Source organism: Pseudomonas sp. DF11 (genome assembly GCF_058148565.1).
Genome location: NZ_JBYVYN010000008.1, coordinates 1 through 56,341 on the forward strand (window position 1 = coordinate 1; position 56,341 = coordinate 56,341).

At 60.5% G+C, this 56,341-nt stretch carries 54 protein-coding genes (1 of these 54 cut by a window edge); 18 read left to right on the plus strand and 36 right to left on the minus strand.

The window, feature by feature from the left end:
• A partial coding sequence (locus AC30D9_RS21685; protein ID WP_490144820.1) for an RHS repeat-associated core domain-containing protein occupies positions 1-2,650 on the plus strand: 2,650 nt, incomplete at its 5' end.
• Positions 2,650-3,066, plus strand: a complete 417-nt coding sequence (locus AC30D9_RS21690) for a hypothetical protein (RefSeq protein ID WP_490144821.1) — start codon at positions 2,650-2,652, stop codon at positions 3,064-3,066. The genes AC30D9_RS21685 and AC30D9_RS21690, both read left to right, overlap by 1 nt.
• Positions 3,067-3,169: 103 nt before the next feature.
• Here AC30D9_RS21690 and AC30D9_RS21695 read toward each other — a convergent pair whose 3' ends face one another.
• Together AC30D9_RS21695 and AC30D9_RS21700 are read right to left on the minus strand one after the other, a co-directional pair.
• The gene (locus tag AC30D9_RS21695; protein ID WP_490144822.1) at positions 3,170-4,957 is read right to left on the minus strand and encodes a bifunctional diguanylate cyclase/phosphodiesterase; all 1,788 of its coding nucleotides are present in this window, start codon (positions 4,955-4,957) and stop codon (positions 3,170-3,172) included.
• Between the two features lie 118 nt (positions 4,958-5,075).
• The gene (locus AC30D9_RS21700) at positions 5,076-7,154 is read right to left on the minus strand and encodes a carboxy terminal-processing peptidase (RefSeq protein WP_307574242.1); all 2,079 of its coding nucleotides are present in this window, start codon (positions 7,152-7,154) and stop codon (positions 5,076-5,078) included.
• 139 nt (positions 7,155-7,293) lie between these two features.
• Here AC30D9_RS21700 and AC30D9_RS21705 point away from each other — a divergent pair, with 139 nt between their 5' ends.
• The 3 genes from AC30D9_RS21705 to AC30D9_RS21715 all read left to right on the plus strand — a co-directional run bounded on the left by AC30D9_RS21705 (position 7,294) and on the right by AC30D9_RS21715 (position 10,240).
• Positions 7,294-8,256 carry a zinc-binding dehydrogenase gene (locus AC30D9_RS21705; protein WP_307574108.1) on the plus strand — a complete coding sequence of 321 codons (963 nt, stop codon included), beginning with the start codon at positions 7,294-7,296 and terminating at the stop codon, positions 8,254-8,256.
• Positions 8,257-8,813: 557 nt separating this feature from the next.
• Positions 8,814-9,449 (plus strand): DUF1326 domain-containing protein, encoded by a 636-nt coding sequence (locus AC30D9_RS21710; RefSeq protein WP_134925370.1) that lies wholly within the window; start codon positions 8,814-8,816, stop codon positions 9,447-9,449.
• A 2-nt stretch (positions 9,450-9,451) separates the two neighbouring features.
• Positions 9,452-10,240 (plus strand): DUF2182 domain-containing protein, encoded by a 789-nt coding sequence (locus AC30D9_RS21715; RefSeq protein ID WP_134925369.1) that lies wholly within the window; start codon positions 9,452-9,454, stop codon positions 10,238-10,240.
• A 103-nt stretch (positions 10,241-10,343) separates the two neighbouring features.
• Here AC30D9_RS21715 and AC30D9_RS21720 read toward each other — a convergent pair whose 3' ends face one another.
• The 6 genes from AC30D9_RS21720 to AC30D9_RS21745 all read right to left on the minus strand — a co-directional run bounded on the left by AC30D9_RS21720 (position 10,344) and on the right by AC30D9_RS21745 (position 15,730).
• Positions 10,344-10,997 (minus strand): HAD family hydrolase, encoded by a 654-nt coding sequence (locus AC30D9_RS21720; RefSeq protein WP_109754513.1) that lies wholly within the window; start codon positions 10,995-10,997, stop codon positions 10,344-10,346.
• Between the two features lie 34 nt (positions 10,998-11,031).
• The gene (locus tag AC30D9_RS21725) at positions 11,032-12,021 is read right to left on the minus strand and encodes an ABC transporter ATP-binding protein (protein WP_109754512.1); all 990 of its coding nucleotides are present in this window, start codon (positions 12,019-12,021) and stop codon (positions 11,032-11,034) included.
• Entirely contained in the window at positions 12,018-12,818 is an 801-nt protein-coding gene (locus AC30D9_RS21730; RefSeq protein WP_134925368.1) for an ABC transporter permease, read from the minus strand. The genes AC30D9_RS21725 and AC30D9_RS21730 overlap by 4 nt, the downstream gene beginning before the upstream one ends.
• Positions 12,805-13,641 (minus strand): ABC transporter permease, encoded by an 837-nt coding sequence (locus tag AC30D9_RS21735; RefSeq protein WP_167659393.1) that lies wholly within the window; start codon positions 13,639-13,641, stop codon positions 12,805-12,807. Before AC30D9_RS21735 ends, AC30D9_RS21730 begins: the two co-directional genes overlap by 14 nt.
• Before the next feature lie 5 nt (positions 13,642-13,646).
• The gene (locus AC30D9_RS21740; protein ID WP_134925366.1) at positions 13,647-14,453 is read right to left on the minus strand and encodes an alkaline phosphatase family protein; all 807 of its coding nucleotides are present in this window, start codon (positions 14,451-14,453) and stop codon (positions 13,647-13,649) included.
• A gap of 209 nt (positions 14,454-14,662) precedes the next feature.
• Positions 14,663-15,730, minus strand: a complete 1,068-nt coding sequence (locus AC30D9_RS21745) for an ABC transporter substrate-binding protein (RefSeq protein ID WP_134925365.1) — start codon at positions 15,728-15,730, stop codon at positions 14,663-14,665.
• Between the two features lie 349 nt (positions 15,731-16,079).
• Between AC30D9_RS21745 and AC30D9_RS21750 the strand changes: the two genes are divergently transcribed.
• Positions 16,080-16,826, plus strand: coding sequence for a UTRA domain-containing protein (locus AC30D9_RS21750; RefSeq protein WP_134925364.1), 747 nt, complete (start codon positions 16,080-16,082; stop codon positions 16,824-16,826).
• Between the two features lie 7 nt (positions 16,827-16,833).
• Here the strand turns inward: AC30D9_RS21750 and AC30D9_RS21755 are convergent, their stop codons facing one another.
• The 7 genes from AC30D9_RS21755 to minC all read right to left on the minus strand — a co-directional run bounded on the left by AC30D9_RS21755 (position 16,834) and on the right by minC (position 22,610).
• A complete protein-coding gene (locus AC30D9_RS21755) occupies positions 16,834-17,016 on the minus strand; it encodes a hypothetical protein (protein ID WP_057452462.1) in 183 nt (60 codons plus the stop codon).
• 256 nt (positions 17,017-17,272) lie between these two features.
• Positions 17,273-18,562 (minus strand): M18 family aminopeptidase, encoded by a 1,290-nt coding sequence (locus AC30D9_RS21760; RefSeq protein WP_134925363.1) that lies wholly within the window; start codon positions 18,560-18,562, stop codon positions 17,273-17,275.
• Between the two features lie 100 nt (positions 18,563-18,662).
• Positions 18,663-19,766 (minus strand): hypothetical protein, encoded by a 1,104-nt coding sequence (locus AC30D9_RS21765; protein ID WP_490144823.1) that lies wholly within the window; start codon positions 19,764-19,766, stop codon positions 18,663-18,665.
• A gap of 18 nt (positions 19,767-19,784) precedes the next feature.
• Positions 19,785-20,420, minus strand: coding sequence for an RluA family pseudouridine synthase (locus AC30D9_RS21770; RefSeq protein WP_109754504.1), 636 nt, complete (start codon positions 20,418-20,420; stop codon positions 19,785-19,787).
• 184 nt (positions 20,421-20,604) lie between these two features.
• A complete protein-coding gene (gene minE, locus AC30D9_RS21775; RefSeq protein ID WP_003179111.1) occupies positions 20,605-20,859 on the minus strand; it encodes a cell division topological specificity factor MinE in 255 nt (84 codons plus the stop codon).
• Positions 20,859-21,671: a septum site-determining protein MinD gene (minD, locus tag AC30D9_RS21780; RefSeq protein ID WP_003179114.1), complete on the minus strand. Its 813-nt coding sequence runs from the start codon at positions 21,669-21,671 to the stop codon at positions 20,859-20,861. Before minD ends, minE begins: the two co-directional genes overlap by 1 nt.
• Before the next feature lie 201 nt (positions 21,672-21,872).
• Positions 21,873-22,610, minus strand: a complete 738-nt coding sequence (minC, locus tag AC30D9_RS21785; protein WP_307574097.1) for a septum site-determining protein MinC — start codon at positions 22,608-22,610, stop codon at positions 21,873-21,875.
• A 118-nt stretch (positions 22,611-22,728) separates the two neighbouring features.
• On the opposite strand from minC, the gene AC30D9_RS21790 reads away from it, so the two are divergent.
• Both AC30D9_RS21790 and AC30D9_RS21795 read left to right on the plus strand, forming a co-directional pair.
• A complete protein-coding gene (locus AC30D9_RS21790; RefSeq protein ID WP_134925361.1) occupies positions 22,729-23,661 on the plus strand; it encodes a lipid A biosynthesis lauroyl acyltransferase in 933 nt (310 codons plus the stop codon).
• A gap of 48 nt (positions 23,662-23,709) precedes the next feature.
• Complete coding sequence (locus tag AC30D9_RS21795) at positions 23,710-24,864, plus strand: patatin-like phospholipase family protein (RefSeq protein ID WP_307574092.1); 1,155 nt, start codon at positions 23,710-23,712, stop codon at positions 24,862-24,864.
• A gap of 192 nt (positions 24,865-25,056) precedes the next feature.
• On the opposite strand, the gene AC30D9_RS21800 is transcribed toward AC30D9_RS21795, so the two are convergent.
• The 6 genes from AC30D9_RS21800 to puuE form a co-directional block, all read right to left on the minus strand.
• Positions 25,057-25,842: an outer membrane protein OmpK gene (locus AC30D9_RS21800; protein WP_134925359.1), complete on the minus strand. Its 786-nt coding sequence runs from the start codon at positions 25,840-25,842 to the stop codon at positions 25,057-25,059.
• Between the two features lie 488 nt (positions 25,843-26,330).
• Positions 26,331-27,632 (minus strand): urate hydroxylase PuuD, encoded by a 1,302-nt coding sequence (locus AC30D9_RS21805; protein ID WP_307574090.1) that lies wholly within the window; start codon positions 27,630-27,632, stop codon positions 26,331-26,333.
• 51 nt (positions 27,633-27,683) lie between these two features.
• A complete protein-coding gene (locus AC30D9_RS21810; protein WP_039594514.1) occupies positions 27,684-28,187 on the minus strand; it encodes an ureidoglycolate lyase in 504 nt (167 codons plus the stop codon).
• Between the two features lie 120 nt (positions 28,188-28,307).
• Positions 28,308-29,303, minus strand: a complete 996-nt coding sequence (gene alc, locus AC30D9_RS21815; protein WP_003204527.1) for an allantoicase — start codon at positions 29,301-29,303, stop codon at positions 28,308-28,310.
• Between the two features lie 67 nt (positions 29,304-29,370).
• Positions 29,371-29,886, minus strand: a complete 516-nt coding sequence (uraD, locus tag AC30D9_RS21820; protein ID WP_134925356.1) for a 2-oxo-4-hydroxy-4-carboxy-5-ureidoimidazoline decarboxylase — start codon at positions 29,884-29,886, stop codon at positions 29,371-29,373.
• On the minus strand, positions 29,883-30,824 hold the full coding sequence (puuE, locus tag AC30D9_RS21825) for an allantoinase PuuE (protein ID WP_490144824.1): 942 nt from the start codon (positions 30,822-30,824) through the stop codon (positions 29,883-29,885). The genes uraD and puuE overlap by 4 nt, the downstream gene beginning before the upstream one ends.
• Before the next feature lie 415 nt (positions 30,825-31,239).
• Here puuE and uraH point away from each other — a divergent pair, with 415 nt between their 5' ends.
• Positions 31,240-31,593: a hydroxyisourate hydrolase gene (gene uraH, locus AC30D9_RS21830; RefSeq protein WP_490144825.1), complete on the plus strand. Its 354-nt coding sequence runs from the start codon at positions 31,240-31,242 to the stop codon at positions 31,591-31,593.
• 96 nt (positions 31,594-31,689) lie between these two features.
• Here uraH and AC30D9_RS21835 read toward each other — a convergent pair whose 3' ends face one another.
• The 5 genes from AC30D9_RS21835 to AC30D9_RS21855 all read right to left on the minus strand — a co-directional run bounded on the left by AC30D9_RS21835 (position 31,690) and on the right by AC30D9_RS21855 (position 40,132).
• Positions 31,690-33,270 carry a hypothetical protein gene (locus AC30D9_RS21835; protein WP_490144826.1) on the minus strand — a complete coding sequence of 527 codons (1,581 nt, stop codon included), beginning with the start codon at positions 33,268-33,270 and terminating at the stop codon, positions 31,690-31,692.
• 182 nt (positions 33,271-33,452) lie between these two features.
• The gene (locus AC30D9_RS21840) at positions 33,453-37,178 is read right to left on the minus strand and encodes a calcium-binding protein (RefSeq protein ID WP_490144827.1); all 3,726 of its coding nucleotides are present in this window, start codon (positions 37,176-37,178) and stop codon (positions 33,453-33,455) included.
• 129 nt (positions 37,179-37,307) lie between these two features.
• Entirely contained in the window at positions 37,308-37,937 is a 630-nt protein-coding gene (locus AC30D9_RS21845; RefSeq protein WP_134925352.1) for a LysE family translocator, read from the minus strand.
• Positions 37,938-37,999: 62 nt separating this feature from the next.
• On the minus strand, positions 38,000-39,349 hold the full coding sequence (locus tag AC30D9_RS21850) for an NCS2 family permease (RefSeq protein ID WP_490144828.1): 1,350 nt from the start codon (positions 39,347-39,349) through the stop codon (positions 38,000-38,002).
• 336 nt (positions 39,350-39,685) lie between these two features.
• Complete coding sequence (locus AC30D9_RS21855; RefSeq protein ID WP_490144829.1) at positions 39,686-40,132, minus strand: MarR family winged helix-turn-helix transcriptional regulator; 447 nt, start codon at positions 40,130-40,132, stop codon at positions 39,686-39,688.
• An 81-nt stretch (positions 40,133-40,213) separates the two neighbouring features.
• Here AC30D9_RS21855 and AC30D9_RS21860 point away from each other — a divergent pair, with 81 nt between their 5' ends.
• Positions 40,214-41,380 (plus strand): aminotransferase-like domain-containing protein, encoded by a 1,167-nt coding sequence (locus AC30D9_RS21860; RefSeq protein WP_307574076.1) that lies wholly within the window; start codon positions 40,214-40,216, stop codon positions 41,378-41,380.
• A gap of 144 nt (positions 41,381-41,524) precedes the next feature.
• Here AC30D9_RS21860 and AC30D9_RS21865 read toward each other — a convergent pair whose 3' ends face one another.
• The 5 genes from AC30D9_RS21865 to AC30D9_RS21885 all read right to left on the minus strand — a co-directional run bounded on the left by AC30D9_RS21865 (position 41,525) and on the right by AC30D9_RS21885 (position 44,297).
• Complete coding sequence (locus tag AC30D9_RS21865) at positions 41,525-41,896, minus strand: glutathione S-transferase N-terminal domain-containing protein (RefSeq protein WP_307574238.1); 372 nt, start codon at positions 41,894-41,896, stop codon at positions 41,525-41,527.
• Between the two features lie 104 nt (positions 41,897-42,000).
• Entirely contained in the window at positions 42,001-42,546 is a 546-nt protein-coding gene (folE, locus tag AC30D9_RS21870) for a GTP cyclohydrolase I FolE (RefSeq protein WP_003204506.1), read from the minus strand.
• Between the two features lie 77 nt (positions 42,547-42,623).
• On the minus strand, positions 42,624-43,181 hold the full coding sequence (locus AC30D9_RS21875) for a Smr/MutS family protein (RefSeq protein ID WP_053146321.1): 558 nt from the start codon (positions 43,179-43,181) through the stop codon (positions 42,624-42,626).
• A 74-nt stretch (positions 43,182-43,255) separates the two neighbouring features.
• Positions 43,256-43,576 (minus strand): hypothetical protein, encoded by a 321-nt coding sequence (locus tag AC30D9_RS21880; RefSeq protein WP_109754486.1) that lies wholly within the window; start codon positions 43,574-43,576, stop codon positions 43,256-43,258.
• Between the two features lie 130 nt (positions 43,577-43,706).
• Complete coding sequence (locus AC30D9_RS21885) at positions 43,707-44,297, minus strand: cysteine hydrolase family protein (RefSeq protein WP_307574074.1); 591 nt, start codon at positions 44,295-44,297, stop codon at positions 43,707-43,709.
• Between the two features lie 254 nt (positions 44,298-44,551).
• Between AC30D9_RS21885 and prmB the strand changes: the two genes are divergently transcribed.
• Entirely contained in the window at positions 44,552-45,460 is a 909-nt protein-coding gene (gene prmB / locus AC30D9_RS21890) for a 50S ribosomal protein L3 N(5)-glutamine methyltransferase (RefSeq protein ID WP_134925347.1), read from the plus strand.
• Positions 45,461-45,545: 85 nt separating this feature from the next.
• Here prmB and AC30D9_RS21895 read toward each other — a convergent pair whose 3' ends face one another.
• Positions 45,546-46,334 (minus strand): hypothetical protein, encoded by a 789-nt coding sequence (locus AC30D9_RS21895; RefSeq protein WP_490144830.1) that lies wholly within the window; start codon positions 46,332-46,334, stop codon positions 45,546-45,548.
• Between the two features lie 109 nt (positions 46,335-46,443).
• Positions 46,444-47,409 (minus strand): alpha/beta hydrolase, encoded by a 966-nt coding sequence (locus AC30D9_RS21900; RefSeq protein WP_490144941.1) that lies wholly within the window; start codon positions 47,407-47,409, stop codon positions 46,444-46,446.
• Between the two features lie 143 nt (positions 47,410-47,552).
• Between AC30D9_RS21900 and aroC the strand changes: the two genes are divergently transcribed.
• From aroC to AC30D9_RS21915, 3 genes are read left to right on the plus strand one after another with little or no spacing between them, the layout of a single operon-like run.
• Positions 47,553-48,644, plus strand: coding sequence for a chorismate synthase (gene aroC / locus AC30D9_RS21905; RefSeq protein WP_134925343.1), 1,092 nt, complete (start codon positions 47,553-47,555; stop codon positions 48,642-48,644).
• A gap of 34 nt (positions 48,645-48,678) precedes the next feature.
• Entirely contained in the window at positions 48,679-49,824 is a 1,146-nt protein-coding gene (locus AC30D9_RS21910) for an MFS transporter (RefSeq protein WP_307574068.1), read from the plus strand.
• Between the two features lie 34 nt (positions 49,825-49,858).
• Positions 49,859-50,392, plus strand: coding sequence for an acireductone dioxygenase (locus tag AC30D9_RS21915; protein ID WP_490144831.1), 534 nt, complete (start codon positions 49,859-49,861; stop codon positions 50,390-50,392).
• 105 nt (positions 50,393-50,497) lie between these two features.
• On the opposite strand, the gene AC30D9_RS21920 is transcribed toward AC30D9_RS21915, so the two are convergent.
• Positions 50,498-50,776 carry a DUF3509 domain-containing protein gene (locus AC30D9_RS21920; RefSeq protein ID WP_003204481.1) on the minus strand — a complete coding sequence of 93 codons (279 nt, stop codon included), beginning with the start codon at positions 50,774-50,776 and terminating at the stop codon, positions 50,498-50,500.
• Positions 50,777-51,132: 356 nt separating this feature from the next.
• Here AC30D9_RS21920 and AC30D9_RS21925 point away from each other — a divergent pair, with 356 nt between their 5' ends.
• From AC30D9_RS21925 to AC30D9_RS21940, 4 genes are all read left to right on the plus strand, one after another.
• Entirely contained in the window at positions 51,133-52,959 is a 1,827-nt protein-coding gene (locus AC30D9_RS21925) for a long-chain-acyl-CoA synthetase (protein WP_490144832.1), read from the plus strand.
• Between the two features lie 94 nt (positions 52,960-53,053).
• Complete coding sequence (locus AC30D9_RS21930; RefSeq protein WP_092170964.1) at positions 53,054-53,572, plus strand: ankyrin repeat domain-containing protein; 519 nt, start codon at positions 53,054-53,056, stop codon at positions 53,570-53,572.
• A 250-nt stretch (positions 53,573-53,822) separates the two neighbouring features.
• The gene (locus tag AC30D9_RS21935) at positions 53,823-54,353 is read left to right on the plus strand and encodes a hypothetical protein (RefSeq protein WP_134925339.1); all 531 of its coding nucleotides are present in this window, start codon (positions 53,823-53,825) and stop codon (positions 54,351-54,353) included.
• Positions 54,354-54,424: 71 nt separating this feature from the next.
• Positions 54,425-54,616, plus strand: a complete 192-nt coding sequence (locus AC30D9_RS21940; RefSeq protein ID WP_003204476.1) for a PLDc N-terminal domain-containing protein — start codon at positions 54,425-54,427, stop codon at positions 54,614-54,616.
• A gap of 59 nt (positions 54,617-54,675) precedes the next feature.
• Here the strand turns inward: AC30D9_RS21940 and AC30D9_RS21945 are convergent, their stop codons facing one another.
• The gene (locus AC30D9_RS21945) at positions 54,676-55,863 is read right to left on the minus strand and encodes an MFS transporter (RefSeq protein ID WP_490144833.1); all 1,188 of its coding nucleotides are present in this window, start codon (positions 55,861-55,863) and stop codon (positions 54,676-54,678) included.
• Positions 55,864-56,132: 269 nt separating this feature from the next.
• Positions 56,133-56,341, minus strand: partial view of a sulfate ABC transporter substrate-binding protein gene (locus tag AC30D9_RS21950; RefSeq protein WP_307574059.1) — the final stretch only. It continues 790 nt past the right edge of the window; the window shows 209 of its 999 coding nt (coding positions 791-999); its start codon lies off the right edge, out of view; its stop codon occupies positions 56,133-56,135.

Genomic DNA, 56,341 nt, shown 5'->3' on the forward strand with positions numbered 1-56,341 from the left:
GGCGGTCTGCGAGTACCGCTACGACGACGTCGGACGGCTGGTGGCGCTGATTCCTCCAGACGAGGCGCCAACGTCCTACGAATACCGCAACGGTTTCCTGCATACCCGTTCGCGTGGCCAGGCCGTGTGGACCTACCGGCGCAATGCCCGAGGCGATGTGATCGTGAGCATCGATCCGGATGGCCGGCGTACGGAATATGCCTACGACGCCCACGGGCAATTGCTGGCGAGGTATGACCCGGACGGCGGCGAACATCGGTTCGCCTGGAGTCGCCTGGGCCAACTGACCGAAGAGATCCTGCCCGATGGCGGGCGTCGGTGTTTTTCCTACGACGCCCTGGGACGTTTGCTCAGCCGCAAGGACGAACACGGCGCCCTCACGCACTACCGATGGGACGCCGTCGGCCGACTGCTGCAAGTGACCTTGCCCAGCGGCGCCACCCGGACCTGGAGCTACAACGCCTACGGCAAGGTCACCGCCGAGCGCGATGAACAGGGCCGCCTCACTCGCTACGAATACGCCGACGACCTGCACCTGGTCAGCCGTCGCCTGAACCCCGATGGCAGCGAACTGAAATACCGCTACGACTCGGCGCGGCTGCTGCTGACCGAGATCGAAAACGAATCCGGCGAAAAATATCAGTTGGACTACACGCCCAACGGCTTGATCCGACAGCAAGTCGGCTTCGACGGCCAACGCACCACCTACGCTTACGACCTCAACGGCCACTTGCGGGAGAAAACCGAACACGGCGAGGACGGTTCGCAGTGGGTCACCCGCTACCAGCGTGACGCGGCCGGGCGGTTGCGGGTCAAGACCTTGCCCGACGGCCAGGCCATCGAGTACCGCTACGACGAACTGGGCCGGTTGGTCCACGTCAACGACGGCAGCGATCGTCCGCTGGCCTTCGAGTACGACGCCCAGGACCGGCTGGACGGCGAGCACCAGGGCTGGGGCACCCTGCGTTATCGCTACGACGCCTGCGGGCGCCTCAACCACCTGCGCTTGCCGGACGACAGCCAGCTCGACTACCACCATGCCCCCGGTGGCGCGCTGACCGCCATCGACCTCAACGGTTCGCGCTTGACCGAACACCGATTTGACGGCGGTCGCGAACGGCAACGCCAGCAGGGCCGGCTGCTCAGCGACTACGCGTACGACGAACAGGGCCGCCTCAAGGCCCAGACCGTGTGGCAGAGCCAACAGCAGCAACTGTTCTGGCGCGATTACGCCTACAGCCCCCGGGGCAACCTGCAGACCCTTTCCGACAACCGCAGCCGGCGTTGCTACCAGTACGACCCGCTGGATCGCCTGACCCGCATCGACTTTTCCCACAGCGAGCCGCCGGAACACTTCTGCCATGACCCGGCCGGCAACCTGATGATGCAGGACCGCCCCGGCCCGACCACCCTCAAGGGCAACCGCCTGCTCAAGGAAGGCGACCGCCACTACGACTACGACGCCTTCGGCAACCTGATCCGCGAACGCCGTGGCCAGGCCCTGGTCAGCGCCTACCGCTACGACAGCCAGCACCGCCTGATCGGCGTCACCACGGCGGACGGCCGCGAAACGTCCTACCGCTACGACGCCTTCGGCCGACGCATCAGCAAGACCGTGGACGGCCTGACCACGGAGTTTTTCTGGCAGGGCGATCAGTTGGTCGCCGAAAACAGCCCGCGCCACCACCGCAGCTACGTCTACGAACCGGGCACCTTCCGCCCGCTGGCGATGCTCGACGGCGAAGGCCTGAACGCCTGCCCGTTCTACTACCACCTCGACCACCTGGGCACGCCCCAGGAACTGACCAGTTACAGCGGACAGATCGTCTGGTCGGCGCGCTACAACGGCTACGGCAAACTCACCGAACTCAAGCACGGTGGCGGCGAACAACTGGAGCAACCCCTGCGCTTCCAGGGTCAATACTTCGACCCGGAAAGCGGCCTGCACTACAACCGCCACCGCTACTACAATCCCGAGACCGGCCGCTACCTCACACCCGACCCGAGCAAACTGGCGGGTGGGCTCAATGGGTATCGGTACACCCTGAACCCGACGGGGTGGGTGGATCCGTTGGGGTTGGTGGATTGCCCGGGGAAGGGCGGATGTCGGCCGGCGGTTGGGGATCAGGATCCGGCGGCTAAGGTTGGGGTGGATGAGGGTGAGCCGGCGCTGCCGATGACGGCGGAGCAACGGCGGGCGCGGATTGATGAGTTGGGGGAAGCAAGTGCTAAGAGACGGGTTGTTGCTATGGAGAAAAAATACGGGATGCATACCGTTGAAAAGCACAGTCCGGAAATATCAGACGCCGCGCTCAAACAGCGGTCCATTAACGGTGCGAATCCGCATACGGGCGAAATTCCAAAGGGAGCTAATGGAAGCTTAAGTTCCCAATTTAGTAGCTGGCGAATACATTTAAATGCGCTAAATAAAGCTATGACTAGGGAGAGGCTTGGATTAGATACATTTACAGGGCGGGACCACAAAAAAGATAGAATTGTCAGGCAGGAATTGCCGGGGGCAGGGCGTGGCTATAAACCCAATAAAAAGGATAAGCAAAATCCTACGTTGAATGAGGGTTTAAATTGGTTCGAAGTTAAATTTGATAAGGCTGGCGTGCCGTATACCGGATTTCCTATGGAGAAAAAATAATGCTGAAAGATCCTTTTATAAATGAGGAGTTCGTTCCTGATTTGATGTGGTTTATTGGTCAATTTGATGTGTATGACCGCGAAGAAACACTCGGGGAAATACTGGGAGCCTACAATCCTGATGATGAGCGCGACAGATCAGAACTGATCGTTAAATATGGCCTGGATTTGGACTGCTTATCCTACAGGCATAAATATCTATTGGTTAGGTTTTTGGAGGATAAACTCAATAGTCGGGATTTCGATTTTCAAAGTTTGTTTGAAATAGATGAGGGTTGTGCGGGCAGCTGGCCACGAGAGGAGTGGTATAACTTAAAAAATCCTAAGGGGTTTCTGCAGAGTGTTTATGTTCTAGCAAAAGAAGCCTGGAAAGAAGATCTCAAGAAAGCGGCCCTTGAAGATCCTTCTACTTGGTAGGGTTGAGGATGATTAATTGAGTTTCTATTATTCAATCAGTGTCGCCGAACAACCTTTACGGTGGGAGAGTAATCCCCCCCACCACGGGGCCTCGCTAACTCCTTCACACCGACACCCCCAACCCCACCACAACCTCCCGCTCAGCCATCCCATCCACCAAATACACACTCCCCCCCAAAATGCCCTTGGCATGGTGCTTGGCCTGCGAGGCCAGTTCCGCCAACAGGCTGGCATCCAACTCCCCGCAGGCCTCGGAACGCAGATGCACGACCCCAATCGACAGCGACAACAACGCGAACTCCTGCCGAATACCCTGTCGATTCAACGCCGTAAAGCATCCCGCGTCCAGATGCTCGGGGCGGTAGAAGCGGCGGCAGTGGGTCTGGAAGTCGCTGAGTAGTTGGTCCAGGCGCTTGCGCCAGTCTTCCGGGCCGAGGACCAGCAGGAAGTCGTCGCCGCCGATGTGGCCGACGAAGTCGCGGCTGGGGTCGATGCGTTCGTTGAGGCATTGGGCCAGGCACAGCAGGACTTCGTCGCCACGGCCGTAGCCGTAGATGTCGTTGAAGGGTTTGAAGCTGTCGATGTCCACGTAGCAGATCACCGATTCCTGCCGTTGTTGCAGCAGCCGCGTGAGGCATTGCTGGATCGGGACGTTGCCCGGCAGCAGGGTCAGTGGGTTGGCGTAGCGAGCTTGTTGGATTTTCAGCTCGGTGATGAGCTTGAGCACGTCGATCACCCGGCCCAAGCCCAGATAGCCGCCGTTGAGGGTGATGATGAAATCTTCTTCGATGCGTTGTCGGGCGCGGCTGGTGATCAGGCGGCTGACTTGTTGCAGCGACTGGTTCAACTCCACCGCCAGGAAGTCATCGCTCATCAGCCGGCTGATGGGTTTGCGGGCGAACAGGTCGGTGGCGAAGGGCTTGAGCAAGGCGTCCGAGAGTGAATGGCGATGGACGATGCCGCAGGGCTGGTTCTGATTGTCCAGCACCGCCAGGGAGTTGAGGTTGGCCTGGCGACGGAATGCCTCCAGCACGGTGGCTGTCGGCGTGTTATGGGCCACTGCCGGCTGTTCGTTGAGTAGCGCGCTGAGGTCGTTGAGCTCATCGTTCAGCGACGCCACACCGCTGTCCTGCTTGGGCATCAGCGCCCTGGCATCGCGCGAGGGGTGTTCCTGGGGGCGGGCCAGCAGATATCCCTGGACCAGGTCGACGCCCATTTCGATCAGCACCGCCAGTTCTTCCGGCAGTTCTATGCCCTCGGCGATCACCTGGGCACGGGAGGCCCGGGCGATTTTCAGGATCGAGCCCACGAACTCGCGCTTGAGCGCGTCCTGATGGATGCCGTCGATGAAATGCCGGTCGATCTTCACATAATCGGGCCGCAATTCAGACCATAGCCGCAGGCTCGAATAACCGGCGCCAAGATCGTCCAGGGCAATCGAGAAGCCCATGGCCCGGTAGTGGTGCAAGGCGGTTTGCAGGAGTTGGAAGTCATCGATGGGGGTTTGTTCGGTCAGTTCGATCACAACCTGGTTGGGCGCAATGCCAAAGTCCTGCAGCAGTTGCAGCGTACGCCCGGTCTGGTGCGCGGACTCCAGCAGGGACTCGGGCGAAACATTGAGGAACAGCTTGCCCGGCAGCTTTTGTTCATTGAAACGTTGGCAAGCGCTGCGGCGGCAGGCCAGTTCCAGTTCGCTGAGGCGACCGGCCTGGCGCGCCACCGAGAGCAGCGCGATGGGGGAGTGCAACGGGCTGTTGGAGGGGCCGCGGGTCAAGGCTTCATAACCCACGATGCGCCGTTCGGAAAGGCAGATGATCGGTTGGAACAGACTGTGTAGACCGCTTTGAGCCAGGATCGAACTCAAGGCACTCAGCTGTTCTGTCGTGGTCATGGCAATCTCTGGCGATAAAAAAAGGACTGGGTGCGCGGCGCCCAGTCCTGTATTTCACGACAGACTGATGTCAGTTTGATGACACTCCGACGAGCGCCACCATTAAATGGCCATCATCCTAGTGCTTGGCGATCGCCGTGTTGAGTTTCAGGTAATCCAGCAGGATCCGCCCGGTCTCGCTCAGGTAGGCATCGTCTTCCGGCTTGGTTTTCTCCGGCTCGGTGATCAGGTCTTCGTCCTCTTTCTTCAGCTCTTTGAGCGGTTCTTCGCCCTTGGCCTTGCGACGCAGGTTTTCCATCGCCAGTTGCTTGGCCTCGATGTCGGCATGCTGCGCGCGGCGGTCGGCCTCGTTGAGGCTGACGGTTTTCTCCATCATCAATTTCTGCGCCAGGGCCAGCTTGTCGCGGATGAACACGAATTCCGCGTCCTGGGACGAACGCGCGTCATGATCGGACTTGAGTTGGGCCAGGAACGGTTTGAACGGGTCCACGGCAGGCTTGATCGCCGGCCGGATGGTGTCCCACGGCATGGCTTCGGGCAGGGCGCTTTCACCGATTTCCTTGGTGTCGATGATCGACGGGTAATCGATATCAGGCAGCACGCCCTGGTGCTGGGTGCTCTGGCCGGAAACCCGGTAGAACTTCGCCAGGGTCAATTTCAGCTCGCCATGGTTGAGCGGCTGGATGGTCTGCACGGTGCCTTTGCCGAAGGTCTGGCCGCCGATGATCAACGCACGGTGGTAGTCCTGCATGGCGCCGGCGAAAATCTCCGAGGCCGAAGCCGAGAGGCGATTGACCAGCAAGGCCATCGGCCCTTTGTAGAACGCGCCCGGGTTTTCGTCTTCCAGCACATCCACCCGGCCATCGGCGTTACGCACGAGCACGGTCGGGCCTTTGTCGATGAACAGGCTGGTCAGCTCGGTGGCTTCCTGCAGGGAGCCGCCGCCGTTGTTGCGCAAGTCGATGACCACGCCGTCGACCTTTTCCTTCTGCAGTTCGGTCAGCAGTTTCTTGACGTCACGGGTGGTGCTCTTGTAGTCCGGATCGCCAGCGCGGAAGGCCTTGAAGTCCAGGTAGAAGGCCGGGATCTCGATGATGCCGAGCTTGTAGTCCTTGCCGTCCTGCTTGAGGTTGAGGACCGATTTCTTCGCCGCCTGTTCTTCCAGCTTCACCGCTTCACGGGTGATGGACACGATCTTGCTGGTCTGGTCGTTCGGCGCATTGCTGGCCGGGATGACTTCCAGGCGCACCACCGAGCCTTTCGGGCCACGGATCAGCTTGACCACTTCGTCCAGGCGCCAGCCGACCACATCGACCATCTCCTTGTTGCCTTGGGCGACGCCGATGATCTTGTCCGCCGGGCTGACCTGCTTGGTCTTGTCGGCAGGGCCCGCCGGGACCAGGCGCACGATCTTCACTTGATCGTTGTCGCTCTGCAGCACCGCGCCGATGCCTTCCAGGGACAGGCTCATGTTGATGTCGAAGTTTTCCGCGTTATCCGGCGACAGATAGTTGGTGTGCGGGTCGTAGGACATGGCGAACGTGTTGATGTACGCCTGGAAGATGTCTTCGGCGCGGGTCTGGTCCAGGCGCGCCAATTGGTTCTTGTAGCGCTTGGTCAGGGTTTCCTGGATCTGCTTGGGATCCTTGCCGGCGATCTTCATGCGCAGCACCTCGTCCTTGACGCGTTTGCGCCACAGGTCATCGAGTTCGGCGGTGCTTTTGAGCCAGGGGGCGTCCTTGCGGTCGACCAGCAAGGTTTCCTTGGTATTGAAGTCGATTTTGTCGACGCCTTTGTTCAGCTCGGCAATGGCGTAGTCCAGACGCGCCTTCACGCGGTCCAGGTAGCGCTTGTAGATGGTGAACCCGGCGTTGAGGTCGCCGCTCTTGAGGAAGTCGTCGAACTGGGTTTTCCACTTGTCGAATTCAGCGATGTCGCTGGCCAGGAAGTAACTGCGCGATGGATCGAGCAGCTTCAGGTAGCTGTCATAGATAATGACCGAACGCGCGTCATCGAGCGGCGGCTTGCTGTAGTGATGGCGCTTGAGCAACTCAACGACGTTAAGGCTGGCAATCACCTCGTCCCGATCGGGCTGAAGCTTGTCCCAGCTGTTGGCTGCGAACGTATCGCTCGACAGCGGCAACAGGCCAAGGCCAATGACAAGCGCGAGGGCGGTGCTGGGGAACAGGTGCTTCATGCTGATTCGACGCAGGGACAATTGATAACGCATATTAGGCCGTCTTTGAAGTCGCCGGTTCCATGTGGCCCGGGCGCATAATGCAAGAAAGCCCGGCGTTGAAGCAGCGGGCCCAGTCGAGACTCACTATGGAGGCACCGTGAAAGCATTGCAAGGCGTTGAAGGCCAAGTGGTATGGGCAGATGAGCCAAGTCCGGCGTGTGATGTCGGGCAAGTTCGCATTCGTGTGGCGGCCGCCGGCCTGAATCGGGCCGATTTGTTGCAAAAAGCCGGGCTTTATCCGCCGCCACCCGGTGCCAGCCAGGTGCTGGGGCTGGAATGTTCCGGGGTGATCAGCGAGGTCGGGCCGGGTTCGTCCTGGCAGGTGGGCGACCGCGTTTGCGCCTTGCTCGCTGGCGGTGGGATGGCCGAGGAAGTGGTGGTCGATGGCCGGCATGTGTTGCCGGTGCCCGAGGGCCTGTCATTGGCTGAAGCGGCCGCGCTGCCTGAGGTCTACGGCACCGCGTGGCTGAATCTGTTCCAGCTGGCCGGGCTCAAGCCGGGTGAAAAAGTGCTGCTGCACGCCGGGGCCAGCGGCGTAGGTTCGGCCGCGATCCAGCTGTGCAAGGCGTTCGGCAACCCGTGCTGGGTCAGTGTCGGTTCGACTGATCGCCTGAGTTATTGCGAAGCGCTGGGGGCCCAGGGCGGCGTGGTGCGCACCGATGGCCTGGAGAGTTTGAACGACCTCGGTCCCTTCGACGTGATCCTCGATCCGGTGGGCGCCAACTACGCCCAGCTCAACGTGAAACTTTTGTCAGTTGACGGGCGCTGGGTATTGATCGGCCTGATGGGCGGACGTTCGACCGAACTCGACCTGGCGCAGGTGCTGGGCAAACGCATCCAATTGCTCGGCTCGACCTTGCGCAGCCGTGACGAGCAGTTCAAGGCCAACCTGATCAGCGAGCTGGGGCAACAGGTGTGGCCGTTGTTTGCCGACAAACGCCTGAGCCCGCAACTGGCCAAGACCTTCGCGATCAAGGATGCTGAAGCGGCGTTCGCGGAGCTGGCGACCAACAAGGTGTCTGGGAAGGTGGTACTGGTGATCGATGAGAGCCTGAGCTGACTCTCGGAGCTGTGGGAGCAAAGCTTGCTCGCGATAGCGGTGGGTCAGTTTGCATTGAGGTTGGATGTGCTGACGCCTTCGCGAGCAAGCCCGCTCCCACATGGTGCTTCGGGTGTTCGCAGAGCCGGTATTCACCCCAAATCCCCTGTGGGAGCGGGCTTGCTCGCGAAAGCAGTGGATCAGCTTGCAGTGATGTTGAATGTGCAGCCGCCATCGCGGGCAAGCCTTGCTCCAACATGAATCTTCGGGTGTTCGCAGAGCCGGTGTTCACCCCAAATCTCCTGTGGGAGCGGGCTTGCTCGCGAAAGCGGTGGATCAGCTTGCAGTGATGTTGAATGGCCGACCGCCATCGCGGGCAAGCTTTGTTCCCACATGAATCTTCGGGTGTTCGCAGAGCCGGTGTTCACCCCGAATGTTCACCTTTGACCGGCGACCACGGGCAGGCCGACCTTTGGTCGGCAGCCGGTATCCGATGCGCGCGCCCTGCTAGCGTTAATAAATGGAGGGATGGGGGTAACCGCAGCTTGCATTTCACCCGCCAGGTGAAGAGGTTGATCATGGCCATCGCCGAATGGCGCATGCAGGGCGTCGAATTCATTGCCTGCAACTGCAATTGGGGCTGCCCCTGTCAATTCGATGCGCCACCGACCCATGGCCACTGCCAGGCGGTGGCGTCGATGCGAGTGGAACACGGGTATTTCAATCAGGTGGCACTGGGAGGCTTGTGCTGGGCCGCCACTTTCGCTTGGCCGGGCGCCATCCATGAGGGTAACGGCAGTTGTCAGGTGTTCATCGATGAACGTGCCGACGAGGCGCAACGCCAGGCCCTGCTGACCATCCTCTCGGGCCTGGAGAGCGACCCCGGGGCCAACGTGTTTCAGGTGTTCAGCAGCACCATGACTGAAGTGTTCGAACCACTGTTCGTGCCCATCACCCTGTCCATCGATGTCGACCAGCGCTTGGCACACCTGGACATTCCAGGCGTGTTGCAGGCCAGCGGCGAGCCGATCCGCAGTCCGATCGATGGCTCCCCCCATCGAGTGCGCCTGTCCCTGCCCAACGGCTTCGAGTTCCTTGAGGCTGAAGTCGCCAGCGGCAGCTACCAGACCCATTCAGCCCTCAAGCTGCAATCCCAGGACAGTCATAGCCACCTCGCCCACGTGCACTTCACCGGCCATGGCATAGAGCCGTAAAGATGGCAGCCCCTCAGGTGGCAGCCCAGAGCAGGCGACTGACAGGCGAGCAGTGGCTGTTTCTGTTCTGCCTGCTTGGGCTGACCGCCCTGGCCTGGCTGGTGCTGCTGCACATGGCCCGTGACATGAGTGCGCCGGGCGGCATGGCCGATGCGGCAATGGCCGGCATGCTCATGCCCTGGAGCCTGACCGATGCGCTGCTGATGTTCGCCATGTGGTTGGTGATGATGATCGGCATGATGCTGCCCAGTGCCCTGCCCATGCTGCTGATCTACCAGCAGATGCTGCGCAAGCGCATGCCGGCACCGCAGCGACACCTGGCCCTGCTGCTGTTCTGCAGCGCCTACGGCCTGGTCTGGGCTGGCTTCGCCCTGGGCGCCACGGCGCTGCAATGGGCGCTTGAGCAGCTATCCCTGCTCAGTCCGGGGATGCGTGTCAGCAGTACCGCGGTGGGCGCCGGCCTGCTGCTGGTCGCAGGCGTCTATCAGTGGCTGCCGAGCAAGGCCGTCTGCCTTGAGCATTGTCGCGGGCCGCTACATTTTCTGCTCAGCTACTGGCGCCCCGATGTGCTCGGCGGCTGGCGCATGGGCCTGGCCCATGGCGCTTACTGCCTGGGCTGTTGCTGGGCGCTGATGGGCCTGTTGTTCGTGGTCGGCGTGATGAACCTGCTCTGGGTGGCCGTGATCGGTGTCTTCATCCTGCTGGAGAAAAACCTGCCGCAGGGACTCTGGCTCAGTCGTGTCTGCGGCTTGTTGTTGCTCGGCTGGAGCCTGTGGCTGCTGCTGGGCTGAACCTGTGGGGAGCGAACCTGCTCGCGATGGCGGTGTGTCAGCTAAATCAATGCCGGTTGATCCACCGCCATCGCGAGCAGGCTCGCTCCCACAGGAGCGGGTCTTATTTCCACGTATGGATTGGCCACCCGGCCAGTTCGGCATGCGCCTTCAACACCGGGTCCGGGTTTACCACGTGGGGGAAGTCCACCCGTTGCAACAGCGGCAGGTCATTGCGTGAGTCGGAATAGAAACTCGCGCCTTCCAGGTTCTCTTCCTCGGCATCCAGCCAATCCAGCAGCCGCGCGATCTTGCCTTCGCGGTAGGTCAGGGTGCCGACGGTCTTGCCGCTGTACACCCCATGGGTCACTTCAAGGTTGATCGCCAGGATTTCGTCGATGCCCAGGCGTTCGGCAATCGGCTTGACCAGATGCGTGCCCGAGGCCGAGATCACCAGGATCCGGTCGCCGGCCTTGCGGTGTTCGGCGATGGTCTTGGTGGCGTCGCTGAAGATGATCGGTTCGATGAAGTCTTCCACCCAAGGCTCTACCAGGTGCTCGATTTCCTCCGGGGTACGGCCGATCATCGGTTCCAGGCTGAAGTCCATGTACTCTTCCATGCTCAGCTTGCCGTGGCTGTAGGCGTCCATCAGCGCGTTGTTGCGCTGCATGAACGACTCGGGATCGACCCATCCCAGGCGTCCCATCTGTTCGCTCCAGAGGGTGGCGCAGTCGCCGTGGATCAGGGTTTCGTCCAGATCAAAAATTGCCAGGGCCATCAGAATGTTTCTCTCTTCAAAATCAACGAAGCCATCAGGCTACCTCACACAACGCTGACGGATCGATGGAAAGTGACAGGCGTGCGCCATCGGGGTGCAGGTCGGCGGCCGAGCGATTGAGCACATCCACTACCAACTCCACGCCACGGGCCTCGACTCGGTAGCGAATCACGTTGCCCAGCAGGCTGTGGCTGCGGATCAGCGCATCGGCCTGGCCGTCGCGGCTCAGCTCGATGGCTTCCGGGCGGATGGCGATCCGACTGTTCACCGGGCGCTGCAGCAACCGGCTGGCGCTGTCGGCGTCCAGCAGGTTGTAGTTGCCGATGAAGCCGGCGGCAAAGACATCCACTGGCGCAGTGTAAAGGGTTTCGGCATCGCCGCTTTGTACGATCTTTCCCTGGTTCATCAGGAAAATCCGGTCAGACATGGTCAGGGCTTCTTCCTGGTCGTGTGTGACGAAGATCGTGGTCAGGCCCAACTCGCGCTGGATCTGTCGGATCTGTTCGCGCAGGTGTTTGCGAATCCGCGCATCCAGGGCCGACAGCGGCTCGTCCAGCAGCAACAGGCGCGGGCGGGTGACCAGGGAGCGGGCCAGGGCGACGCGCTGGCATTGGCCGCCGGAGAGTTGATGGGGATAGCGGGCGGCAAAATCATGCAGCTCCACCAGGCGCAGGATCTCCAGCACACGCTTGTGGCTGTCCGAGGCATCGACCTTTTGCATGCGCAGGCCGAAGGCGACGTTCTGCTCCACCGTCATGTTGGGGAACAAGGCATAGCTCTGGAAGACCATGCCGATCCCGCGTTTCTGCGGGCTCAATGGAACGATGTCTTGCCCGTCCAGGATGATCTGGCCGGCATCCACCGCAGTCAGGCCGGCAATGCAGCGCAACAGCGTGGACTTGCCGCAACCGGAAGGGCCGAGGAGGGTGACGAATTCGCCCTTGCCGATTTCGCAGTTGATGTCGCTGAACACCGGGGTGCCGGCGTAGCTTTTTTGCAGGTGTTGGACGCTGACGTAGCTCATTGGCTTTTGTCCTTGTTCAAGATGTTGGCCGCCCAGGTCAGGACCAGTACGAAGAAGAAGTAGGAAATCACCAGGGCACTGGTGAAGTGGCCGCTGCTATTGCGCATGTTGTTCAGGTACACCTGCAGGGTTTCATAGCGGGTGCCGACGAGGATGTTGGCAAACACGAACTCACCGAACAGGAACGAGAAGGACAGCAGCAACGCCACCATCAGGCCCTTGCGCAGGTTGGGCAACACCACCAGGAATGCCGCCTGGAAGGTGCTGGCGCCAAGCAGTTGGGCGGCGTCCATCAGGTCGCGCAGGTTGATCGCTTGCAGGTTGTTGGTGATCGCTCGGTACATGAACGGCAGGGCGACGGTGAAGTAGCAGCCGATCAGGATCCACGGCGTGCCCACCATCGCCAATGGCCCGGAGCCATAGAGTTGCAGCAGCCCCACCGACGACACCACCGGCGGCACCGCGAAGGGCAGCAGGATGAGGATGTTCATCAGCGCGTCGAGTTTGGGGAAGTGGTAATGCACCACGAACAGCAGCGGCAGGATCAACACCACGGAAAGGACCAGCGCGCCGACGCAGACGATCAGCGATTGACCGAAGGCGTGAAGAAAGCGCGGATCGCTCCACAACTGCACATACCATTTGAAGGTAAAGCCGCTGGGCAGCACGGTGGCCGACCAACTGCTGGCGATGGAGTAGACCAGCGTGCCGGCCAGGGGCAGCAGCAGGATGGCGAACAGCAGATACACCACCAGCCGATGATAGAGCCCGACGGGGCTCGATTCAGCGCGAGACATGGTAGCTCCTCTTGAGCAGCAACTGATGGACGATGGTCACCAGGGTCATCAGCGCCACCAGCACCACGGCCAGGGCACTGGCCAGGTTCGGGTCGAGGGAGATGTCACCGGAGACCATGGCGGCGATGCGAATCGGCAAGACGTTGAAGTTACCCGTGGTCAGCGCATAGACCGTGGCATAGGCGCCGAGGGCGTTGGCCAGCAGGATCACGAACGTGCCCAGCAGCGCCGGGGTCAGCACCGGCAAACCGATGTGCCGCCAGAATTGCCAGCCGCTGGCACCCAGCAGTTCGGCGGATTCGCGCCAGTCTTCGCGCAATGCGTCGAAGGCCGGATAGAGCAACAGCACGCCCAGGGGGATCTGGAAGTAGGTGTAGAGAATGATCAGCCCGGTTTTCGAGTACAGGTTGAAATCCTCGATGATCCCCGCCTGCTTGAGCATGATCGTGATGCTGCCGTTGAAGCCCAGCAAGATGATGAAGGCGAAGGCCAGGGGCACGCCGGCGAAGTTGCTGGTCATGTTGGCGAAGGCGTTGACGAAGTTGCGCAGCCGCGAATCCACCCGGCGCAGGGAGTAGCTGCCGAGCACCGCGATGATGATGCCGAACACGCTGGACCAGAAGCTGATCTCCAGGCTGTGCTGGATCGCTTGCAGGTAGAACTTGGAACTGAAGATCTTGCTGAAGTTGGCCAGGCCCCAGCCGAACTCTTCCGATTCCAGGCTGTTGACCAGCACCCAGAGCAGCGGGGCGATCTGGAACACGATGAAGAATATCGCGAAGGGCACCAGGCACAACGCTGCCAGCCATTTGCCGCGCGTCATGGCGTTCACTTGAGTAATTCCTGGCAATAGGGTTTGTCGTGGGCAACGCCGAGCAGCTGGCAGATGGTGCCGCACAGTTCGGTCTGCCGGGGCGCCGCAGCGGGATCGAGGCTGAAGCCGTCACCGAGGACAAACAGCGGCACTTCCCGTTCTTCGGCCAGCAGGCCGTTGTGGGAGCGGTCGTTGTTCATGCCGTGGTCGGAGGTCACCAGCACCTGGTAGCCGGCATCGAGCCAAGCCTGCAGGTAGACCGCCAGGTTGATGTCGGCCGAGCGCGCGCTGTTGCGGTATTGCGGGGTGTCGAGGCCGTGTTTGTGGCCGGCGTCGTCGATGTTCATCGGATGCACCAGCAAAAAGTTCGGCAGGTAGCGCTGGCGCAGGTGTTCGGCATCGGCGAACAGATGGGAATCGGGGTAGTGGTCATTCCAATAGAAATGTCCGTATTGGATCGGCAAGTCGGGGTTGTCGGTGTGACGATCACGACCGGCCACGAAAGGCGAAACGTTGTAGAGCTCGCTGACCCAGTGATACGCCGCGGCCGCCGTGCTCAGGCCGGCCTGAGTGGCGTAGTGGAAAATGCTGCGCTGGTTCGACAGGCGCGTGACGTTGTTGTGCACGATCCCGCTGTCGATGGGCACGACGCCGGTGAGGATGCATTCGTAGAGCGGACGGGACAGGGCGGGCAATTCACATTCCAGTTTGTAGAGGGCCGCGCGTCCTGCGCCGACGTAAGCCTGCAAATGCCCCATGGCATGCCGGGCGACCTCATGGTTGAGGCCGTCGAGCACCACCAGGATGACGTTGTGCTTCATGGGTAGCGGGACTCCGGACAGATACCAGGAAACTCGGACTCACCTCGGCCAATGCGGGAGCAGGCCTGTGGGAGCAAAGCTTGCTCGCGATGCTGGCGACACGGTGCAACTGGGAGACCGTGTCATCGTTTATCGCGAGCAAGCTTTGCTCCCACAGTGCTTGCTCCCACAAGGGATCCTCAGTGGATATCCGAGCGGGAGCTAGCGCCTTACTGCATATTGATGATCACTTCTTCCTGCCATTTCTGCGGCAGCGCCTTGGAAGTCTTCTCCCACGCATCGGCATCCTTGATCGGGGTCACGCCTTTGTACTGCTCGTTCGGCAGCAGCTTGGCCTTGACCTCTTCCGGCAGGGTCAGGTGCTCGGCGCGGATCGGACGGGCGTTACCCTTGGCCAGGTTGATCTGGCCGGCGTCGCTGAAGATGTATTCGCGGGCCAGCTTGGCGGCGTTCGGATGCTTGGCGTATTTGTTGATGATGGTGGTGTAGCCGGAAATCACCGAGCCGTCGGACGGGATCAGCACGACGTAGTCATCCGGGTTGGCCATCTTGGCCTTGTAGCTCAGGCCGTTGAAATCCCAGACCACACCCACTTCGATTTCACCTTTTTCCATGGTGGCGATGGTCGGGTTGGCCATGGACAGGCGCCCTTGCTTGGCGATCTCGGCAAACATCAACAGCGCCGGTTGGAGGTTTTTCTCGTCGCCACCGTTGGCCAAGGCGGCTGCCAGCACGCCGTTGGCGGCCTGGGCCGCAGTGCTCACGTCACCGATGGAGACTTTGTATTTGCCAGTTTTCAGGTCGGCCCATTTGGTCGGTGCTTCGGAACCGTGCAGCAGTTTCTTGTTGATGATGAACGCGATGGTGCCGGTGTAGGCCAATGCCCAGTTGCCATCCTTGTCCTTGGCCCAGGCTGGAACCTGTTCCCAGGTGCTTGGCTTGTAGGGTTGCACCACGCCTTGCTTGACCGCGATCGGGCCGAAAGCCGCGCCGACGTCACCGATGTCGGCGCTGGCGTTGTCTTTCTCGGCGGCGAACTTGGCGATTTCCTGGGCCGAGCTCATGTCGGTGTCGATGTGTTTCAAGCCATAGATCTTGGCCAGGTCGTCCCAAGTGCCTTTCCAGTTTGCCCAGTCATCGGGCATGCCGACGCTGTTCACGGCGCCTTCCGCTTTCGCAGCGGCTTCCAATGTTTTCAGATCGGTGTCAGCGGCCATGGCGGCGGTGCACATGGCAATGGTCGAGCCTAACAGTGATGCCAGGAAAAGCTGTTTCATCCGAAGCTCCTATGGGCGTTTTCAACGCTGCGATTACGGTTGTGTTGGTCTAGGTCAGCAATACCTGAGCCAATTTAGGCGAGCCCTGTGACATTTTGATGTCGGTGCCGGATATCCCGGGAAAGGCCAGGCTCGTGGAGGTTGGCTGCGAATTAAGCGTAGACCATGGTTAAACAGCTGATCTGCAAGGACTTGGCCGTTAATTTGCACGCTTGCAAGACGACCGTTCGGCGGCTCTGTCATCTGTCAGTCATATGCAGTGCCTAGGCTTGCTGGACCAAGAAGCGGATCGATAGACAATCGATCTCGCCCCGAAATAGTGCTGGTCTAGTCCAGATAGGTAACGTTGATGCGCATCGATGCAACCAAAGCGGTGACAGCCATCGGACAGGTCCTGCAAGAGCAGCTCGACCACGGGTTGTTGGCGCCCGGCAGCAAGTTGCCGGCCGAGCGCAAGCTCAGTGAATTGTTCGGGACCACGCGCATTACCGTGCGTGAGGCCTTGCTGCAGCTAGAAGCCCAGGGGCAGATCTATCGGGAGGAGCGTCGTGGCTGGTTCGTCTCACCGCCCCGTCTGGCCTACAACCTGATGCAGCGCAGCCATTTCCACGCCATGGTCGCGGCCCAGGGACGTGTGCCTTCTACCCAAGTGATTTCTGCGCGCCTGCAACCGGCCTCGGCGGCGGTGTGTGCCTGGTTGCAGTTGCCGGCGCTGTCCAGCGTGATCCAGATCTGTCGCGTGCGGCGTATCGACGAGCGGCTGGTGCTGTACGTCGAGCACTACCTCAACCCGCAGTATTTTCCGGACATCCTCGGGTTCGATCTCAACCAGTCCATCACCGAGCTGTATGCCCGTCATTACGACCTGCATTACGGCCGGGTGAAGTTTGAAATCGTACCCACCTCGCTACAGCCGGAAGCGGCCGCGGCGTTGAAGGTGTCGGTGGGTAGCCCCGGGCTTCGGATTGCACGGGTCAACTATGACCAGCACCAGCGGCTGATCGATTGTGACCTGGAGTTCTGGCGACACGATGCGATCCACGTCGGCGTGGATGTGCCGGAGCAACCTGTGCCGGACCAATCGCCGGGAGCCTGAGGCAGGCTCAGAGCGACTCGTTGAGCTTGCTCAGGATCTTGATCACTACCGTGGCGAGGATCAACAACATGCCGATCCACATGGCAAAGACCCCGACGCCCTTGTCACGGAAATTGAAGCCAATGGCCAGCAGGATCATGCCGGCAATGATAGGCACCAGCATGGCGTTGAACGAAGACATCGAGATCATGGCGACAGCCTTGTCGGGGAGGATAAGGTCAGTCTAGTTGGGGTTTGGCCGGGGTGTGATGATGTATGTCACGACCTCTACGATCCAGAAGCGGGCACTGTTGTGGCGAGGGGATTTGTCCCCGCTGGGCTGCGAAGCAGCCCCAGAATCCATCAAGCACCGTGATTATCCGGTAGGAAGCAGGGGGTTGCTGCGCAACCCAGCGGGGACAAATCCCCTCGCCACAAGTGTCTCGCATACCTTTGGTCCAAGCAGGTTACGGCAGCTCGCGACTCGCATAGAACGCGCTCAACACCTTCACCAGGTGCGCCAGGTCATGGCTGCCGCACAGCTCGCGGATCGAATGCATGGCGAAGGTCGGCAGGCCGATGTCCACGGTGCGCACGCCCAGCTGGCTGGCGGTGATCGGGCCGATGGTCGAGCCGCAGCCCATGTCGCTGCGCACCACGAAGCTCTGCACCGGCACTTCTTCAGCCATGCACAGATGGCGGAAGAACCCGGCGGTTTCGCTGTTGGTGGCGTAGCGTTGGTTGCTGTTGACCTTGATCACCGGCCCGGCGTTGAGCTTGGGGCCGTGGTTGGCGTCGTGCTTGTCGGCGTAGTTGGGGTGCACGCCGTGGGCGTTGTCCGCCGATACCAGCAGGGATTTCTGAATGGTGCGTACGAACTCTTCACCTTCAGGCAGCAGGCGACGCAGGGTCTGTTCCAGCATCGGGCCATCGGCGCCACAGGCCGAGCATGAGCCGACCTCCTCGTGATCGTTGCACACCAGTACGCAGGTTTCCTCGGTGTCGGCGTTCAGCAAGGCTTGCAGGCCGGCGTAGCACGACAGCAGGTTGTCCAGGCGTGCGCCGGCAATGAAATCGCCGTGGAGGCCAATGACCGCGGCGCTTTGCGTATCGTAGAAACTCAACTCGTAATCGAGCACCACGTCGGCATTCAGGCCGTGTTCGCGGGCCAACTGATCGGTGAGTACGGCCCGGAAATCAACACGCTCGTCCCCGGCAAACTGGGCGAGGATCGGTGGCAACTCATTCTGCGGGTTGATTGCCCAGCCCTGGTTGGCTTCGCGATTGAGGTGGATGGCCAGGTTCGGAATCGTGGCGATCGGTGCCTTGAAATCGATCAACTGGCTTTCGACCTTGCCGTCGCGGCGGAAGGTCACACGCCCGGCCAGGGACAGGTCGCGGTCGAACCACGGCGCCAGCAGTGCGCCGCCATAGACTTCCACGCCCAGTTGCCAGAACCCGTGGCGTTGCAGTTCCGGCTGCGGCTTGACCCGCAGGCAGGGACTGTCGGTGTGGGCGCCGACCAGGCGGATACCATCGTGCAGCGGTGAATTGCGGCCCAGCTTGAAGGCGATGATCGAGGAGTCGTTGCGCGTGACGTAGTATTGACCGTTGGCCTCGGTGGCCCAGGTCTCGCGCTCGTCAAGACGCTGATAGCCCGCCGCCTCGAGACGCTGGGCAAGGCTGGCGGTGGCATGGAATGGGGTAGGGGAGGCCTTGAGGAAGTCGATCAGGCCCTGGTTCAACTCTGCGCGCATAAGTAACTCCAGACAGCAATGGGCGGCAGTTTACCCCATCGACAGCCTGCATTGCAGGCCCAATCCCCTGTCGCGGATCGTTCTGCGGCCTCGGTATCGATCAGCCCGAGGCCATGGTCCGTTTGCGCAAGTGCGCCATGATCAGGGGCTTGTCTTGCGCCTTGGACGGTTCTGGCAGGTGCTGCGGCCAGTGTTCCAGTTGGCCGAACAGCTCTTGCCGACGCTGCGGGTCCAGGCGAAGAATCTCCCGCGAGGCCGAGTCCCACCAATGGTGCCGGCACAGGTTGTAGTAAGGATGCTCCGGCGCCGCGCTGCCATACAGCAGGTCGCGACCGATCCTGTGCAAGGTGCCGCGCTGGTGGCGCAATTTCCATTTGATCTTCAGTCGCCGCCAGGCCGACGGGAAAGGCCGGGTACGTGGTACGTCATGGCAGCGCTCGATCAGCTGCGCGCTGAACGCCTCGCCGTGCTGGGCAAAGAAGTGTGCCTGCATGGTGTGGAAGAAGTGTTTCTCGGCGAAGTAGTGATAGACGTGCTGGTTGGCTTCGTTAATGGTTTGGTTGCGCATGGCGAACGAAAGCGCGATCTGTTCGATGGTGTGGATGTCGAAGCCACCTTCGGTCCATTCATCGATCAACCCGATGGCCTCGGCCAGCAACGAAGCATCGTGATCGGTCACTCCGCACAGCCCGCTGTTATAGAGCTTGAAACTGTTCTCCCGAGTCACGCCGTGGACGCGCAGGCAAGTGCCCAGCCTGCGGTAATCCTCGCGTTCGCACACGTAGTCCCAGTTGTATTCGAAGCTGTCCATCAGGTACTGCCCTGGCTGGATTTGCTCGAACAGCAGCTCGGGGGCGGCGAGGAACAGTGTGTCGGTGTCGACGAACAGGGTTTTTTCCGCCAGCGTCAGGCCGGCCGCGATGGCGCAGGCCTTGCGTCGGTGAATGTAACCATTATTGCCTTGCCATTCGGCCAGCAATTGCGGGGGCAGCGCGAGGGTCTCGACCGGCCAGCCCTGATAATCCTCAGGGCGATCGGTCAGAATCCTGATGTTGGGCAGCGTCGACGGATTGCCGTGGGCCAGGGCGGTCAGGATGCTGAATTTGGCCTCGTGGCGATAAGCGTCCTTGTCGCCGTAGATCAGGTACAGCAGTTGGTGACGAACTTTTTTGATAGGTGTTTCCTGAAAATCAATAACCTGCATGCCAAGCCTTTATCGGAATTAGAACGGTGCCGGGCACTCGAAGCGCAGGCGCTCGCCGCTTTGCGGATGGGTGAAGCTCAGCATGCTGGCGTGCAGGCATAGGCGTGGCCAGGCGGCGAGGGCCTGCGGGTGGGCGTAGAGCCCGTCACCCAGCAGCGGGTGACCGATGGACAGCATGTGCACGCGCAGTTGGTGCGAGCGCCCGGTGATCGGCGTCAGTTCGACCCGGCACCAGTCGCCGCAACGTTCCAGCACGCGCCAGAAGGTCAGGGCATGTTTGCCGTGCTCGTGGTCCACCACATGTCGCGGTTTGGTCGGCGGGTCGTAGCGTAGCGGCAGGTCAATGGTGCCGCTGTCCAGCTCCGGTTGGCCCCAGCACAGTGCCGTGTAGGCCTTTTCGGTTTCGCGGTCATGAAACTGCCGGGACAGTTCGCGATGGGTATCCGGGTCACGAGCCAACAGGATGATGCCGGAGGTTTCCCAGTCCAGTCGGTGCACGATTCGCGCTTCCGGATAGCCGTTTTCCTGCAGGCGGGTGATCAGGCAGTCTTTGTTGTCGTCGGCCCGGCCGGGCACGGAGAGGAGCAGGGTCGGCTTGTCGACCACCAGGACAGCGGCGTCCTGATGAATGATGCGGATGTTGGACAGGGGCATTGAAAACAGTCTCGTTACAAACGCCAACGGCGGCTCGGGCCCGGCCCTTGTGGGAGCGGGCTTGCTCGCGAAGACGGTGGCACATTCAGTATCAATGTGTCTGATACACCGCTTTCGCGAGCAAGCCCGCTCCCACAAAAAAGGGCTGTAGGGACCCGAGCCGCCGTGGCTCCAGCCGGAGCGATCAGCGATCCGGCAGGGTGATGTTGAGTTCCAGGATCGAGCAACTGCCCTGGCTTTCCAGCGCCACATGCACGTCATCGCTGCCGATGTTGACGTACTTGCGGATCACTTCCACCAGTTCTTTCTGCAAGGCTGGCAGGTAGTCAGGGGTGCTGCGTTGGCCGCGCTCGTGCGCCACGATGATCTGTAGACGCTCTTTCGCGACCGAGGCGGTACTGGGCTTTTTGTTGGCACGAAAGAAGTCAAAAAGGTTCATTACCTACCTCCAAACAGGCGCTCGAAGAAACCTTTCTTCGTTACATCGAGGAAACGATGCTCCACGGTCTTGCCCAGCAGGCGATCGACGGCATCGCTGTACGCCTGGCCGGCATCGCTCTGGTCGTCGAGAATCACCGGTACGCCGGAGTTGGAGGCCTTGAGTACCGCTTGGGATTCCGGAATGACACCCAGCAGGGTGACGGCGAGGATTTCCTTGACGTCTTCGACGCCCAGCATTTCGCCATCGCTGACCCGTTGCGGGTTGTAGCGGGTCAACAGCAAGTGTTCCTTGATCGGCTCTTCGCCCTTCTCGGCGCGCCGGGATTTGCTCGCCAGCAGGCCCAGCATGCGGTCGGAGTCACGGACCGACGAGACTTCCGGGTTGGTCACGACAATCGCTTCGTCGGCGAAGTACATGGCCAGGTGGGCACCTTTCTCGATACCGGCCGGGGAGTCGCAGACCACGAACTCGAAGTCTTCCTTGAGCTGCATCAGCACCTTTTCCACGCCTTCCTGGGTCAGCGCGTCTTTGTCGCGGGTCTGACTGGCGGCCAGCACGTAGAGGTTCTCAAGGCGCTTGTCCTTGATCAGGGCTTGTTGCAGGTTCGCTTCGCCGTTGACCACGTTGACGAAGTCATAGACTACGCGACGCTCGCAACCCATGATCAGGTCCAGGTTACGCAGGCCGACGTCGAAGTCGACGATGACTGTCTTGTGGCCGCGCAGAGCGAGGCCGGTACCGATAGCGGCGCTGGTGGTGGTCTTACCCACACCACCCTTGCCGGATGTAACCACGAGAATCTTGGCCAAGGTGTTTCACCCCTAAGGAAAAAGGACTTTGTCAGCCCCTGAAAAACATCTCTGGAAAACTGCTGCAATTGGACAGGCTTGGCTGGAATCGGATGTCGGGTAAGGGTCTACCTCCGGTAAACACTGCCTGATCCTTTTTCCTACGTCGTTTAAGCCGTTTTCGCTCGTTTTAGAGATGCTTGGAAAATGCGGCAGTATCCGTTAAAGCCGAATGATGTTCAACACGTCGCCCGACAGGCTGATCTGCACGCCGGCTCCCCACAACGGGTCGCGACGCAAATCCTCGGAAACCTTGTACTGCCCGGCGATGGAAACCAGCTCAGCGCTCAATTGCTGACAGAAGATCCTGGCTTTGGTATCCCCCTTGACGCCGGCCAGCGCACGACCGCGCATCGGGCCGTATACATGGATGTTGCCATCGGCCAGAAGTTCCGCCCCCGGACTGACCGAGGACACCACGACCAGATCGCCACCCTGGGCATAAATCTGCTGCCCACCGCGCACTGGCGAGGTGATGACACGCGTTGGCTTGATGGTGGGCTCCGGTGGTTTTTCCGGGGTTTTCTTCGCTTCGACCGGGTTCAGATCCAGGACACGCTCCCGGGCGCCGGAAGGCGGCAGCACCGGAATGTCCACGGCGATGGCGGCGGCGATGTCTTCGATGCGGCTGGCACGGATCGCCAGGGTACGCAGGCCGTGCTGGCGGCAAACGCGCATCAGGCCCGGCAGGTCCACCGAGCCTTCGCCAGCCGGCAACTTGTCCAGGGCCAGCACCAGCGGGGCGTTGCTGAAGAAGTTCGGGGCCTGGGCGACTTTCGCCGCCAGTTGCCGGTCAAGGCTTTCCAGGTCGTTGCGGGCCAGCTCCAGCACCGTAATGGCGAGCATGCTGCCCTTCAGCTGGAACACGGGATCTTGGTCTAGCGGTTCGGTTTGGCTCATGGTCGGCGTACAACGGCTTGTCACTAAAAGTGCCGAGACTTATAACGAGATCGTCCGCCAGCCGCAACCCGGGTCGAACAATGTAGAATGCGCGGCCCATGTCCTAATGGAAGCTGTAATGGATCGCCCGCGTTTTCGAGCTGCATTTTTTCATCCTCGTTTCTGGCTGCTGTGGTGCGGCCTGGGGCTGTTGTGGTTGATCGTTCAGTTGCCTTATCCGTTGCTGCTGCGCATCGGTCGTGCGCTGGGCGCGCTGATGTACCGGGTGGCCGGCGACCGACGGCGCATCGCCCGGCGTAATCTGGAACTGTGTTTCCCGGAAAAATCCGCTGCCGAGCGCAAGCGCCTGCTCAAGGAAAACTTTGCCTCCACCGGCATCGCCTTTTTCGAGATGGCCATGAGCTGGTGGTGGTCGCGTTCGCGCCTGGCGAAACTGGCCCATGTCGAAGGGCTGGAGCACCTCAAGCAGGCCCAGCGCGAGGGCACGGGGGTGATCCTGATGGCGCTGCATTTCACCACGCTGGAAATCGGCGCGGCCTTGCTCGGCCAACAGCACACCATCGATGGCATGTACCGCGAGCACAAGAACCCACTGTTCGACTACATCCAGCGCCGGGGCCGCGAGCGGCACAACCTCGATTCCCTGGCGGTGGAGCGTGACGATGTGCGCGGCATGCTCAAGCTGCTGCGCGCCGGTCGGGCGATCTGGTATGCGCCGGACCAGGATTACGGCGCCAAGCAAAGCGTGTTCGTGCCGCTGTTCGGCATCCAGGCCGCGACGGTCACCGCCACCAGCAAGTTCGCCCGCCTGGGCAAGGCGTTGGTGGTGCCCTTCGTTCAGGAACGCCTGGCCGATGGCAGCGGCTATCGTCTGGTGATCCAGGCACCGCTGGACAATTTCCCGGGCGAGACCGAGGAAGCCGATTGCATCCGCATCAATCAATGGGTGGAGCGCTCGGTGAGTGATTGCCCCGAGCAATACCTCTGGGCCCACCGGCGCTTCAAGAGCCGTCCGCCGGGCGAGCCGAAGCTGTACGACAAGCGCGGTTGACCCGGCAGTCCGGCATTTTTTGCAGCACCTTGAGCACGGAGCATTGCGATGACCCCAGCTGAACCGGTTACAGGTTTGATTCTTTCCGGCGGTGGGGCTCGGGCGGCATATCAAGTGGGCGTGTTGGCGGCGATTGCCGAGTTGTTGCCAGACGGTGCGGACAACCCGTTCCCGGTGATCGTCGGCACCTCGGCCGGGGCGATCAACGCGGTCAGCCTGGCGAGCGGGGCGATGGACTTCAAGAGCGCCATCGAGCGGCTGACGGCGTTCTGGCAAGCGGTGCGCAGCCACCAGGTCATGCGCAGCGATTGGCGCGGCGTGATCGCCCAGGCGACGCGTTTCATCACCCACAGCCTGCTGGGCCTGGGGGCCAAGTTGCCGGTGGCGCTGATCGACAGTTCGCCGCTGCGCGAACTGCTCCAGGCTCAATTCCACGCCTCAGGCATCGAGCAGGCCATCGTCGAACGGCAACTGCGGGCGGTGGCGGTGACGGCGTTCGGTTATGAATCCGGCCAGGCCGTCACTTTCTACCAGGGGCGCGGGACCATCGATGCCTGGCTGCGCCACCGACGTATCGGTGTACCGACGCAGTTGTCGGTGGAGCACCTGCTGGCCAGCTCGGCGATCCCTTTGTTGTTCGCGCCGGTCAGGATCGGCCCGCAATACTTTGGTGATGGCGCCGTGCGGCAATCGGCGCCCATCAGCCCGGCCTTGCACCTGGGAGCCAATCGCGTGCTGGTGATCGGCGTCAGTGGCAACCCTCGTGGTGCCGGCGGGCAGGATCCCACGGAGCGTAGCTACACCGGCCTGCAACCGACCCTGGCGCAGATCGGTGGCCATATGCTCAACAGCACGTTCATCGACAGCCTGGAAAGCGACATCGAGTTGCTCGAGCGCCTGAACGGGTTCAGTCACCTGCTGCCCGATGATGTACCGGCCCACGCCCTCGGCGCGGCACCGGTGGACGTGCTGGTGATTTCACCCAGCCAGCCGATCGACGAAATCGCCGCTCGCCATCGCCAGGAGCTGCCCCGCGCGTTGCGGTTGTTCCTGCGCGGGCCGGGCGCGACCAAGACCAGCGGCGCGGGAGTACTGAGTTACCTGTTGTTCGAGGCGGGGTATTGCAGCGAGCTGATCGAGCTGGGGCGTCAGGATGCGTTGGCGCAGCGTGAGGAACTGACCCGGTTCTTGGGGTTGTCCTGAGGGCGATGCAAGCAGGTCCGCTCCCACAGGGGGCTTGCGGTGGACGCCGAAACTGAGCCCAACACACAAACAATGTGGGAGCGAGCCTGCTCGCGATGGCGGCGGTACATTCAAAATCAATGCAAGCCGACCCACCGCAATCGCGAGCAGGCTCGCTCCCACAGGGTATTGCTACGGATGTAAATCCTGGGGTCAGAAGTGATACTTCAGCAAGAAGCTGGTGTTGCTCTGGTTGGTCTTGAAACCATCGCTGTCTTCGATCCCGTACTTGTTCTTCCAATAGTCATACTCCACCCCCACATACAACTGCTTGGCGCCCAGGTTCAGCGCCTTACCCAGGTCATACTTGATCTGCGGGTTGATGTGCAGGTTGGCGTGGTAGGTGCCTTTGGAATTGCTGTCATTGTCCACCACCCAGTCGATGAAGCCGTCGATCAGAATGTCCGATGAACCCACCGGGATGGTGTAGGCCCAGACCGGGGTGATCTGCCAGACGTTGTCGCCGGCGCGTGGGCCTTCGGTCTGGCGGTTGTAGAAGTTCAGCTGGAAGTAGTCGAAGCCGGGAATCGCCAGGTCGAAGCCCGGGCCGATCAGGTAGGACTCGTTGTCGCCCTCGCCGAACTCGTAAGTCATGGCCAGCAGCACATCCTTGATCGGGCCCAGTTCCAGCTTCTGGTCGAAGATCTTGCCGAACGACAGGCGCGGGCTGAACTCACCGTAGTAGGTGTTCGGGCCGGACTGGCTGTCATCCTGGCCGTTGTAGAAGATCCGATCGAGGAAGAAGAAGTTGTCCCCGTACTTCCAGGCGTCGGCGTGTTCGAAGGTCACGGTTTGCTGGATACGCGGGTTGACCTGGAAATCCTTGCCGTACAGGTAGGTCAGGCTGTTGTTCTGCCACTGGAACAGGTCGTCGGCCATCGCCTGGCCTGCGACCAGCATGGATCCTGCGAGTATCAGGCTGGTACACGTGTGGTTCATTCGGTTGCTCCCAAAGGTAAGTGATACCGCTTTTTTTTTCAGGTCAGCGCTCTGGTGTGGCGCCTTTTTTTCTACGGATAAAAACATCCGTTCGGTCAGCTTTTCGCTTGTGGCAGATGCTGATAGCAAGAGCTGAGCCAAGGCCAGAAAGGGCCCGTCCAGCTGTTGTTGGAACAGTCGTAAAAGGGGTTTCAGGGGCGCGTTTTGGTCTGCCGGCACCGGATAAGTTGGCGGGGCGGTCAGGATCGGATGGTTTTTTGTTGTCGGCCAGCTTCGAACGGCCGCGCAGGATACGGGCTTGCGTTGACGGGCTCAAGTGCCCTGCAACGGCGCATGCACGGCGAATTTGGGGCGTGATGGCGGGGCTTGATCATCGGGTGCTTCGCTCTTGTTTTTATTGTCGGGGCGCAGGCCGTCGCTGACGGGCGACCGGTGGTGAGCCGGTGCCTGTCAGCGGCATTACGGGTGACGGTGTTGGACGGCGTGACTCAGTTGGTCCGCGCGCCCTGGTTGATCCACGCGCCGATCAGATCGCGTTCCTGCTGGGTCATCTGGGTGATGTTGCCCAGCGGCATGATCTGGCTGGTCACGGCCTGGGCCTGGATGCGCGCGGCTTGTTGCTGGATCTGCTGCGGGGTATCGAACATCACCCCGCCCGGCGCGGCGCTGAACAACGGGCTGGTGGGCTTGGCCGAGTGGCAGACCGAGCAGCGTTCCTGGATCACGCTGTGGACCTTCTCGAACGAAGGGCCCTGGGCGTTGGCGGCCTGAGTGGGCACCGCTGCCGGTGCGGCGGGTGCCGTCGCCGGTTTGGCGCCACCCCCCACTGCTGTTTCCGGCAATGGCTGGTACTCGATCACGCCGGGTGCCTTGGCCACTTCCGGGGCGCTGGGCATGGGCTTGGGCCCGGTGACGTAGGCCAGGCAGATCATCGCCAGGGCACCGACCGGCAGCGTCCAGGCAAACCGGTTGCTGTCATGGCGGGTGTTGAAGTAGTGACGCACCAACACCGCCGCCACGGCAATCCCGGCCAGGATCAGCCAGTTGTACTGGCTGCCGTAGGTGCTCGGGAAGTGGTTGCTGATCATGATGAACAGCACCGGCAAGGTGAAGTAGTTGTTGTGGCGCGAACGCAACAAGCCCTTGGCCGGCAGTGCCGGATCGGGCGTGCGGTTCTCGGCGATGGCGGCCACCAGTGCACGCTGGGCTGGCATGATGATGCGGAACACGTTGCCGACCATGATCGTGCCGATGACCGCACCCACGTGCAGGTAGGCACCGCGGCCACTGAACACTTTGCTGAACCCATAGGCCGCGGCGATCAACAGCACGAACAGGATCAGGCCGAGCAGGGCAGGGCGCTTGCCCAGGGCCGAGTCGCAGAGAAAGGAATAGACGAACCAGCCGACGAACAATGAGCCGAGGCCAAGGGCGACCCCTTCGGGGCCGCTCAGGCCGCTGCCGGGTGCCAGCAGGTAGACGGTTGGGTTCCAGTAGAACACCACGCACAGCAACGCGATGCCCGACATCCAGGTGAAGTAGGCTTCCCACTTGAACCAGTGCAGGTTGTCCGGCATGGACGGTGGCGCGAGTTTGTATTTTTCCAGGTGGTAGATACCGCCGCCGTGGATGGCCCACAGGTCGCCGGCCAGGCCGCTCCTGGGGTTGACGCGATTGAGGTTGTTTTCCAGCCAGACGAAGTAGAACGACGCGCCGATCCAGGCCACGCCAGTGATCATATGAACCCAGCGTACGCTCAGGTTCAGCCATTCCAGCATATGTGCTTCCACAGTCTTTACCTCTCGCCCGTCACGCTTGTATTCGCGTGATCGGACCTTCTCTTATTGGTGGGGGGCGAGGATCAAACACTCATCCTCTTTGAAGAAATGCTCATCGCAGTTATTGCCTGTGCCACTGCGATCAACCACCAGGAAGTCATCCCGCTTTTCGATCGTCAGCACCGGGTGGTGCCAGACGCCGCGATGGTAATTAATGCCCTGCCTGCCGTTGGTGACGAAGGCGCGGACCAAGCCTGATACAGGTGCATCGCCAAGTGGCGCGACCACGATCAGAAAGGGGTTGCCGAGCAGCGGAATGAAGGCCTGGCTGCCCAGCGGATGGCGCTCCAGCATGCGCACGGTCAGCGGCATGTCCAGCGCGTCGGCGCGGAAGATGCTGATGATCGCCTTGTCGTCCGGCGTGGCGGTTTCCACCGTCGCCAGGCGATGGAAACGCATGGTCGAACCGTTGTTGATCATGAAGTGATCGCTGCCGTCGGTTTCGATCACGTCACCGAACGGGGCGAAGGCTTCTTTGGTCAACGGTTCGATCTTGAGTGTGCGCATGCTGGTCTTCTTATCCAAAATTTTGTGTTGTTTGTTCGATTGCTATCGCGAGCAGGCTCGCTCCCACATTTGACCGCGTACTCCTGTGGGAGCGAGCCCGCTCGCGATTGGCCTCACTGCTTATTTTGAGACCTTGCCGAGCACCCGCAGGCGACTCACCCCGCCATCGGGGAACACGTTCAGGCGGATGTGGGTGATCGGCCCCAGGGCCTTGATCTGTTCGGCGAAGGTGTGTTCGGCGTGCATCTCCAGTTTCTGGCTGGGCAGCAGTTCGCGCCAGAACAGCGACTGGGTTTCGATCTGGCTGTCGGTGCCGCCCTTGACGAAGGCGCCCTGGATCGAGCAACTGTCGGGGTAGTTGCCCTTGAAGTGCAGGGTGTCGACGATGACTTTCTCGACCTCGCCGGCATGGCCCAGGGCGACGATTACCCAGTCATTGCCCGGGGTGCGACGACGGGCGGTTTCCCAGCCGTCGCCCATGTTCACGCCACGACCCGGGTTGAGGATGTTGCTCATGCGGCCGAAGTGCTCGTCGGAGCAGGCCAGGGCGCGACCACCGTTAAGGGCTGCTGCGAGGTCGATCTGCTCGTTGTCGCCCACCGCCGACCAGTCGCGGTACGGAATGCCATAGACCCGCAACCGGGCCACGCCGCCATCGGGGTAGATGTTGAAGCGCAGGTGGCTGAAGGCCTGGTCGTTGCTGATTTCGTGGTAGTGGTGGCTGTTGCCTTGCAGCTCGACGGCCGACAGCACTTCAGTCCACTGGGTGTTTTCGTCCGGTTCGCCCTCGGTCAGGAAGCAGGCTTCCAGGGAGGCCGACGGCGGGTAGTTGCCGGTGAAGAATGAGGTGTCGATGTCCACGCCTTTGATCGAACCCGCCACGCCGAGGCGGATCACCGCGCTGTCGTAGCCTTCGAAGCGCTTGCGACGCGACTCCCAGCCGTCCATCCATTTGCCGTTGTCATCGAACACGCCCTCCTTCCATACGGCCGGGGTCGGTTGGAACAAACGGTTGGCGTCGGCGAACCAGTCATCGGTGACCGAGATGATCTTGGTGCCGAGGCGGGCGTCGGCCAGGTTGACGAACTTCTCGAAAGGTACGGCGTAAGCTTTCATTCTTCTTGTCTGCCTTTAATAAGTTGGCTGGGGATGCTTGCAGGGGCCTGGGGCTCAGGGCTGCTCGCTAAAGGGTCAGTAGTCGGAACAACGCGATCTTGTTGATCTCTGCCAGCGCGCATTTGAATTCGGTGTCTACCGAGTGATGAATGCGCGTTTCGAACGCCGCGAGGATCTGATGCCGGTTGCTGCCTTTTACCGCCATGATGAAGGGAAACTTGAACTTGGCCTTATAGGCCTCGTTCAGCTCGGTGAAGCGTTGGAACTCATCGCTCGAGCATTGGTGGATACCGGCGCCGGCCTGTTCGTGGGTGCTGGCTTCGGTCAGTTGGCCCTGGACGGCGGCTTTGCCAGCCAGGTCCGGGTGAGCATTGATCAGCGCCAGTTGGCTGGCGTGATCGGCGCTCAACAGGATGTCGCTCATACGCTGGTGCAGGGTTTCGATCTGGTCAATGGACGAGTCCTGGCCCAGGTCGAAGGCCTTTTCGGCCACCCATGGCGAATGTTCGTAGATATCGGCGAAGGCTTTGACGAACGCTTCGCGGCTCAAGGTGGACGGCTTGAGGGTCTGGAAGGCGGTCATTTCGGAGCTCCTGGTTTCGAAGCTCCCGGATACGGATGAGTCTGCTGCCAGTGGCGGGCGATGTCGACGCGGCGACTGAACCAGACCAGCTCATGGCTCTTGGCGTATTCGAGGAAACGCTTGAGGGAGGCAAGGCGTGCGGGGCGGCCGATCAGGCGGCAGTGCAGGCCGATGGAGAGCATCTTCGGCGCCTCGGCGCCTTCGGCATACAGCACGTCGAAGGCGTCCTTGAGGTATTGGAAGAAGTCGTCGCCCTTGTTGAAACCCTGCACCTGGGTGAAACGCATGTCGTTGGTGTCCAGGGTGTACGGAATCACCAGGTGCGGCTTGCCGTTGGGGGTGTTCGGTTCCCAGTAGGGCAGGTCGTCGTCGTAGGTGTCGCTGTCATAGAGAAAACCGCCTTCCTCCATCACCAGCCGACGGGTGTTGGGGCCGGTGCGACCGGTGTACCAACCCAGCGGACGCTCGCCAGTGATTTCGGTGAGGATGCGGATCGCTTCGAGCATGTGCTCGCGCTCCTGGGCCTCATCCATGTATTGGTAGTCGATCCAGCGATAGCCGTGGCTGCAGATTTCGTGACCGGCGGCGACCATGGCGCGAATCACGTCCGGATGGCGCTGGGCGGCCATGGCCACGGCGAAAATGGTCAGCGGAATGTCGAATTCCTTGAACAGTTTGAGGATCCGCCAGACCCCGGCACGGCTGCCATACTCGTACAGCGATTCCATGCTCATGTTGCGCTCGCCCTGCAGCGGTTGCGCTGCGACCATCTCCGACAGGAACGCTTCGGACTCCTTGTCGCCATGCAGGATATTGCGCTCGCCACCTTCCTCGTAATTGAGCACGAAGGACAAAGCGATGCGGGCATTGCCCGGCCACTGGGGATGGGGAGGGTTACTGCCGTAACCGATCAGGTCGCGTGGGTAGTCAGCGCTCACTGCAGTTTTCCTTCTTGTTCGAACCATGTGGGTGGCGCCCCTGGCGATGGGTCACAGGCTAGCGTCACGACGATGGAATGATTGTATACAACTTTATGTGCGGTTTGTAAGCCCGATTTCTTGCATTTTTCACCACTGACCTTGGTTCGTCTACACTGCAAGAAACCTGCCCAGTTGGTCAATTAATCAGTGGAAGGATTGCGTGTCTGTTGGTTTGGCCTCAGATTGGCCATGCAGGCATCGTTCGGATGCCTGTGGGAAAAATGTGCGGTTTTTATTGTGTACAATTTTCTTTTAAAGTGTCTTAATTCGCTCATCGCCGTGGCGTTTCGTGCTCCGAAACGGTGCGGCCTGTCTTTCAACTGATTCAGGAGGCGTCGTGTCGGGCTGCATCGCAGCGAGGCGCGCACAAGCAATGGGACGTTTGACTACTCACGTTTTGGATGCCGCACATGGCTGCCCGGGCAGCTCGATCAAGGTCGAGTTGTACCGTGTGGAAGGTTCGCAACTGCAACTGGTCACCAGCGCGCTGACCAACAGCGACGGCCGTTGCGATGCGCCGCTGTTGCAAGGGGATGACTACCGTTCTGGGGTCTATCAGATTCAATTCCATGCCGGCGATTACTACCGCGCGCGTGGCGTCCAGCTCTCCGAGCCGACGTTCCTGGATGTGGTGGTGCTGCGCTTTGGCATTTCGGCCGAGCAGGAGCATTACCACGTGCCCCTGCTGATTTCGCCTTACGCCTATTCCACCTATCGAGGCAGTTGAGCCCCCAAGCAACTGCCTGGTCCTGGAAGCGACTGCGCATAGAGCTTCTTTGGTTTTCGCCCGCTCACACTGCGGGCTTTTTTTTGAGCGGCGTCCTCATAGCCGGGAATTGTCGTCCCGGATGATGAAGATCGTGTCTGCAATGCCTGGGCGGATTTCAGTGCCGCCTTTGAGCCAGATGATTTTGTCGGCGTTTTGGGCGTCCTTGACCACTTTCGCCGCGTCATCGCCGACCTGGGTTTCCAGGCGGGTACCGGCGGTAGTGGGATCCATGTACATGGGCAGGGAAATCTTCGGGATCCGGGTGCGGTGCAGGCTCATGAAAAATACATAATCATGCTCTGTTCGTCGAAATACCAATGCTGGAAAACTGTTGAAAGAGTTGGGCTCCATGACCGTGTAACCGTTTCGGGTCAGAAGGGCGGCCATGAAGCGTTTGAAATCCACAGGCGAGTACGTCGTCATGAAATAAAGCCACTGTCGCTGGAACCGCAAGGGATCGAAATCCAGCCGATCCAATGTCCCGGTCGAAGAAGGGACGGGCAGGGCTATCGAGCGGGCAGCGCCTCTGGAGGCCGAAGAGGTCGGGAGAATCGGCAGCATCAATAGCGGGTCGGACCAGTGCGGGTGCAACGAATGGGTTGCGTTTTCCCAACTGCTGAAAATCTGCCTGAGTGCAGTCAAGCCTCCTGCGGTGGCGAATGACGAGTTGTTGGCGAGTTCGAATTGTTTTCTTGCGATGTTTTCCAGGGTGGCTGTCGTGACTTCTGGAAAACGATCCCTGATGTAGGCCGTCAGCGGTTTTTTAAAGGGAAGCCTGGCGTCAATTTCCCAATGGTTGTCCGGTGGGACTTGTATGACGCCGCGAGGTTGCTCGTCGGGTGTATGCCTGAGGATGGCGTCCAGCAGGTCAAAATCATAGGTGGGATGAGCGGGGGACTGGATGTAGGTAATTGGGGATTCGCGCGCTTCGGTGCGAGTCACCATCTTGTAGTGGACATTGTCTATGGTGATCAATTCCGACGGCGTGAATTTGGGGTCGACTCCCCAGTTTTTCTGGAATGTCGGGGCGCTTTGCAGCGAGGTTTCGCTTTGCTCGGACGCCGTACGCGGGCGTTTGGGTGCAGCCGCTTGCGATGGCTCATCATCTGCTGGCCAATGGTGCAGGTCGGTATCACTGCCGTGTGGCATCTCCTGGTCCGCAACCCGACGCCACAGGAGGCTGCCCTCCACCTGTTCCAGGCGTGGTCCGGAGGCGACGAGTTCAGTGCTTGAGCGGGCTCGGTAATGTTGTTCGGCATCGCGACCTAGTAGGACCGTCCCGCCCTCTGCAAGCTCGACGTAGGTGCGCGTCCTGAACGTGCGGATTCCGGAGGTTGCGTCTGGCTCCGATAACAGCGGCACTAGCTCGGATGGAAGGTAGTAATTGTCCAGTGATACCCAGATAGGGGCGTCTTGAATGGCTGTCCGCGAGGCAATTTCCGATATCTGAATAGTCGGCGTCTGCGATTCAGGGGCTTCAATTTGTCGTCCGGTTGGCGAGATGGAAGCTTGATCGGCTCCTTCTCCTCTCATCGGATTGTTGAACGTTGTTTCCGGGGTCGTATCGCGACTGGAGTGAGGTGTATCGGGGGACGATTTTGGAATATTGGGTCGGGTATTTCGTCTTGGACTCATTGAAAGTGCCTGTTCTCAAGTTCGAAGAATTCTGATGATTCATGTGGCCATGAAACCAAAGGCCTGCCATGTCGCTTGTGACGGGCAGGCCTTGGACTTGAGGATGTTCATGGAAAACCAACAGGCAGGTGCACTACATATATATGGCACCTGAAAGAAACTTTCGAAGCCATTCGCCAAGGCTACGTATGTTTGGCAGAGGTCTCGCCCAATGAGAGGATCCAGCTCAATCGAGAAAGCCTTATGCCGAAGATCGTGCTCAGCGCCAACATTTGCGCAAATATCACCGAGTTTCCCAATGTGAAGCTTTCCACCAGTTCTACGCACTTTCCCCGCAACAGACGAAGCGTGTCATCACCCATGGGGGGCGTCTGATTGAGGCCTTCGCGAGCCAGATCCTGATAGAACTTGAGGGCGTGGTCGCACAGGTCTGTTTTTCTCAGGTTCGCCGTCTCAATGACTCGGGATCTATCGCTATCAAGGATCCACCTGCGGGTTTTGAGGTTGTAGCTCAAGGTGCCGGGAGACCCATCCTTGATGGCAACGTGCAGAACCTTCAGTTCTTCGGACTTCAGGCTCGACAGTTCGCTGGGCCATGGTGTGTCGGGATCGGCGAGAGGGGCAAAGTAGCGGCCATCGAGCGCTTCTACATAAACCCGCTCAAACAGGCTGTCGACGGCATGCACGACGCCTTGTGCCGTGATGACTCGTATCGGGTCGACAAGGTCTTGAGCCTCATAGGCGGGAAGATGGATGGTGGTTGTGCCGATCCGCAGCACATTGGCGCAAAGTTTTATTTCGACTTGACCCAGGTGCGTGGCATCGAGCTCCCAGGTGGAGGCATGGGGTAACCGCGGATTGGCGCCGGCCAATGCGCCCGGTGTGGACAGGCGTAGCGTCATGTTCGGGCTCAGGTGGACAAGGTAGGTGGCGCCTTCGCCAACCAGGACTTCAATCCCCGTCTGTGCGGTGGGGGCTGTCAGCGTGGCGCAGGTTGCCCAACGGCTCATGTAATAGGGTTTTTTGTCCAGGGGGCGTAGATAGGCGTATTTCTTTTTTGTGGGTGTGAGAGACGGTGCAACTTCTGTCTTCCATTGCACCGGATCTTTGGCGATGAATGTTTCGTCCAGCAACAAGCCATAGTCGGGCGAGGGCTGGACCGGACGGTAGGACGAGCCGTCATTCATGATGAGGATAAACGTATGCTGCAAAGCCAAGGCGGAAAATACCCGCCGCCCGGTGTGCGGGTTTTGCGCGCTATAACGCTCGTCGGAACTTGCCAGGTTCTTCAAGATGATTCGGCGAGGACCAAAGTGTAACGTCAGGCCACATTCACCATATTTTATGGTGTCCCCTTTATCTTCCTGAGTGACATGGGCGTTGTAGTGGGCCTCGATGCCCGTCAGCTCGGAGTTGACGTAATCCAGATGGAGCGTGGTGGAAAACGTGCTTTTTTGCTTGACCCTGAGCGTGGTGAGTTCGTTAAGGCGTGAAACGAAATAGCTTGTGTCCTTGTCGTGGGCAACCTGTTGTTCGATCCGATCATTCAGGATGGCCGGGTTTCGCGGCGTTCCTTGCTGCACCATGACTGTTTCAATGTCGAACGGGGCGCTGTGCTCGATCATCTCGGGCAGATCGGGAACCAAATGGTAGCCATCCTGGGTAATGAACGTCAGCCTGTTGTTTTGCAGGGTTCTTGAATGACCGTTGTCCGTATAGACGTTCCTGATGGTGACTTGGCGAAGTTCCCAGTCACTTGCATCGAAGCAAGAAGTGATGACCAGGTTGGCATCTTCGATCCGCCAGCTTTCAATCAGATCGGCTCTCCAGTCCAGCGCGATGACGCTGTTGTCTGCGCCATCTTCGGTGATCGATACACCGCCTGGTTTATGAGCGATGGCATAGACATCTTCGCCAGGTCCGCCGTCCGCGTTGCGGTTATTTCCATTGAGAATAAAAATCCGGTCATTTCCCGCACCGGCCTCGATCGAATCATTGCCGCGGGATTTGATGATATTCGAGCCGGCCGTGCCCTTGATGAAATTGGCACCGCCCTCGGGGATTTCCACGTTTTCAATGCTTTCAAGGACTGCATGGCGATGACATCTGCTCTGCGTATCACCACTTGCTTGAGTGATGATGGAGACTTGCCCGGCCTCCAGGTCGACCCGATAACCCAGGCGCGGCTCCTGATGGTTGCTGCTACGGCCCGATAAAATGAGTGTGTCGTTGCCCAAGCCACCCACCAGCCGGTTTGCTGGAAGGGCTTGGTTTTTACTGAGGTTTTCTGTCGAGCCCTCGAAGATGAAAACGTCGTCTTTCGTGCCGCCGCTCAGTTCTTTGACGCCGGCCCCGTAGTGAAAGACGTTGGGCTTGTCTTCGACCCCTGCAACAGTGTCGTTGCCACCGCCGATGTACCAATGGATACCTTTATGTTCGGCCGACGTTTCAATGACGGCCCCCGGCGTCCCGACAGTAACGCCTTTGCGCGCATCGATCCGGTCATCGTTGTCCTTGATCCTCGGGCGTACTGCCGTCGCCTGGTACCTTTCACCGGTCCACCAATCCCAGGTGTTGTAGGTCACCGGTTCCAGTTCCACGGTGAAGGTACCGTTTACGATCGCTTCAGTGCTGTCTTTCAGTGGGCCTCTAAGCAAGTTCAGGGCATTGTTCTGCAGTAACTTTGTATGGTCGGCGGTCGCCTTGGCGATGAGGTAGCGATCCTGGATATCCTTATCAGGGTCGATCGTCCAGAAGGCCAGCCAACCCGTGCGGAGACGCTCGTGTACGGTGAGCTCTATATAGTCGTCGATTTCATCGACTTGACGTACTGCGCCCCAGACTTGTGAACCCACCACCAGGATGAGCCCTGCGGCAAGGCCCACGGGACCGGCTGAACTGAACCCTGCGAGCGCGGCGATGCCGACGGTCAGGGTCATGGCGGCGCTGGTGACGCTCAAGGCTGCGCTGACATAGTGATCGGTAGCCTCTTTGCCAGTGGCCTTGGCGGCAGCCTTGAAAGAGTCGACGGCGCAGATGATGTCGAAGGGAAGTGTCAGGACGCTGGCAATCAGGCCGCCTCCACGTGCGAGCCGTGTGGCGAATGTCGTTTTAGCGAAACCTTCGAGGGAGCGATGGCCGGCCCTGATCATTTGAGTGGCTTGTCGGGTCACTGCGGCTTCGACACCGATAGACGCGACCTCGGCAGCCACGCCGGTCCCATTGAAAATGGTCTGGTAGGAATCCTTGTTACGGATGGCGTCTTGCAGGCCGCGCAGGCCGCTATAGATTCCGAAGGCCTGAAGTCCAAGCCCCGTGGGAATGAGGAGATTGCTCCTGGTGCTGCTGACCCAACTGAATGCTCCAGGGGGAAGCCCACGGACATCGAGCTTTTGCGCCGATTTCAGGAGTTTTCCCAGCGTGCTCCGATAGTGGCTGGGGTCAGCCTGTGTATCAGGGGCTTCACTCAGCAATGGGCGTGCGCAGGGGGGACGCTGGCTTGCCATTTCAAATAGCAACGTTGGCAACCGGTAGTCGTTCGCATCGCTGGTCAGTTTCAGACGTGTTTCGATATCGCCTGCGTTGAACTGTAGCGAGTTCACGAAAAAGCGATTGGGATAGCGGAAAAAAGTATTGTCGCCGTTCAGCGGTTGTCCATCGGTCGTTGCGCCTAGCGCATTCAAGGCGCAACGGGTGATTGTCACGGAGCCGATGTGCAGCGGGCCGTAAAGTTTATCCACGACTTCAAGCTGGGCCTGTCGATGCTTGTGCTCCGGACTCAGCTGCGCTCTATCGACGGACCTGAAGTCGAGTGTTTCGACAGAATATTCATTGGCATGAAAACCCAGGTCCGTAATGACCACGGTCCGGTCGTCGGAAACGGAGCCGGGATAAAAAGCCTTGCTCATGGTGAACGTCCTTGTTCAACGATGATGTAAATGGCTCTCTATCTAAGGTGTTTTCCTGGACGGTGTATATCGATGGGTTGTTGCCATGTTTTGCAAAAGCCTGGACTGCCGTTTTGCAGAACGCAGGGCTCAGTGGGTGGACAATAAGGAAGCTGCGCCCGCGCCACCAAACAACCCGGCACTGATCCGGTTGAACCAGCTTTGCCCTTTGCCCGTGCGCAAATACCGGGCAGCGCCGTGGGCGCCGAGGCCGTAGGCCAGCTTGCAGAGCAGGTCGAGTACGGTCCAGGTGGCGATCATGATCAACAGTTGTGGCAGGAATGCTCGCTCGGCGCTCAAGAACTGCGGCAGGAAAGCGGCGAAGAACAGGATGTCCTTTGGGTTACTGGCGCCCAGCACGAACGCCCGGCCAAACAGCGCGCGAAAGCGTGGAACGGCGGCGGCCTGGGGGACTTCGGCGCCTTGTGCGGGTTGGCGCGATTGCTGCCAGCTCTGCCAGGCCAGGTAGAACAGGTACAGCGCACCGACAATCTTCAAGGCACTGAACAGTTGCTCCGATGCCAGCAACAACGCACCGAGCCCCAGCGCCGAAGCGCTCAACAGGCAGATCGACGCGATCACCCCGCCGAGGAACGCCGGGTACGAGCGGCGCAGGCCGTAGTTCAGGCTGTTGCCGATCATCAACAGTGACAACGGGCCGGGGATAAGGATCACCACCAAGGCGGCGCCGCTGAACAACAGCCAGGTTTCCAGATTCATTGCTTTGCTCCTGATGGACAAAAGCCTCACCCAATGGGTGAGGCGGGGGGTTACGGTATCGCTTACAAGAAGATGAACTTGGCGATGAAGATCGCGCAGAGCACCCACAGGCTGACGGAGATTTCCTTGCGTTTGCCAGTGCCGGCCTTGAGCACCACATAGGTGATGAAACCCAGGGCGATGCCGTCGGCGACCGAGAACGTCAGGGGCATCATGATGGCCGTGACGATGGCCGGGATACTGTCGGTCGGTTCATCCCATTCGATGTGGGCCATGCCGCCCATCATCAGCATGGCGACGTAGATCAAGGCCCCGGCGGTGGCGTAGGCCGGGATCATCCCGGCCAGCGGCGCGAAGAACATCGCGGCAATAAATAGCACACCGACCGTCACGGCGGTAAGCCCCGTGCGGCCACCGGCAGCCACGCCAGCGGCGCTTTCCACGTAGCTGGTCACTGGCGGCACGCCAACCATGGCGCCGAATACACTGGAGGCGCTGTCGGCTTTCAAGGCACGGGAGAGGTTCTCGATCCTGCCGTCGGCTTTCACCAGGCCGGCGCGCTGGGCGACGCCCATCAGGGTGCCGGCGGTGTCGAACATGTGCACGAACAGGAAGGCCAGCACCACGCTGATCATGCTGACGTTGAACACGCCAGCGACGTCCATCGCCATCCAGGTCGGTGCCAGGCTCGGCGGTGCAGACATGACGCCGTTGTACTGCACCAACCCCAGGCCCCAACCGGCCAGGGTCACGGCGATGATGCTGATCAGGATCGCGCCGAACACGCGGTGGTAGCTGAGCACGGCGATCATCAAGAAGCACACCGCGGCCAGCAGCGGACCGGGTTCGCGCAACGAGCCGAGCTTGATCAGGGTGGCGGGGCTGTCGACGATGATCCCGGCGGTTTTCAGGCCGATCAGCCCGAGGAACAACCCGACCCCCGCGCCCATGGCGAACCGCAGGCTCACCGGAATGCTATTGAGCAACCACTCCCGCACCCGGGACAAGGTCAGGATCATGAACAGCACGCCGGAAATAAACACCGCACCCAATGCGGTCTCCCAGTTGTAACCCATGGTGCCAACTACGGTGTAGGTGAAGAAGGCGTTCAGGCCCATGCCCGGCGCCAGGCCCACCGGCCAGTTGGCGTACAGGCCCATCAACAGACAACCCAGGGCGGCGGCGATGCAGGTTGCGACGAATGCCGCGCCGTGATCGATGCCGGCGTCGGCCATGATGTTGGGGTTGACGAAGATGATGTAGGCCATGGTGATGAAGGTTGTCAGGCCGGCAATCAGCTCGGTCTTCACCGTGGTGCCGTGCAAGCTGAGTTTGAAGAGGCGTTCCAGCCAGCCACTGCGTAGTGGCGGCGAGAGGTCCAGCGTCTGGGCTTCGGGTTTGCGGCTTTCCACAGCGAGTACTCCTCAAGAGTCTTATTGTTATTTCCAGCACCGCACACGCCCTGGGGGTGGTTGCGATGCGCTGAGGCAGGTAAGGCTGGCGAAGTATGTTGACCTGTTGGTCAGGAACTCGCACGAAGCGAATTATGCTTTTGTATACAAATAAAGCAAATAATGTTTTCTGTATTGTCGACGAAATGTCTGGCGATAGGGATATATCGACCTTGAGGGCGCTATCGCGAGCAAGCTTTGCTCCCAGAGAGGGATGCGGTGCCCAATGAGTTCGATTGTGGGAGCAAGGCTTGCCCGCGATAGCAATAGCCCTGGCGCCACAAATCTTGCGGAAACTCAGTCAACAGGCACAGGACTCTTCCCCAGAGCCAGGTTCACCGCCAACCACCCATTCACCGCTTCCTCCCCAGCCTCGGCAAACACCCGCTCCAGCAATTTCACCTGCTCACGCCGCAACGCCTGTTCGAACCGCTCACCCTCGGTGGTCAGTTCCAACAGCCGCTTACGCTTGTCGGTCTCGGACGCGACGCTGTTCACCAGATGCATTTCCATCAACTGGCGCAACGGCATGTTCAGCGCCTGCTTGCTCACCCCGAGCAGGGCCAGCAACTCCTTTACGCTCAACGAGGGATAGCGGGCGATGAAAAAAACGATGCGTTGATGCACCCGGCTCAACCCTCGGCGTTCGAGCATCTCATCGGCCTTGGCGGTAAACGCCTGGTAGCCGAAAAAGAACGCCTCCATGGCCATTTGTTGGGCGGTCGGTTTTTTAAGGTCAAGCATGTTGACGTATCCAGAGAGGTCGGAGTAATTTCGGTCAACAAGTTTGACTCATTTTTCCAGTGACCCGCTACAGGTGATCCCATGGCTTTTTCCGAACGTGTCTCGCGCCTCAAAAGTTCTTTGATTCGAGAAATCCTCGCTGCGGCGCAGCGCCCGGAAGTGATGTCGTTCGCTGGCGGCCTGCCGGCCGAGGCCATGCTGCCGAAAGTCGAATGGGCGGCCATGCCATTGTCCATGGGCCAGTACGGCATGAGTGAAGGCGAGCCAGCCTTGCGCGAAGCCTTGGCGGCCCAGGCGCGCTCCCTGGGCCTGGCCTGCGAGGCGAGCCAGGTGCTGGTGGTCAGTGGCTCCCAGCAAACCCTCGACCTGGCGGCCAAGCTGCACATCGACGTGGGCACCGAAGTGATGCTCGAAGCGCCGACTTATCTGGCGGCGTTGCAGATTTTCCAGCTGTTCGGCGCCGACTGCATCACCGTACCCCTGGAAGCCGACGGCCCAGACCTGAAGCAATTGCGGGCTCGCCTGGAGCGGCACCGGCCAGCGTTCATCTACCTGATTCCGACCTTCCAGAACCCCTCGGCGGTGCGCTACAGCGAGGCCAAGCGCGACGCGGTGGCGGCCTTGCTGGATGAGTTCGGCGTAACCCTGATCGAGGACGAGCCCTACCGCGAATTGACCTTCGACGGCGGCAGCGCCACGCCGATTGCCAGTCGCTTGAAGAAGGCCAGTTGGATCTACACCGGCACCGTATCGAAAACCCTGTTGCCAGGGCTGCGGGTGGGCTATTTGATCGCCAGCCCGGATCTGTTCCCGCACCTGCTGCGGCTCAAACAGTCGGCGGACCTGCACACCAATCGCATCGGCCAATGGCAGGCGCTGCAGTGGATCGGCACCGAGCAGTACCGCCACCACTTGAGTGAGCTGCGGGATTTCTACCGCGACCGTCGCGATCGCTTCCAGGCCACGTTGCTCAAGCATTTTGCTGATATCGCGGATTGGAACGTGCCCCAGGGTGGGCTGTTTTTCTGGCTGACCCTCAAGCAACCGCTGGACACCCGCACCTTGCTCGCCGCCGCGCTGGCTGCTGACGTTGCGTTCATGCCGGGGGAGCCGTTCTTTCCAGAGCCGGACAAGCATCCGGGGCACTTGCGCTTGAATTTCAGCCACATCGACCCGGCGCGGTTGGATGAGGGGCTCAAGCGATTGGCGGGGGTAGTGCGGGAGGCTTTGGCTGCAGAAGCAGCTTGAGTCATGCAGTGACTGGTCTGGCCTAATCGCGAGCAGGCTCGCTCCCACAGGGGGCAGGGTCGATCACAAAACCTCAGTTACCCACAGTTCCATTGTGGGAGCGAGCCTGCTCGCGATGGGGCCCTCCCAGCCACCACAAAATTGTCAGGCAGCAGAAAACCGCTTATCCAGATAATCAATGATCACCTTGGACTCATACATCCAGGAGGTCTGGCCATTCTCTTCAATCCGCAGGCAAGGCACTTTGATCTTGCCGCCTTGTTCCAGCAGCGTCTGACGGTCCTGTTCGTTGTTTTTTGCGTCGCGCAGGGCCACCGGCACGTTGAGACGGCGCAGGGTCCGGCGGGTCTTCACGCAAAACGGGCAGGCATGGAACTGATACAGCGTCAGGCTGCGAGCAGCCTCGTTGACGTGCGCCTGGGCTTCGGCCGGACGCTGTTTCTTGCTGGGGCGGGTGATGAAGTCGATGAAGATGATGAGCTGGCCCAGGCCAACTCGAAGCGCTTTGACAATCACGGTATTAAGCCTCGCGGCAGGGAAGAAGAGGGCGCGCAGCTTACCTGATTTTTCCCAGGCGAAAAAAAACCGGCGATGCATGCCGGTTTTTTAAACATCACGGATTACTTGATGAGGCTGAGGAATTCGCTGCGGGTCGCGGCGTTTTCCCGGAACTCGCCGAGCATCACCGAAGTGATCATCGAGGAATTCTGCTTTTCCACACCGCGCATCATCATGCACATGTGCTTGGCCTCGATCACCACCGCCACACCCAGGGCGCCGGTCACTTGCTGGACCGCATCGGCGATCTGGCGGCTGAGGTTTTCCTGGATCTGCAGGCGCCGGGCATACATATCGACGATGCGCGCGACTTTCGACAGCCCCAGCACCTTGCCGCTCGGGATATAGGCCACATGGGCCTTGCCGATGAAAGGCAACAGATGATGCTCGCACAGCGAGTACAACTCGATGTCCTTGACCAGCACCATCTCGCTGTTGTCGGAGCTGAACAAGGCACCGTTGGTGACTTCTTCCAGGGTCTGTTCATAACCGCGGCAGAGGTACTGCATGGCCTTGGCAGCGCGCTTGGGCGTGTCGAGCAGGCCCTCGCGGGAAACGTCCTCGCCGAGTTGGCCGAGGATCGCGGTGTAATTCTGTTCCAGAGACATGAAACTACCTGTGGGATTTTACGCAAAGGGCAAGGGTACGGTGGCGGACACGGCGCTGCAAGCTCGGCAATCGGGGGCTACTCGTCGCGGCCTTCCATCATGGTGCGCTTGAGCATCACGTAGACCGCCCCGGCACCGCCGTGTTTCGCCTGGCAGGAGGTGAAACCCAGCACTTGCGGGTGCTGGCGCAGCCAGGTGTTGACGTGGCTCTTGATCATCGGTCGCTTGCCGTCCAGGCGCACGGCTTTGCCGTGGGTGACGCGCACGCAGCGGATTTCGAATCTGGTGGCTTCGGCCAGGAATGCCCAAAGGGTTTCCCGGGCCTTCTCGACGCTCATGCCGTGCAGGTCGAGGCTGCCTTCGAAGGGGATCTGGCCGACCTTCAGCTTGCGCATCTGGCTTTCCTGGACGCCGTCGCGCGCCCACATCAACTCGTCTTCCGGGCCGACATCGATCACGAACTGATCGGACAAACCGTCCACGGTCGTGGCGTCGGTGCGTACGGTGGCGGCCTGGCGCAGCTTGGCGATTTGTGCGCGATCAGCCTTGGGCTTGCCGGTCTCGGCACGGTCGTGCTTGATCGGTTTTACGCCCTGGATCGCACTTTTGAACAGGGAAAAGTCGTCGTCTTGCATGTCAGCCTCCGCGAAGGCCGGCCAGTTTACCCAACTCTGGCGGGATCAGGCGCGACAAAACGTCGGATGGTGGGTCAGTCGTGCTTTTTCATCAGGTGCGGAGCCATGGCCAGCTCCAGGGATTGGCGGGCGCGACGGCGGCAACGGCGCCAGAGCCAGACGCCCAACAGCAATACGACAAGACCGACAGCCAGGATGATCGCTGAACCCAGCGGGGTGGCATTCAACTCGCCCAGTGCGGGTGGACGGCCCAGCAGGCTGGCCGCACCGGCCATGGCCAGTAATACACCGAGTGTTGCCAGGAGCGCAGCGATCGCCGCGCCGAAACGAAACCGCCAGTTGCTCGGGCCCTTGGGCCGCAAGCGACGTGCGTCAAAACCATCGGATAACTTCATTCCGACCTTCCTCAATGGGTATCGGCCCTTCGACCGGAAGATATTCGGGTTGTTCCTGAAGGTAGGGCAATTGCGGCAAATGAGAGGCTTTTGCGGATGAGCGGCAGGGTGGGCCGCTCATCAAGGCGCATCAGATGAAGTCGCGGGTCAGGGCCAGGGTGGCGAAGTTGTCGGCCATGATCGCCATTTCGGTCTGTTGCACGTGCTCGGCGCTGAGGACGCCGCCCTTGTATGGCAAGTCGCGGGTGGCGCAGGCGTCTTCCACCAGGGTGCAGCGAAAGCCCAGGTTCTTGGCGGCGCGCACAGTGGTGCTGACGCTGGAATGGCTCATGAACCCGCACACGATCAGGTCGAGAGGGCCGAGGTCCTCCAGGCGTTTTTTCAGTTCGGTGCCGTGGAATGCGCTGGGCAACAGTTTTTCGATCACGGTTTCGTCGCCCCGGGGTTCGAGGCCGGGAATGAACTCGCCGCGTTCGCCCTGCGGATCGAACAGCCCGCCATGGGTGCCCAGGTGGCGCACATGCACGATCGGTCGACCGGCTGCACGGGCCGCACCGAGCAATTGCTTGATGTTCGCGACGGCTGCATCCATGCCGCTCAGGGCCAGGGGACCTGCGAGGTATTCTTTCTGGGCATCGATGATGATCAGGGTCGCTTGACTCAGATTGGCCGCCGCATAACCACGGCCGCTGAGTTGAAACATCGTTTTTGGAACGGACATTCTGGGGCTCCTTCGAGTGGGGCTTTTGCGACATTGTCCTCTGGCTGAGCGGTTCTGTGAATCGCTTCCATCGCAAGGGCCGCCGTTGCTGGCCTACAGCCTTGTCAAGATGCCCGTCTTGTTCAATAGGTGGATCAAAAAACGGATAATTCCTACGATTGTTTCGGGTATTTTCGTTCGTCATCGGCGCGTGTTTGGGTAGCGCCGCATTTGGCTGATAGACTCGCCCGTCGATTTTTCTGGAGTTTGCCGCCGTGATCACTTCCCGTCTCCGTACCCTGCGCGACCATATCCGTTGGGCCGTCAGCCGTTTCCATGGGGAGGATCTGTTTTTCGGTCATGGCACCGATAACGCGTGGGACGAAGCCCGGCAACTGGTGTTGGGCGCATTGCACCTGCCATGGGAAATTGCCGACAGCTACCTGGACTGCCGCCTTGAAGACGAAGAGTTGGTCCATGTGCAGCGTTTGCTGCGCCGGCGCATTGCCGAGCGCATCCCGGCGGCTTACCTGCTGGGTGAGGCCTGGTTCTGCGGAATGTCTTTCATCGTCGACGAACGCGTGCTGATTCCGCGCTCGCCCATCGGCGAACTGATCGAAAAGCGTTTTGAACCGTGGTTGGGCCAGGAACCGGCACGGATTCTCGACCTGTGCACCGGTTCCGGTTGCATCGGCATCGCCTGTGCCTATGAGTTCCCGGAGGCTGAAGTGGTGCTGGCCGACCTGTCGTTCGAAGCGCTGGAAGTGGCCAACCAGAACATCGAGCGGCATGGTGTCGATGAGCGCGTGTTCACCGTCCAGGGCGATGGTTTCGAGGGATTGCCGGGGCAACGTTTCGACCTGATCGTGTCGAACCCGCCCTACGTCGACGCGGAAGATTTCGCCGACATGCCGCAGGAGTATCAGCATGAACCGGCGCTGGGCCTGGCCTGTGGCGATGACGGCTTGAACCTGGTCCGCCGGATGCTCGCCGAGGCGGCCGATCATCTGACCGAGAAGGGGCTGTTGATCGTCGAGGTGGGCAATAGCCAGGTGCACGTCGAGGCGCTGTACCCGGAAGTCGATTTCGCCTGGCTCGACTTCGAGCGCGGAGGCCATGGCGTGTTCATGCTCAGCGCCGAGCAGTGCCGCCAGCATCAGGGGCTATTCGCTTCGCGAGTGTGATCCGATTGGCCTGACGGAACTGTCCTTGGGGTGAGGGGATAAATCCCCTCGCCACAGGTTTGTGTCAGGCAACTTGCAGCGGCAATCAGTGCCGCGTCGCAATCCAGATCAGCAACCCGGCCTGGAACATGGCGAAAGCCACCAGGCAGGTGATGGTGAAGCGCAAGCCGGTGTCTTCGCGCTTGAACTTGTTGACCTTCTCTTCTTGCTGCTTGAGTTTGACTTCCTGTTCCGCCAGGTTCTGCTCGGCTTGTTGCAGCATCTGCGCCGCTTCAAGGATTTCCACGAACTGCAGCTTCTCGGTGTTCCAGTCCCCCAGCAGATCGCCAACGTGGGTTGGCTTGACGCTGCCCTTGAGGTGCTGGGCGTCGGCGTAGACCACTTCGAAGCCTTGGGCCTTGAGAAAGCGGTCGCGGCGCAGGCGAGTGTCTTCGTTCAGGGCGTCCTTGTTATCCAGGTCGGTACCGTCTACATGGTAGGCCGACCAGCGTTTCTTGGCCCAGGTAATGCCTTGGGCCGCCAGGAAACGGCCGATGCCACGGTTCAACGGCTCGATTTGCAGGTTGTCCGGGGAAAAAAACAAACGTTTTTCAACATGGTCGGCCCAGACGTCCAGGTGATTCTGTTCCTTGCGCACGCGCTGGTTCGGCAACTGGATGCTCATGCGCAGCAGGCTGCGCTCCTTGCTGTGGCGCTCTACATAGCTGAACTCGACAAACCGCAATGGTCGCACACCGGTGGCGCGGTCGGTCTTGAGTGGCGCGAGCCGGAGCATCTTGTGATGCTCGGTGTGCACGTCGGCCCACGGCAACTCCACCGCAGACGAGGCGGGGGCTTCGGCAGTGGTGTCGGCGGAAGTTTGAGTTTCAGTCATAACGGCAAAGTCCTGTCCAGGCCGGCTGGTCGGTAGCCATTGCGCTATCCGACACAGTGCTATCGGCCGTTTTTGCCAGGACTGGAGGGCTAGTTGCCACTAAAACCGCTCAACGGGCGGCTAACGAGTCAATAAAACGCATAATTCGCGCACCGAGCTCGGCCGCCAGGGGCAGGTTGGGGTCCTTGTAGGAGGCCAGTTGTCGTTTCACGTCGTTGGGCACGATGCGCATCACGTGGTTCATGCCCTCGATCAGCGCCAGTTCGGCGTCGGGCTTGGCGGCTTTCAACTGCTTGGCGTCATCGATGCTGACCTGGATGTCGTTGCTGCCCTGGATGATCAAGGCCGGCATCTTCAGCGCCGCGAAGGCCCGGGCCGGGTCCTGGCGGAACAGCGATATCAGGTACGGCTGCACACTGGGGCGGAAAATGACCTGCAGTTGCGCCGGCACGTTGTCGTCGACTTGACCGGCCTTGAGGCTGTCGAGTAGTTCGTTGCTGCGCAGCATCAGGGGCGGTGGCAGGCGGTTGCTCAGTTGCTGGCGCAGCACCTGATCGATCGGACGGGCGCTGCCGGACAGCGAAATCACCGCCGCTGCGTTGGCCTGGGGCGCGGCGAGGCTGGCGATCAATGCGCCTTCACTGTGGCCCAGCAGGATCAGCGGGCCCAGGCGTGGATCGGCGGCGAGCTTGTGGCTCCAGGCTACGGCGTCGGCCACATAGGCCTCGACGCTCAGGTTGCGTTCGTCCGGTGTCGCCGCGAGGCTGGCGGCCACACCGCGTTTGTCGTAGCGCACACTGGCAATGTTATGCCTGGCCAGGACCCAGGCCAGGCGCTTGAGACTGTCGTTGCGCCCGCCCTCGGGGTTGTTGCCGTCGCGATCCGTAGGGCCGGACCCGGAAATGATCAGCACAACCGGCACCGGCGTGTCGGACTTTGGCAGCAACAACGAGCCGAAAAGCTCACCGCTGCCCGTGTCGAGGCTGATTGGGCGTTGCAGCACCGTGGCCTGGGCCAGGCCGCAGAACAGGCCGGTTAACAAGGTAAGGCTTAAGGCAAGCAGCTTTAACATCATCACGCCATTAGTTGCGAAGGTGCCGGTTGGACTGGTGGCCGCCGATAAGGTTCGAGGATGAACTACGCGGGGAGCCTGCGTATACTGGCGCCCACTACGAATCCAAGGTTGAGTCTCTCAGCGTTTTTCACGGAGCACCCTGCATGTCCGGCAATACCTACGGCAAGCTGTTCACTGTCACCACCGCGGGCGAAAGCCATGGTCCGGCGTTGGTCGCCATTGTCGACGGCTGCCCGCCGGGCCTGGAGATTTCCCTGGACGACCTGCAGCGTGACCTGGACCGGCGCAAGCCCGGCACCAGTCGCCACACCACCCAGCGCCAGGAAGCCGATGAAGTCGAAATCCTGTCCGGCGTGTTCGAAGGGCGCACCACCGGCTGCGCCATCGGCCTGCTGATCCGCAACACCGACCAGAAGTCCAAGGATTACTCGGCCATCAAGGACCTGTTCCGCCCGGCCCACGCCGACTACACCTACCACCACAAATACGGCGAGCGCGACTACCGTGGCGGCGGTCGCAGCTCGGCCCGGGAAACCGCCATGCGTGTGGCGGCCGGGGCGATTGCCAAGAAGTACCTGGCCAGCCAGGGCATCGTCATTCGTGGCTACATGAGCCAACTGGGCCCCATCGAAATTCCGTTCAAGACCTGGGATTCGGTGGAGCAGAACGCTTTCTTCTGCCCCGATCCGGACAAGGTCCCGGAGCTCGAGGCCTACATGGACCAACTGCGCCGGGACCAGGATTCGGTCGGCGCGAAGATCACCGTGGTCGCCGAAGGCGTCATGCCTGGCCTCGGCGAGCCGATCTTCGACCGTCTCGACGCCGAACTGGCCCATGCGCTGATGAGCATCAACGCGGTGAAGGGCGTGGAGATCGGCGCCGGTTTCGCCTGTGTCGCCCAGCGCGGCACCGAGCACCGTGACGAACTGACTCCGCAAGGTTTCCTGAGCAACAATGCCGGCGGCATCCTCGGTGGCATTTCCTCGGGCCAGCCGATCGTTGCGCACCTGGCCCTGAAGCCGACCTCCAGCATCACCACGCCAGGCCGCTCCATCGATATCCATGGCAACCCGGTGGAGGTCATCACCAAGGGCCGTCACGACCCGTGTGTCGGCATTCGTGCCACGCCCATCGCCGAGGCGATGATGGCGATCGTGCTGATGGATCACCTGCTGCGTCATCGCGGCCAGAATGCCGACGTGCGGGTCGGCACTCCGGTGCTGGGTCAGCTTTGATGGCTGGCCTGCCGACCGCGGTGGCCTGACGAGCATGGCGGCACTGCCGTACTGGCGGCTCTCCAGTTTCTATCTGTTCTATTTCGCCCTGCTTGGTTCGACGGCGCCGTTCCTGGCGCTGTATTTCGATCACCTGGGGTTCAACGCAGCACGTATCGGCGAGCTGGTGGCGATCCCGATGCTGATGCGCTGCGTGGCGCCGAACATCTGGGGCTGGCTGGGGGATTACACCGGCCGGCGCCTGGCGATCGTGCGCTTTGGCGCGATCTGTACGTTGCTGACCTTCTCGCTGATCTTCATCGATAAAAGCTACGCCTGGCTGGCGATGGTCATGGCGTTGCATGCATTCTTCTGGCACGCGGTATTGCCACAGTTCGAAGTCATTACCCTGGCCCATTTGACTGGGCAGGCGTCCCGCTACAGCCAGATCCGCCTATGGGGCTCCATCGGCTTCATCATTACGGTGGTGCTGCTCGGCCGGTTGTTCGAATGGCTGAGCCTGGACATCTACCCGGTGGCGCTGGTGTTGATCATGGCCGGCATCATCCTCGCCAGTTTCTGGGTGCCCAACGCCCAGCCGTTGCAGGGGCCGCGAGTGACGGGGGAGGGCTTCCTGCGACAACTGCGCAACCCTGGCGTGCTGGCGTTCTATCTATGCGTGGGCTTGATGCAGGTGAGCCATGGGCCGTATTACACCTTCCTGACGTTGCACCTCGAACACCTGGGCTACAGTCGCGGGCTGATCGGCATGCTCTGGGCGGTCGGTGTGGTGGCGGAAGTTCTGGTCTTCCTGCTGATGAGTCGGATCCTGGCGCGATTTTCCGTACGCAGGGTATTGCTGGCGAGTTTCCTGCTGGCGGCGTTGCGCTGGCTGTTGTTGGGCTCGCTGGCCGAATTCCTCTGGGTGTTGTTATTCGCGCAAGTGCTGCACGCGGCAACCTTCGGCAGCTTTCACGCGGCCGCCATTCATTTCGTGCAACGCAGCTTCGGTCCTCGCCAGCAGGGCCAGGGGCAGGCGCTGTACGCGGCGCTGGCTGGCACGGGCGGGGCCTTGGGCGCGCTGTATTCCGGCTACAGCTGGAACGCCTTGGGCGCCAGTTGGACCTTCAGCCTCGCCAGCCTCGCGGCCTTCGCCGCAGCCGTTATCATCGCCACACGTATGCAAGAGGACCGGCCATGAGCCTTCGAACCGTTAATCTGCTGGAGCCAATGTCATGAGCAGCCTGTCCGTTTATCACGTCTCGAGCCCTGACATTCCGAACAAGGTGTTGACTCACTTTGAGGACATTGCCGCGACCTTGGCTGAGCAAGGTGTTCATTTTGCCCGTTGGGAAGCGGCGGTGAAAATCCAGCCTGGTGCCCGCGAGGAAGACCTCATTGCGGCTTACCAGATCCAGATCGATGCGTTGATGATCAGTCGTGGTTATGTCGCAGTCGATGTCGTCAGTGTCAGCAGCGATCACCCGGAACAAGCGGGGGTGCTTGATGAGTACCGCCATAGCCAGGACGAAGTACGGTTTTTCGTCACTGGTCGTGGTTTGTTTAACCTGCACATCGGCGATTATGTCTACGCGGTGCTGTGTGAGAGGAACGACCTGATAACGGTGCCTGCTGGTACGCCGCATTGGTTTGACGGGGGGGAGCGGCCGCATTTCGTTACGATCCGTTTGTCTGGTGATCCGCAGGGGTTGGTTGCTGAACTCACCGGGGATGATATTGCTCGCCGGTTTCCTCGATTGGAGGATTGATTCGCGTTTGGCCCCAAAAGAAACACCCCAAAAAAACGGCGCTTCCTATTTCTGAGAGAAGCGCCGTTTTTCTATGTGAACAGCAAGGCGGATTTTCCAGCAGACTCAAGCGCTGTGGTAAGTCGGCAGCGCAAACCGATGCTGGCTCTGCAACAAGGTGATCTGTGGCAACTCGCTAGCCTGTTCCGCCAAGTCACGACGAATCGCGCTGATCGCCCAGGACAACTGATCCCCGGCATGCAATTGAGCGTAGGAAATCGTGCGTTTGAACAGCTTGCCGTCGCTATTGCGCAAGGTCAGCAGGATGCCGCCATCCGGGCGGGGCTGAGTGGTCACTTCGTAGTTGGAAAACAGGGATGCAAACTTTTCTTGAATCATGTTCATAGTTGACTGCTCCATGGTATGGCAAACCGTGGAGGGATGGTTGCACTGTCTATGCCAGCATTTTTGTTTCTAAAAAACCATTTAAAAACAATAAGTTATGTTTTTGTTGGATTTTCGCTTTCGTGCAACTTGCATGAATAGCCATCGTGCATCCTGCATTTTGCGTGGTCGGACAATGATTTTTGGAACCAAATCGTTTTCCGGTGCTCACGCTTCGCCTGCCTCGGCCAGCGGATACAAAACATTGCAAAAACCGCGTGTACAGCGCCGCAATCGCGGGCGTACTTTCGAGCCAAAATCACCGCCAGCCCGATAAGAAGAACCGAGACCCACGAGGTCGAACGGGGAAGATCACCATGAGTCGTACACCCAGCGACGTTATTACCTGGGGCATGATGCTGCGCAAGTTGCCAGTCATTGCCAAAGCCGTCCCCCGGATCGTCAAAGGCATGAAGCAGGTCAATGTCCAGGATCCGACCCAGCCTTGCGGCCTGGGCTGGTGTTTCGAACAGGCCACCCAACGCAATCCCCACGGCCCGGCGCTGCTGTGCGGCGATACAGTGTTGAGTTATGCACAGGTCAACGCCCAGGCCAATCGCATCGCCCATTACCTGTTGGCCCAGGGCATCGGCAAGGGCGACTGCGTGGCGATGTTCATCGAGAACCGGCCACAGCTGTTGATCAGCGTGCTGGCGATGGCGAAGGTGGGTGCGGTCAGCGCCATGCTCAACACCTCGCAAACCGGCGATGCGCTGGTGCACAGCCTGGCCCTGGTCAATCCGGTCGCGGTGGTGGTTGGGGATGAGCGGGTTGCTGCCTTCAACGACGTGCGCGGGCGAACCGCTTTGCCGAGTGCTCGAACCTGGTGGGTCGCGGATCAGGACGGTGTCGATGCCCCGTCCGGTTTCATCGACCTGATAGCGGGCAGCGAGGATTATCCAAGTGATAACCCCGCATGCAGCCGACAGGTTTTCTGTAACGACCCGTGCTTCTATCTCTACACCTCGGGCACCACCGGGTTGCCCAAGGCCGGGGTGTTTCGCCATGGCCGCTGGATGCGCACGGCCACCAGCTTCGGCCTGATTGCTCTGGACATGCAACCCGCCGATGTCGTGTATTGCACTTTGCCGCTGTACCACGCCACCGGCCTGTGCGTGTGCTGGGGCGCGGCGATCTGTGGAGCATCGGGGTTTGCGATCCGGCGCAAGTTCAGTGCCAGCCAGTTCTGGAGCGACGTACGCCGTTACCGGGCGACTACGCTGGGTTATGTCGGTGAATTGTGCCGCTACCTGATCGATCAGCCTGTCGCTGCCGACGACCGCCACCACGGTGTGAAGAAAATGATCGGCAACGGCTTGCGGCCCGGGGCCTGGTCGACCCTCAAGACACGTTTCGGCATCGACCACATCTGCGAGCTGTATGCGGCCAGCGACGGCAATATCGGCTTTACCAACATCCTGAATTTCGACAATACCGTCGGTTTTTCCCTGATGAGTTGGGAACTGGTGCAGTACGACCATGACAGCGGCCTGCCACTGCGCAACCTGCAGGGTCGCATGCAAAAAGTGCCCAGGGGCCAACCGGGCCTGCTGTTGGCGCGCATCGACGAAAAGGCGCCGCTGGACGGCTACACCGAGCAGGCCTTGACCGAAAAAACCATCTGCCGGGATGTCTTTGCGCCGGGCGACCGTTATTTCAACACAGGCGACCTGTTGCGCAACATTGGCTTCGGGCACGGGCAGTTCGTTGATCGCCTCGGTGACACCTATCGCTGGAAGGGCGAAAACGTCTCCACCACGGAAGTCGAAAATGTGTTGCTGCAACATCCCCAGGTAGCCGAGGCGGTGGCTTATGGCGTGGAGATCAACGGTACCAATGGCCGTGCCGGCATGGCGGCAATCACCCCGGCGGAATCCCTGGCAATGCTGGATTTCAGCGAGCTGTTGCAGTTCTTGCAATGCAAGCTGCCTTCCTATGCCGTGCCGCTGTTCCTGCGCATCAAGGTGAAAATGGACACCACCGGCACCTTCAAGTACCAGAAGACCCGCCTCAAGGCCGAAGCGTTCGACCCATGCATCACCGGGGATGAACCGGTCTACGCCTGGCTACCGGGCACCGATACCTATGTGCGGGTGGACCGGCAACTGGCGACCCGGATCCAGGGCGGACAACTGCGTTATTGATTCTGGCTATGGCGGGCACAGTGAAAAAAGGGATGACAGCGCCCGGGTCCCTCGGGAAACTAGCCGCTTTGCGAAGACCCGAGTGGAGTTTCCCATGTCCGATACAAGCCGCCAGATGACCCCGGAAGAGGCTGCCGAGTTTGCCGAGCAGGTGTTCAACGTCGCACGCCAGGGCGATGCGGCCATGATGGCCGCGTTGCTGAGCAAGGGCCTGCCGCCCAACCTGCGTAACCACAAGGGCGACACCCTGTTGATGCTGGCCGCTTACCACGGGCATGTGGAAACGGTGAAGGTGCTGCTGGAGCACAAGGCCGATCCGGAAATCCGCAACGACAACGGCCAGAGCCCGATTGCCGGCGCGGCGTTCAAGGGCGACCTGGCAGTGGTTTCGGCGCTGGTGGACGGCGGCGCGCAGGTGGAAGGCGCGTCCTTCGATGGCCGTACCGCACTGATGATGGCGGCGATGTTCAACCGGGTGGAAATCGTCGACTATCTGATCGGCAAAGGCGCCGACCCGAAAGCCAAGGATGCCAATGGCGTCTCGGCCCTGGATGCGGCCAGGACCATGGGGGCGGTGGACACCACGGCGCAGTTGGAAAAGATGCTGGCCTGATCTTCCTCAGGGGCCGTGATTCTGGAGTGGCATTGCTCTTGTGGCGAGGGGATTTATCCCCGCTGGGCTGCGAAGCAGTCCTAAAGACAGCTTGCCACACCGAGTTGTCAGGTTTTAGGGCCGCTTCGCGCCCCAGCGGGGATAAATCCCCTCGCCACAAGAGCGCCCTCGCCACGGGTTCCTGACTCGATCGTTGTGATGCGTTATCCTGCCCGCCCTCAAAACACCCTTCGCCACAGGATTCACCCTCATGAAAGCCGCCCTCATCGAACTCATCGGTAAAATCAGCTCCGGCTGCCTTGGCGAGGCTGACATCGAGCGAATCGCCGACGAAGCGGCCCAGGCCTACGCCGATCCGACAGCTTTCCTGGCGGCCAACCCCGATATCAACTACGACGACACCTTCCCGATTCCGTTGGGTGAGTGGGTGGTGGTGGGCAGCCTGCCGGACACCGTGCTGTTCCAGGCCGACACCTACGTGGACCTGTTCGAACAGATCGTCGCCTCGTTCGGCCCCGGTGTGGCGTTCAACCTCAAGCCCAAGCAACTGGCGAAAACCGAAGCCTTGACCGCGCTCAACCGTATCCAGATCCAGATGAGCAGCCTGAACAAGGAAAACGGCGGCTACGTGCTGATGAACTTCAGCCAGTTGCTCGACGATGAATTGCAAATGGTGCTGGTGTACGGCAACGACGTGCCGCGGGTACTGGAACTGTGTGCCGAAGTCGGCATCGCCGCCGCGCCGTCCCTGGAAGCCCTCAAGATCGCGGTCCACGTCTGAAGCAATAAAACGGAACCCTTGCCTGGGGCCCGCTATCCTAAGGGTGCATATCACCATTTGGGAGCGACACCATGGGTTCCACCTTCAACGGCCTGGTCGGCCTGATTATCCTGGCGCTCGATATCTGGGCGATCATCAATGTACTCAAGAGCGGCGCGGAAACCGGGATGAAAATCCTCTGGGTGCTGCTGATCCTGCTGTTGCCAGTGCTGGGCCTGATCATCTGGGCGATTGCCGGGCCGCGTGGCAACGTGCGGATTTGACCGCTCCACAGCAATGCCCGGTCGCTTCGAGCGACCGGGCATTTTTTATGCGTGGGTATTCAGGCGGTTGCCAGGGAAGATTTCTGCGAGGCGCTCAAGAAACGCAGCAAGGCCAACAGCGGGAAGGCGCTGCCGACGATCACCACCCACAACCAGCCGCCGTGCTCGTACACCGCACTGGCAATCGATGAGCCGAAGGCGCCACCGACGAAGATACTGGTCATGTACAGCGCATTCAGTCGGCTGCGGCTCTTGGCATCGAGGGCGTAGATGGTGCGCTGGCCCAGGACCATGTTCATCTGCACACAAAAATCCAGGACCACACCGGTCACCGCCAGGCCAATCACGCTGTAGAGCGGATGGATGAACGCTGGCAGGAAGCTCAGGCTGGCGAACAGCATCGCCAGCAGCGAGGCGATGCGGGTATGGCCGGCATCCGCCAGGCGACCGGCAATGGGCGCGGCGATGGCGCCGATGGCACCGACTAGGGCGAACAGGGCAATTTCGGTCTGGGACAGGCCATGGACGCGTGACAGTTCCAGCGGCACGGCGGTCCAGAACAGGCTGAACGTGGCGAACATGCAGGCTTGGTAGAAAGCCCGTTGCCGCAACAGCGGTTGTTGGCGCAGCAGGGTGCCGAGCGAGCCCAGCAGTTGGCCATAAGTGGCGCTATGGTCGGGCTGGCGCTTGGGCACGGTCAGCGCCAGGACGATGCTGATGGCGGCCATCAACGCGGCGGCGATGATGAACATGGCCCGCCAGCCGAAGTGATCGGCCACGACGCTGGAGACCGGCCGCGCCAGCAGGATCCCCAACAGCAGGCCGCCCATGATCCCACCGACGACCCGGCCCCGGGATTCTTCCGGTGCCAGGTGCGCGGCCAGCGGGATCAGGGCCTGCACCGACACCGAACTGAAACCCACCAGCAGGGAGACCAGCAGGAACACATTCGGCTGGTCGGTGAACGCCGCCCCCAACAGGCTGGCAATCGCTACCAGCGTGGTGATGATCATCAGCCGGCGGTTTTCCAGCAGGTCTCCCAGCGGCACCAGGAAAAACAGGCCAAGGGCATAACCGATCTGGGTCAGCGAGACGATCAGGCTGGCCATGGTGCTGCTCAGGCCGACATCGGGTGCGATCAGTTCGATGATGGGTTGGGTGTAGTAGATGTTGGCGACAATGGCGCCGCAGCAGAAGGCGAAGAGCAGGACCATGCCTCGGGTCAGGGTGGCGGGATGGGCACTCATGGCAATCTCGTCAGTGAATAGGAAGATGGCGTGAGGCTAAAGAGTTGCGCTGCTCTGGACCAGGCTTTGTGACTGATATCGGACATGCTTGTGGTTGATGATGGGCGGCACAGGGAAGCTTGGCAGGACCTTTGTGGCGAGGGGATTTATCCCCGTTGGGCTGCGAAGCAGCCCTAGAACCGGACGCTACGATGTCTCAGACAAATCGCGTTGGCTGCACTAGCCCAGCGGGGATAAGTCCCCTCGCCACAGGACCGCGCCGGGCTTTCCTACTGCCCGCTATAGATCTGGTCGAAAACCCCACCGTCATTGAAGTGAGTCTTCTGCACCGTGCGCCAGTCGCCGAAGGTCTTTTCCACCGACAGGAAGTCCACTTTCGGGAAGCGGTCGGTGTATTTGGCCAGTACCGCCGGGTCCCGTGGACGCAGGTAATTGGCGGCGGCGATTTCCTGGCCTTCGGGCGACCACAGGTACTTGA

Excerpts from the sequence above, each read along its gene's own strand:
- AC30D9_RS21895 (WP_490144830.1), bottom strand. The coding sequence starts at position 46,334 with ATGACTGAAACTCAAACTTCCGCCGACACCACTGCCGAAGCCCCCGCC.
- AC30D9_RS21800 (WP_134925359.1), bottom strand. The coding sequence starts at position 25,842 with ATGAACCACACGTGTACCAGCCTGATACTCGCAGGATCCATGCTGGTC.
- AC30D9_RS21725 (WP_109754512.1), bottom strand. The coding sequence starts at position 12,021 with ATGAGCTACGTCAGCGTCCAACACCTGCAAAAAAGCTACGCCGGCACC.
- AC30D9_RS21730 (WP_134925368.1), bottom strand. The coding sequence starts at position 12,818 with ATGTCTCGCGCTGAATCGAGCCCCGTCGGGCTCTATCATCGGCTGGTG.
- AC30D9_RS21845 (WP_134925352.1), bottom strand. The coding sequence starts at position 37,937 with ATGAATCTGGAAACCTGGCTGTTGTTCAGCGGCGCCGCCTTGGTGGTG.
- aroC (WP_134925343.1), top strand. The coding sequence starts at position 47,553 with ATGTCCGGCAATACCTACGGCAAGCTGTTCACTGTCACCACCGCGGGC.
- AC30D9_RS21945 (WP_490144833.1), bottom strand. The coding sequence starts at position 55,863 with ATGAGTGCCCATCCCGCCACCCTGACCCGAGGCATGGTCCTGCTCTTC.
- AC30D9_RS21715 (WP_134925369.1), top strand. The coding sequence starts at position 9,452 with ATGGCAGCCCCTCAGGTGGCAGCCCAGAGCAGGCGACTGACAGGCGAG.
- AC30D9_RS21935 (WP_134925339.1), top strand. The coding sequence starts at position 53,823 with ATGAAAGCCGCCCTCATCGAACTCATCGGTAAAATCAGCTCCGGCTGC.
- AC30D9_RS21735 (WP_167659393.1), bottom strand. The coding sequence starts at position 13,641 with ATGACGCGCGGCAAATGGCTGGCAGCGTTGTGCCTGGTGCCCTTCGCG.
- AC30D9_RS21790 (WP_134925361.1), top strand. The coding sequence starts at position 22,729 with ATGGATCGCCCGCGTTTTCGAGCTGCATTTTTTCATCCTCGTTTCTGG.
- AC30D9_RS21755 (WP_057452462.1), bottom strand. The coding sequence starts at position 17,016 with ATGATCTCGATGTCTTCGTTCAACGCCATGCTGGTGCCTATCATTGCC.
- AC30D9_RS21920 (WP_003204481.1), bottom strand. The coding sequence starts at position 50,776 with ATGAACATGATTCAAGAAAAGTTTGCATCCCTGTTTTCCAACTACGAA.
- uraD (WP_134925356.1), bottom strand. The coding sequence starts at position 29,886 with ATGACCGCCTTCCAGACCCTCAAGCCGTCCACCTTGAGCCGCGAAGCG.
- AC30D9_RS21760 (WP_134925363.1), bottom strand. The coding sequence starts at position 18,562 with ATGCGCGCAGAGTTGAACCAGGGCCTGATCGACTTCCTCAAGGCCTCC.
- AC30D9_RS21745 (WP_134925365.1), bottom strand. The coding sequence starts at position 15,730 with ATGAAACAGCTTTTCCTGGCATCACTGTTAGGCTCGACCATTGCCATG.
- AC30D9_RS21795 (WP_307574092.1), top strand. The coding sequence starts at position 23,710 with ATGACCCCAGCTGAACCGGTTACAGGTTTGATTCTTTCCGGCGGTGGG.
- AC30D9_RS21840 (WP_490144827.1), bottom strand. The coding sequence starts at position 37,178 with ATGAGCAAGGCTTTTTATCCCGGCTCCGTTTCCGACGACCGGACCGTG.
- AC30D9_RS21720 (WP_109754513.1), bottom strand. The coding sequence starts at position 10,997 with ATGGCCCTGGCAATTTTTGATCTGGACGAAACCCTGATCCACGGCGAC.
- alc (WP_003204527.1), bottom strand. The coding sequence starts at position 29,303 with ATGAAAGCTTACGCCGTACCTTTCGAGAAGTTCGTCAACCTGGCCGAC.
- AC30D9_RS21940 (WP_003204476.1), top strand. The coding sequence starts at position 54,425 with ATGGGTTCCACCTTCAACGGCCTGGTCGGCCTGATTATCCTGGCGCTC.
- AC30D9_RS21835 (WP_490144826.1), bottom strand. The coding sequence starts at position 33,270 with ATGAGTCCAAGACGAAATACCCGACCCAATATTCCAAAATCGTCCCCC.
- minE (WP_003179111.1), bottom strand. The coding sequence starts at position 20,859 with ATGAACCTTTTTGACTTCTTTCGTGCCAACAAAAAGCCCAGTACCGCC.
- AC30D9_RS21810 (WP_039594514.1), bottom strand. The coding sequence starts at position 28,187 with ATGCGCACACTCAAGATCGAACCGTTGACCAAAGAAGCCTTCGCCCCG.
- uraH (WP_490144825.1), top strand. The coding sequence starts at position 31,240 with ATGGGACGTTTGACTACTCACGTTTTGGATGCCGCACATGGCTGCCCG.
- AC30D9_RS21855 (WP_490144829.1), bottom strand. The coding sequence starts at position 40,132 with ATGCTTGACCTTAAAAAACCGACCGCCCAACAAATGGCCATGGAGGCG.
- AC30D9_RS21915 (WP_490144831.1), top strand. The coding sequence starts at position 49,859 with ATGAGCAGCCTGTCCGTTTATCACGTCTCGAGCCCTGACATTCCGAAC.
- AC30D9_RS21930 (WP_092170964.1), top strand. The coding sequence starts at position 53,054 with ATGTCCGATACAAGCCGCCAGATGACCCCGGAAGAGGCTGCCGAGTTT.
- AC30D9_RS21860 (WP_307574076.1), top strand. The coding sequence starts at position 40,214 with ATGGCTTTTTCCGAACGTGTCTCGCGCCTCAAAAGTTCTTTGATTCGA.
- folE (WP_003204506.1), bottom strand. The coding sequence starts at position 42,546 with ATGTCTCTGGAACAGAATTACACCGCGATCCTCGGCCAACTCGGCGAG.
- AC30D9_RS21880 (WP_109754486.1), bottom strand. The coding sequence starts at position 43,576 with ATGAAGTTATCCGATGGTTTTGACGCACGTCGCTTGCGGCCCAAGGGC.
- AC30D9_RS21765 (WP_490144823.1), bottom strand. The coding sequence starts at position 19,766 with ATGCAGGTTATTGATTTTCAGGAAACACCTATCAAAAAAGTTCGTCAC.
- AC30D9_RS21700 (WP_307574242.1), bottom strand. The coding sequence starts at position 7,154 with ATGAAGCACCTGTTCCCCAGCACCGCCCTCGCGCTTGTCATTGGCCTT.
- AC30D9_RS21750 (WP_134925364.1), top strand. The coding sequence starts at position 16,080 with ATGCGCATCGATGCAACCAAAGCGGTGACAGCCATCGGACAGGTCCTG.
- AC30D9_RS21740 (WP_134925366.1), bottom strand. The coding sequence starts at position 14,453 with ATGAAGCACAACGTCATCCTGGTGGTGCTCGACGGCCTCAACCATGAG.
- minC (WP_307574097.1), bottom strand. The coding sequence starts at position 22,610 with ATGAGCCAAACCGAACCGCTAGACCAAGATCCCGTGTTCCAGCTGAAG.
- AC30D9_RS21690 (WP_490144821.1), top strand. The coding sequence starts at position 2,650 with ATGCTGAAAGATCCTTTTATAAATGAGGAGTTCGTTCCTGATTTGATG.
- AC30D9_RS21885 (WP_307574074.1), bottom strand. The coding sequence starts at position 44,297 with ATGTCCGTTCCAAAAACGATGTTTCAACTCAGCGGCCGTGGTTATGCG.
- AC30D9_RS21770 (WP_109754504.1), bottom strand. The coding sequence starts at position 20,420 with ATGCCCCTGTCCAACATCCGCATCATTCATCAGGACGCCGCTGTCCTG.
- AC30D9_RS21900 (WP_490144941.1), bottom strand. The coding sequence starts at position 47,409 with ATGATGTTAAAGCTGCTTGCCTTAAGCCTTACCTTGTTAACCGGCCTG.
- AC30D9_RS21695 (WP_490144822.1), bottom strand. The coding sequence starts at position 4,957 with ATGACCACGACAGAACAGCTGAGTGCCTTGAGTTCGATCCTGGCTCAA.
- AC30D9_RS21875 (WP_053146321.1), bottom strand. The coding sequence starts at position 43,181 with ATGCAAGACGACGACTTTTCCCTGTTCAAAAGTGCGATCCAGGGCGTA.
- AC30D9_RS21910 (WP_307574068.1), top strand. The coding sequence starts at position 48,679 with ATGGCGGCACTGCCGTACTGGCGGCTCTCCAGTTTCTATCTGTTCTAT.
- AC30D9_RS21925 (WP_490144832.1), top strand. The coding sequence starts at position 51,133 with ATGAGTCGTACACCCAGCGACGTTATTACCTGGGGCATGATGCTGCGC.
- AC30D9_RS21710 (WP_134925370.1), top strand. The coding sequence starts at position 8,814 with ATGGCCATCGCCGAATGGCGCATGCAGGGCGTCGAATTCATTGCCTGC.